Source organism: Micromonospora aridisoli (assembly GCF_056150025.1).
This window is the reverse complement of record NZ_JAXCFK010000009.1, coordinates 286,651-332,733: the sequence shown is the minus strand read 5'-3', so window position 1 is coordinate 332,733 and position 46,083 is coordinate 286,651. Positions and strand designations below refer to the sequence as shown.

Annotated in this window: 19 protein-coding genes, 3 pseudogenes and 1 riboswitch (1 of these 23 only partly in view); of the genes and pseudogenes, 11 read left to right on the top strand and 11 right to left on the bottom strand. The window is 71.7% G+C overall.

What is annotated here, in order from left to right; genetic code table 11:
- Positions 1–122 precede the first annotated feature (122 nt).
- The 4 genes from SM447_RS20705 to SM447_RS20690 are packed head-to-tail and all read left to right on the top strand — an operon-like array spanning position 123 to position 25,447.
- Positions 123–20,126 (top strand): amino acid adenylation domain-containing protein, encoded by a 20,004-nt coding sequence (locus tag SM447_RS20705; RefSeq protein WP_474574484.1) that lies wholly within the window; start codon positions 123–125, stop codon positions 20,124–20,126.
- Positions 20,123–23,350 carry an ACP S-malonyltransferase gene (fabD, locus tag SM447_RS20700; protein ID WP_474574483.1) on the top strand — a complete coding sequence of 1,076 codons (3,228 nt, stop codon included), beginning with the start codon at positions 20,123–20,125 and terminating at the stop codon, positions 23,348–23,350. Before SM447_RS20705 ends, fabD begins: the two co-directional genes overlap by 4 nt.
- 26 nt (positions 23,351–23,376) lie before the next feature.
- Positions 23,377–24,600 (top strand): cytochrome P450, encoded by a 1,224-nt coding sequence (locus SM447_RS20695; protein WP_474574482.1) that lies wholly within the window; start codon positions 23,377–23,379, stop codon positions 24,598–24,600.
- Between the two features lie 4 nt (positions 24,601–24,604).
- Entirely contained in the window at positions 24,605–25,447 is an 843-nt protein-coding gene (locus SM447_RS20690) for a thioesterase II family protein (RefSeq protein ID WP_474574481.1), read from the top strand.
- Positions 25,448–25,606: 159 nt separating this feature from the next.
- On the opposite strand, the pseudogene SM447_RS20685 reads toward SM447_RS20690, so the two are convergent.
- Together SM447_RS20685 and SM447_RS20680 are read right to left on the bottom strand one after the other, a co-directional pair.
- Positions 25,607–25,809, bottom strand: a pseudogene (locus SM447_RS20685) (IS3 family transposase); the annotation flags it as partial.
- A gap of 204 nt (positions 25,810–26,013) precedes the next feature.
- Entirely contained in the window at positions 26,014–26,439 is a 426-nt protein-coding gene (locus SM447_RS20680) for a cold-shock protein (protein ID WP_474574480.1), read from the bottom strand.
- Positions 26,440–26,915: 476 nt separating this feature from the next.
- On the opposite strand from SM447_RS20680, the pseudogene SM447_RS20675 reads away from it, so the two are divergent.
- Positions 26,916–27,530 (top strand): annotated as a pseudogene (locus tag SM447_RS20675) (transposase family protein); the annotation flags it as partial.
- Here SM447_RS20675 and SM447_RS20670 read toward each other — a convergent pair.
- A complete protein-coding gene (locus tag SM447_RS20670) occupies positions 27,441–27,644 on the bottom strand; it encodes a hypothetical protein (RefSeq protein ID WP_474574495.1) in 204 nt (67 codons plus the stop codon). The pseudogene SM447_RS20675 and the gene SM447_RS20670 sit on opposite strands and share 90 nt — an antisense overlap.
- 1,119 nt (positions 27,645–28,763) lie before the next feature.
- Here SM447_RS20670 and SM447_RS20665 point away from each other — a divergent pair.
- Both SM447_RS20665 and SM447_RS20660 read left to right on the top strand, forming a co-directional pair.
- A complete protein-coding gene (locus SM447_RS20665) occupies positions 28,764–29,198 on the top strand; it encodes a hypothetical protein (protein WP_474574479.1) in 435 nt (144 codons plus the stop codon).
- A 370-nt stretch (positions 29,199–29,568) separates the two neighbouring features.
- Positions 29,569–31,401, top strand: a complete 1,833-nt coding sequence (locus SM447_RS20660) for a hypothetical protein (RefSeq protein ID WP_474574478.1) — start codon at positions 29,569–29,571, stop codon at positions 31,399–31,401.
- Between the two features lie 341 nt (positions 31,402–31,742).
- Here SM447_RS20660 and SM447_RS20655 read toward each other — a convergent pair whose 3' ends face one another.
- Positions 31,743–32,876, bottom strand: a complete 1,134-nt coding sequence (locus SM447_RS20655) for a hypothetical protein (RefSeq protein ID WP_474574477.1) — start codon at positions 32,874–32,876, stop codon at positions 31,743–31,745.
- Positions 32,877–33,171: 295 nt separating this feature from the next.
- Here SM447_RS20655 and SM447_RS20650 point away from each other — a divergent pair, with 295 nt between their 5' ends.
- Positions 33,172–36,072 (top strand): AfsR/SARP family transcriptional regulator, encoded by a 2,901-nt coding sequence (locus SM447_RS20650; protein ID WP_474574476.1) that lies wholly within the window; start codon positions 33,172–33,174, stop codon positions 36,070–36,072.
- Between the two features lie 199 nt (positions 36,073–36,271).
- Positions 36,272–37,012, top strand: coding sequence for a cobalt-precorrin-6A reductase (locus SM447_RS20645; RefSeq protein WP_474574475.1), 741 nt, complete (start codon positions 36,272–36,274; stop codon positions 37,010–37,012).
- Positions 37,013–37,080: 68 nt separating this feature from the next.
- Here the strand turns inward: SM447_RS20645 and SM447_RS20640 are convergent, their stop codons facing one another.
- From SM447_RS20640 to SM447_RS20610, 7 genes and pseudogenes are all read right to left on the bottom strand, one after another.
- Complete coding sequence (locus tag SM447_RS20640) at positions 37,081–37,863, bottom strand: CbtA family protein (protein WP_474574474.1); 783 nt, start codon at positions 37,861–37,863, stop codon at positions 37,081–37,083.
- A 118-nt stretch (positions 37,864–37,981) separates the two neighbouring features.
- The gene (locus SM447_RS20635; protein ID WP_474574473.1) at positions 37,982–38,188 is read right to left on the bottom strand and encodes a CbtB domain-containing protein; all 207 of its coding nucleotides are present in this window, start codon (positions 38,186–38,188) and stop codon (positions 37,982–37,984) included.
- Between the two features lie 196 nt (positions 38,189–38,384).
- Entirely contained in the window at positions 38,385–39,362 is a 978-nt protein-coding gene (gene cobA, locus SM447_RS20630) for a uroporphyrinogen-III C-methyltransferase (protein ID WP_474574472.1), read from the bottom strand.
- Entirely contained in the window at positions 39,353–40,366 is a 1,014-nt protein-coding gene (gene cobC / locus SM447_RS20625) for an Rv2231c family pyridoxal phosphate-dependent protein CobC (RefSeq protein WP_474574494.1), read from the bottom strand. The genes cobA and cobC overlap by 10 nt, the downstream gene beginning before the upstream one ends.
- A 60-nt stretch (positions 40,367–40,426) precedes the next feature.
- Positions 40,427–41,755, bottom strand: a pseudogene (locus SM447_RS20620) (cobyrinate a,c-diamide synthase); the annotation flags it as partial.
- Complete coding sequence (gene cobO, locus SM447_RS20615; RefSeq protein WP_474574471.1) at positions 41,749–42,363, bottom strand: cob(I)yrinic acid a,c-diamide adenosyltransferase; 615 nt, start codon at positions 42,361–42,363, stop codon at positions 41,749–41,751. The gene cobO and the pseudogene SM447_RS20620, both read right to left, overlap by 7 nt.
- Complete coding sequence (locus SM447_RS20610; protein ID WP_474574470.1) at positions 42,363–44,369, bottom strand: VWA domain-containing protein; 2,007 nt, start codon at positions 44,367–44,369, stop codon at positions 42,363–42,365. The genes cobO and SM447_RS20610 overlap by 1 nt, the downstream gene beginning before the upstream one ends.
- Positions 44,370–44,415: 46 nt before the next feature.
- Positions 44,416–44,560: riboswitch (cobalamin riboswitch) on the bottom strand.
- A 70-nt stretch (positions 44,561–44,630) separates the two neighbouring features.
- Here SM447_RS20610 and cbiE point away from each other — a divergent pair.
- Together cbiE and cobM are read left to right on the top strand one after the other, a co-directional pair.
- Positions 44,631–45,839 carry a precorrin-6y C5,15-methyltransferase (decarboxylating) subunit CbiE gene (cbiE, locus tag SM447_RS20605; RefSeq protein WP_474574469.1) on the top strand — a complete coding sequence of 403 codons (1,209 nt, stop codon included), beginning with the start codon at positions 44,631–44,633 and terminating at the stop codon, positions 45,837–45,839.
- Positions 45,836–46,083 carry the beginning of a precorrin-4 C(11)-methyltransferase gene (gene cobM / locus SM447_RS20600; protein ID WP_474574468.1) on the top strand. 508 nt of this gene lie beyond the right edge of the window, so the window shows 248 of its 756 coding nt (coding positions 1–248); it begins with the start codon at positions 45,836–45,838; the stop codon falls past the right edge of the window. Before cbiE ends, cobM begins: the two co-directional genes overlap by 4 nt.

Genomic DNA, 46,083 nt, shown 5'->3' with positions numbered 1-46,083 from the left:
CCTGGCCGGTGGTGGGTCGGGTACGGCGGGCGGGGGTGTCGGCGTTCGGGATCAGTGGGACGAACGCGCATGTGATTGTGGAGCAGGCACCGGAGCCGGGCGGCGTGTCCGAGGTGGGCGGCGTGTCCGAGGTGGGCGGCGTGTCCGAGGTGGGCGGCGTGTCCGAGGTGGGCGGCGTGTCCGATGGGGAGTCCGGGCCGGTGGCGGTGGTGGTGTCGGGGGCGTCTGAGGGGGCGTTGCGGGCGCAGGCGGGTCGGTTGCGGGAGTGGGTGGTGGCGGGTTCGGGTTTGCGGGTGGTGGATGTGGGTTGGTCGTCGGTGGTGTCGCGGTCGGTGTTGGGGCATCGGGGTGTGGTGGTGGCGGCTGGTCGGGATGAGTTGTTGGCGGGGTTGGGGGAGTTGTCGGTTGGGGTGGGGTCGGGGGGTGTGGTGGTGGGTGCGGATCGTGGTGTGGATGGTCGGGTGGTGTTTGTGTTCCCGGGTCAGGGTTCGCAGTGGGCGGGGATGGCGGTGGGCCTGCTGGACACCTCACCCGCCTTCGCCGCCCGGATGAACGAGTGTCAGCGCCTGCTGGACGGCCTGGTCGACTGGTCGCTGCCCGACGTGCTGACCGACGAGGCCGCGCTGGCTCAGGTGGACGTGGTGCAGCCCGCCCTCTGGGCGGTGATGGTCTCGCTGGCCGAGGCCTGGCGCGCCGCCGGTGTCGTGCCGTCCGCAGTCGTCGGGCACTCGCAGGGCGAGATCGCCGCCGCCTGCGTGGCCGGCGCGCTGTCCCTCGCCGACGGCGCGCTGATCTCGGTGCTGCGTAGCCGCTCGTTGACGGCGTTGGCCGGGCGCGGCGGGATGGTCTCGGTCGCGGCACCTGAGGACCGGGTGCGCGAGCGGATCGCGCCGTACGGCGACCGGATCTCGGTGGCGGCGGTCAGCGGACCGTCCTCGGTGGTCGTTTCCGGCGAATCGGATGCCCTCGACGACCTGATCGCCAGGTGCGCGGCCGACGAGGTGCGGGCACGTCGGGTCCCGGTCGACTACGCCTCCCACTCCGTCCAGGTCGAAGGTCTGCGCGAGGAGCTGCTGGAGTCGCTGGCCGGGGTACGGCCGCAGCCCTCCGAGGTCGCGTTCTACTCGACGGTGACCGCAGGCCGGCTCGACGGCGCGGAACTTGACGGCGCGTACTGGTACCACAACCTGCGCCGGCAGGTGCGGTTCGAGGAGACCGTCCGAGCCCTGTCCGCCGACGGCTACGGGGTGTTCGTGGAGGTCAGCCCGCATCCGCTGCTGACCATGGCGATTCAGGACACGGTGGACGACGCGGTGGTGGCCGAGACGCTGCGCCGCGACGAGGACGCCGCCCGGCGGTTCCTGCTGTCCATGGCGACACTGCACACCCAGGGCGTCGCGGTGGACTGGGCCCGGACGTACGAGGGCACCGGCGCGCGTACGGTCGAGTTGCCGACGTACGCGTTCCAGACGGCGCCGTACTGGCTGCGTACGCCGAAGCCGCTGCTGGACGCCCCGGTGGAGCTGGTCGAGGGCGGCCAGGCGGTGTTCCCGGGCCGGCTGTCGTTGCGTACGCATCCGTGGCTTGCCGACCACCGGGTGCGCGGCCAGGTGGTGGTGCCCGGAACGGCGCTGCTGGCGATGGCGCTGCGGGCCGGGCACGTCGTCGAGGAGCTGACGCTGCAAGCACCCATGGTGCTCCCGGAGCAGGGCGACCTCGAAATCCAGCTGCTGGTGGGCCCGGCCGTCGACGGATACCGGCCGCTGCGGCTGCACTCCCGCGGCCCGGACGCCGACTGGCGGCTGCACGCGACCGGGGCCATTGCCGCCGACCAGGCCCAGTCCGACGGGGACCTGGATCTCGCAGCCTGGCCGCCAGCGGGTGCCACCCGTGTCGACCTCTCCTCCTGGTACGACGACCTGGCCACCCAGGGCCTGGAGTACGGGCCCCGGTTCCGGGGCCTGCGGGCGCTATGGCGGCGCGATGACGAGCTGTTCGCCGAGGTCTCGCTGCGCGAGCCGGAGCTCAGCGCGCTGCTGGACGCCACCCTGCACGCCTTGGATCTGAAGACCGAGCCCGCTCTGCCGTTCAGCTGGAGCGGGGTGCGGTGGACGCCGCCCGATCCGGACCTGGCGAGCGTACGCGCGACGATCACGCCGCGCGGCGACGGCGCGGTCGGCCTGCGCATCACCAACGGCACCGGTCACGCCCTGCTCACGGTGGACTCGCTGACCCTGCGCCCGCTCGACGCCCTGCTGAGCGGCTCGGGCCAGGGCGCGCTGTATGAGCTGGACTGGGTGCCCGTGCAGACCGACGCCCCTCCTGCCGACATCACGGCCGTGACCGTGCTGCACTGCCCGCTCGCCGACGGCGAGCAGCCCGTCCGGATCCAGGCGGTGACCGCCGCCGTCCTCACCGACCTACAGACCTGGCTCGCCGGCGCGGACGACGGCGACGCCCGCCTGGTGGTGGTGACGCGCGGCGCGGTGCCCGACGGCGGCGACGCCGATCCCGCCGCGGCTGCGGTCTGGGGACTTGTGCGCTCGGCCCAGGCCGAGCATCCCGACCGGATCGTGCTCATCGACACCGATGCCCCCGACGCTGTGGCACAACTGCTCGCGACCGCGCTGGCCGCCGACGAACCGCAGCTGCTGGTGCGCGCCGGCCGAATCCGCGCGCCACGGCTGGTGCGAGCGCACACCTCGGGCTCGGCCCCGTTTCCGGCCGATGGCACCGTCCTGATCACGGGGGCCTCGGGGACGCTCGGCGCGCTCGTAGCCCGGCACCTGGTGGCCACGCACGGCGTACGCGACCTCCTGCTGTTGAGCCGCCGGGGCGCGTCGGAACTGGCCGAGGAGCTGACCGAGGCGGGCGCGCGTGCGGTGTCGGTGGCCTGCGACGTCGGCGACCGCGCCGCCCTGGCCGCGTTGCTGGCGGCGATCCCGGCGGACCGCCCGCTGCGCGCGGTCGTGCATGCGGCCGGCGTCCTCGATGACGGCGTGATCGGCGAGCTGACTCCACAGCGCCTGCGTACGGTGCTGGCGGCCAAGGCCGACGCGGCCTGGCACCTGCATGAGCTGACCCGTGACCGGGATCTCGCCGCGTTCGTGCTGTTCTCCTCGGTCGCCGCCACGCTTGGCACGGCGGGGCAGGGCAACTACGCAGCCGCAAACGCCGTCCTCGACGCGCTGGCTCACCACCGGTGTGGCCTGGGCCTGCCCGCCCTGTCATTGGGGTGGGGACTGTGGGCCGAGCCAAGTGCCCTCACCGGACGGCTCGACGAGACCGACCTGGCCCGGTTGGCCGAGGCCGGCGTGCTGCCGCTGGCCACCGGGGACGCGCTGGCGCTGCTGGACGCCGCGCTCGGTGCGGACCGGGCACACCTGCTGCCGCTGCGCCGGGACCGGGCGTCGGCCACGGCGTCACCGCTGCTGCGTGAGCCGGCCCTGGACCGGCCCCACCGCCGGAGCGGGCCCGATCCGCGTCCGGCGCCCGGAGGCGACGGCGGCGGGCTGCGGGACCTGCCTGCGGACGAGCGCGACCAGGTCGTCGGCGAGCTGGTGCTGCGGGAGACCGCGGCGGCGCTGGGGCGTTCCTCGACCGAGGACATCGATCCCGACCTCGGGTTCCTGCGCCTGGGCTTCACCTCGCTGGCCGCGCTCGAATTGCGCAACCGGCTCGCGGCACGCAGCCGGCTGCGGCTGCCCGCGACGATGGTGTTCGAGCACCGCACGCCGCGGGCGCTGGCCGCGTACCTGTCCGGCCGGCTCGCCGCCGAGGCGCCGTCGGTGGTGTCCGAGGTCGGCACGCCGGTCGAGGAGCCGGATGCCACCGACGACCGCATCGCGGTCATCGGAGTCGCCGGACGGTACCCGCTCGCCGGGACGGTCGGCGAGTTGTGGGACAACCTGGCCGCAGGGCGGCACTGCGTCCGCGAGGTGCCCGCCGACCGCTGGGACGCCGACGCGCACTACGACCCGGCCGGGACGCGCGCCCCGTACAGCAAGTGGGCGGGCTTCCTCGACGACGTCGACACGTTCGACTCGCTCTACTTCCGGGTCTCGCCGGCCGAGGCCGAGGCGATGGATCCGCAGGAGCGGCTGTTCCTGGAAACCGCGGCGGCGACGCTTGAGGACGCCGGCTACCGGGCTGCGGACCTGGCCGGGCCGGGGCCGGTCGGGGTGTTCGTCGGTGTGATGAACAGCGACTACGAGTGGATGAGCGGCGAGGCCGCCGCACGCGGCGTGGTGACGAACGCCCACTCGCGGCACTGGTCGATCGCAAACCGGGTGTCGTACTTCTTCGATTTCACGGGGCCCAGCCTGGCCGTCGACACCGCCTGTTCGGCCTCGCTTACCGCAATCCACCTGGCCTGCCAGAGCATCCGCAGCGGCGAATGCGTGAGCGCCATCGCCGGTGGCGTCAACCTGATCCTGCACCCGAAACACCTGCGCGCGCTGACCGAGGCCGGCATGCTCTCCCGCGGCGACCGGATCAAGGCGTTCGGCGCGGACGCCGACGGCTTCGTTGACGGCGAGGGCGTGGGCGCAGTCCTGCTCAAGCCGCTGGCACGGGCCCTGGCCGACGGCGACCGGGTCCTCGGCGTCATTCGCGGCACGGCGGTCAACTCCGGCGGCAACAGCGGCGGCTACACCGTGCCCAGCTCGGCGGCGCAGAGCGACGTGATCCGCGCCGCGCTCGACCGGGGCGGGATCGCCGCGGACACGGTCGGCTACGTCGAGGCCCACGGCACGGGCACCCTGCTCGGGGACCCCATCGAGATCGCGGGGCTGGTCGCGGCGTTCGGTGGGCGGATCGATCCGGCGCGGCGCGCCCAACTGCCGGCGGTGGCGATCGGCTCGGTGAAGACAAACATCGGCCACCTGGAGTCGGCGGCGGGCATCGCCGGGCTCACCAAGGTGCTGTTGCAGATGCGGCACCGCACGCTCGCGCCCTCGCTGCACGCGGCGCGGACCAACCCGGAGATCGACCTCAGCACCACCCGGTTCGCGGTGCAGCAGACGCGGGAACCCTGGCCGCGGCTGCGCGACGACGCGGGCGGTGAGCTGCCGTTGCGTGCCGTGGTCAGTTCGTTCGGGGCCGGCGGCGCCAACGCGTGCGTGGTGGTGGAGGAGCATGCCTCGGAAGACGCGCCGGTCGCGGTCGAGGATGGGACCGAGCACCTGGTGGTGCTCTCCGCGCAGAGTGAGCAGCGGCTGCGGGAGTACGCCGCGGATCTGGCCGCCTACCTGCGCCGGGGTGCCCCCACGGCGGCGGGCGCGGGTGACGACGTACGCACCCGCTGCCTACGGCTGGCCGCCGAGCTGGCCGGCGTCGCGCCGGAAACTCTCGACCTCACCGTCGACCTGGTGGACTGCGGATTCGGTGTGGCCGAACGCGCGCACTACTTTGCCCTGCTCGCCGAGGAGCTGGGCAGCAAACTGCCGGTGGCGGTCACCACCGCGGAAACCCTCGACGGGGTGGTGCGTGCCCTCGCCAACATCGAGCCACCGGCGGCGCCGGCCACCGTGCGCGCCGACCTACGGCTCGCCGACATCGCGCATACGCTTCAGGTGGGCCGGGCCGTCCACGAGTTCCGCCTCGCCGTGCCCGCCCGATCCGTCGCCGACGCGGCGCGGCTGCTGGCGGCGTACGCCGCCGGGGCGGCCGACGCGCGGGTCCGCACCGGCCGCGCCACCCACACCGTGGTCACGCTGCCGGCCGAGCAGGCCGACGCACTGGGCCGGGCGCTGTCGGATCGCGATCTCGCCGCGGTCGCCGGGCACTGGGTTACCGGGGCGCACATCGACTGGGCGCGGGTCACCGTCGCCACCGCCCGCCGGATCGAGCTGCCCACGTACCCGTTCGGGCGCAAGCGCCACTGGATTCCCGACGCGCCGTCACCGGTCGTGCCGGCCACGGTCGCTGCCCCCGTGGTACCGGCTGCGGTCGCTGCCCGCGTGGTGCCGACCAGGGTCACTGTTCCCGTCGTGCCGGCCACGGTTGCCACGCCGGACGTGCCGGCTGGTCTCGATCCCGCCGTGGCCCGGGTGCTGGCCGGGTTCGCAGAACTGGACGTCGTGTCGGTGTCCGGGGTGCTGCACGCCTACCGGCGGATGGGCGCGTTCCACCGCTACGGCGAGCGGCACGACAGCGACGAGCTGCGCCGCGAGCTGGGTATCCGGGACAAGTTCCAACGGCTGCACGAGGCGCTGCTGGGCCTGCTGGCCGGGGCCGGGTACCTCACCCGCGAGGGCGGTGAGGTCGTCACCACCTCGGCCATGGACCTGGTGGACGCGGCAGACGACTGGGTGGAGGCGTTCGACCGGGTCGCGCAGGCGTACCCGGACGTCGCGCCGACGGCCGTGCTCAACCGCGAGTTCCTGCGGGCGTACCCGCAGCTGCTGCGCGGCGAACTGGTCGGCACCGAGGTGATGTTCCCGGGCACGTCGATGCGGCTGGTGGAGAAGCTCTACCGGGGCAACCCGCTCACCGACTTCTTCAACGACCAGGTGGCCGACGTGGTGTGCCGGTTCCTGGACAGCCGGCTGCCGCAGCTGCCGGCCGGCGCGCGGCTCGAGGTAGTGGAGCTGGGCGCGGGCACCGGCGCGACCACTGAGCCGGTGCTCGCCATGCTCGCCGCGTATCCGGGCCGCGTCGGCTACACGTTCACCGACATCTCGCCGCGCTTCCTCGAACACGGCCGGGAACGGTTCGCCAAGCGGTACCCGTACGTCCGGTTCGCCCTGCTCAATCTGGAGCGCAACCTGACCGAGCAGGGCTTCGCCGACGGCACGGCCGACGTCGTGGTGGCCACAAACGTGGTGCACGCGACCCGTAACCTGCGCGCCACCCTGGGCAAGGCCCGGGCGCTGCTGCGGCCCGGCGGCCGGCTGGTACTCAACGAGCTCACCGCGATCCGGCCCTACCTGACCGTCGGCGGCGGGGTGATGGAGGGCTGGTGGGCGTTCCAGGACACCGAGCTGCGCATCCCGGCCTCGCCGCTGGTCGCCCCGGCGACCTGGCGCACGCTGCTGCGCGAGGCGGGCTTCACGGAGGTTGGCCTGCTCGGCGACGAGGCCGGCGACCTGGGCCAGCACGTCCTGGTAGCGCAGCGCGACGGCGTGCCGGGCGAGGGCGAGGCCCGGCCGAGCGTCGCGCCCCGCGCGGCGGCGGGCACCACGGCGGTGGTGCCCGCCCGCACCGCCGACGCCGCCGGGGAACGCCTGCGGGAGCTGCTGGAGCGGGTCCTGAAACTGGACGTGCGGATCGATCCGGAGCGTCCGCTGGCCGACTACGGCTTCGACTCGCTGAGCGGCATGAAGATCGTGGCCGCGGTCGAGGAGGCGTTCGGAGCCACCGTGCCGCTCGAGGAGTTCTTCGAACGTCCGACGTTGCGCGAGCTGACCACCCACCTGACGGCGCGCTGGCTGCCCGACGCCGCCCCGGCACCGGACCTGACCCCAAGGCCGGACGCGCGGGTAGCGGCCCGGGTGCTGCGTCCCCGCACCGACGCGACGCACTCCACCCACCCGCTCTCGCCCGGGCAGCACGCACTGTGGGTGTTCGAGCAGATCGCGCCCGGAAACTATGCCTACAACCTGCCGGTGACGTTCTGGCTCGCGCCGGACGTCGACGTGCTCGCCCTGCGCGTCGTGTTGCAGGACCTGTTGGACCGGCACGAGGAACTGCGGGCGACGGTGCACAGCGGCGACGACGGCCCGTACGCGCGGATCGCGGTCGAGCCCGAGCTGCCGTTCCAGCAGGTGTGCCTGACCTCAGCCTCCGACGACGACCTGCGCGATCGGGTTCGGGCCGACGCGCGGCGGCCGTTTGACCTGGCCCGGGGTCCGCTGCTGCGGGCCACCCTCTACACCCTCGGCGACGGCCGTCAGGCGCTGCTGCTGGCCGTGCACCACCTGGTGCTCGACGGCGTGTCCATCCCGCTGCTGGTGCAGCAGGTCGAGCGCGGCTACCGTGCTGTCCGCGCCGGGGCCGAGCTGCCCGCGGACCGGCCGGCCCGGACGTTCGCCGATTTCACGGCGTGGCAGCGTGAGCGGCTCGCCGGGCCGGAGGGGCAGCGGCTGCGCGCGTACTGGTTGGAGCGGCTGCACGGCCGGCAGACGACGGTGGCGCTGCCGCTGGACCGCCCGCGCCCGGCCGGGCCGCGGTTCGCGGGCGCGAGCCTGGAGGGCCGCCTCCCGGCGGCGGTGTCGGCACAGGCCCGGGCGCTGGCCCAGGCCGAACGGACGTCGCTGTCCAGTGTGCTGCTGGCCGGGTTCCTTGCGTTGCTGCACCGCTACAGCGACCAGGCGGACGTCGCCGTGGGCATGCCGACCGCGGGTCGTCCGTCCGGCTACGACGACGTGCTCGGCTACTTCATGAACATGGTCGTGCTGGCCGAGCGGGTCGACGGCCGGGAGGCGTACGCCGACCTGCTGCGCCGCGTCCATCGGACCGTGCTTGACGCGTTGGACCACAGCGCGTACCCGCTGCTCAGTCTCGCCGAGGAGCTGCGGCGGGCGGACCCGGCGGCCCCGGCGATGCCGTTCAACGTGGCCTTCTACTTCCACAACTGGGCCCGCGACGTCAGCGCCGACGGCGTGCTGCGCGGCGCGCTCGACGGCGTGCACCAGGAGGGCGAGTTCGAGCTGACCCTTGACCTGGTCGACGAGCCTGAGGGCTGCCGGTACACGCTCAAGTACGACCCGGGCCTGTTCGACGCGGCCACGGTGCGTCGGCTCGGCGAGCACTACGGCACGCTGCTGGCCGCCGCCGTCGCCGCGCCCGGGACCGCCGTCGGTGACCTGGCGCTGCTGACCACGGCGGAGCGGGCACTGCTCGCCCCGCCCCCCGTGGTCGACTACCCGGCCGGGACGCTGGTCTGGGAGCTGGTGCGGGCACAGACCGAAGCCCATCCGGACGCGGTGGCGGTCAGCTGCGGCAGCACCGAGCTGACCTACGGCGAGCTGTGGGCACGGGTCGAGGTGCTGGCCGGGCGGCTGACCGCCGCGGGCGTCGGGCGCGGCCGCACCGTGGGCGTGCTGCTGCCGCGCACCGTGGACCTGCCGGTGGCGCTGCTGGCGGTGCAGGCGGCGGGTGGCGCGTACGTGCCGCTGGACCCCTCGTACCCGGCGCAGCGGCTGGCGTACATGGCGCAGGACGCCGGGCTGCACCTCATCCTGACCCACTCCACGCTGCCCGGCGGGGACACCGCGACGCCGCGGCTGCTCGTCGACCGAGCGGACGCGCTGCCCACCAGGCCGTCGCCCGGTCCTGCCGGACCCGCAGACACCGCCTACGTCATCTACACCTCCGGCTCGACCGGCCAGCCCAAGGGCGTCGCCGTCCCGCACCGCGCGCTGACGAACTTCCTGTGCTCCATGGCGCGCGAACCCGGGTGCGGTCCGGCGGACACGCTGCTGGCCGTCACCACCGCCTGTTTTGACATCTCCGCGCTGGAGCTGTACCTGCCGCTGATCACCGGCGGTCGGGTGGAGATCGTGCCGACCGAGGTGGCTCGGGACGGGCTGCGGCTGCGCGACACCGTCGAGCGGCTGCGCCCGACGCTGATGCAGGCCACGCCCGCGACCTGGAGCATGCTGCTGGCCGGCGGTTGGTCGGGCGATCCCGCGCTGACGGTGTTGTGCGGCGGCGAGGCGCTGTCGGCGGAAACCGCGGCAGCGCTGCTGGCCGGCAACCGCGCGGTCTGGAACCTGTACGGCCCGACGGAGACCACGGTCTGGTCGGCGGCGAGCCGGCTCGTGCCCGGCGAGCGGATCACCATCGGCGGTCCGATCGCGAACACCACGCTCTACCTGCTGGACAGTGCGCGCCGGCCGGTGCCGACCATGGTCGCCGGAGAGCTGTACATCGGCGGGCACGGCGTGGCCGACGGCTACCTCAACCGCCCGGAGCTGACCGCCGAACGTTTCCTGCCCGACCCGTTCGTCGGCGGTGACGCCCGCATGTACCGCACCGGCGACCTGGCCCGCCGCCTGCCCGACGGCCGGATCGAGTACCTGGGGCGGATCGACTCGCAGGTGAAGGTACGCGGCTTCCGGGTGGAACTGGAGGAGATCGAGGCGACGCTGCGGCGGATCGCCGGGGTGCGCCAGGCGGTGGTGGTGGCGCGCGGTCGGGACGGTGGCGACCGGACCCTGCTCGCCTGCTACGTGCTCGCCGACGGTGCCGCCGAACCGACCCGGGAGCAGCTCGCCGCCTGGCTACCCGACCACATGGTCCCGGACACCCTGCTGCGGGTGACCGCCCTGCCGCAGACTCTCAACGACAAGGTCGACCGCAGCGCGCTGGCCACCCTGCCGTTGGCCGACCTGCGCGCGCGCTTCGGCGCGACGGCGGCGGCCCGGCCGCTCGTCCCGGCCCGACCCGCGAGCCGGGTCGAGGCGCTGGTCGCCGACCTGGCCGGGATCGTCGGCCGGCTCGCGGGCGTACGCCCGGAGGACATTGGGGCGCACGCCCCGCTCGGCGACGCCGGCATGAACTCGGTGACCTTCACCGCGCTGAGCGTCGAGCTGCGCAAGGCGTACGGCATCGAGGTCTACCCGACGCTGTTCTACCGTCGCGGCACCCTGACCGCACTCGCCGAGCACCTGTGGGAGGAGTACCCGGCGGCGCTGTCGGCCCGGTTCGCAACGGTCGCGCCGCCGCCGGACGCCGAGCCTGTCGCGCCGCAGCCCTCCGGCGGGCGGCCGGGCGGTGGGGACGTCGCCGTCATCGGCATGGCCGGGCGGCTGCCCGGCTCGGCCGACCTGGCGGAGTTCTGGGCGCACCTGCTTGCCGGCGACGACCTGGTCACGGAGGTGCCCGCGGACCGCTGGGACTGGCGGGAGCGGCCCGGCTCCCGCTCGCGCTGGGGCGGCTTCCTGTCCGGCGTCGACCGGTTCGACGCCGCGTTCTTCGGCATCTCCCCCCGGGAGGCCGAGCTGATGGACCCGCAGCAGCGACTGCTGCTGGAAGTGGTCTGGTCGGCGGTGGAGGACGCCGGCTACCGCCCGTCAGAGCTGTCCGGCCGACGCGTCGGGGTGTTCATCGGCGTCGCCAATGCCGACTACCTGGAGGCGCAGCGAGCGGCCGGACATCCCCCGCAGGGCCACACGGCCACCGGCGCGGCGCTGTCGATCATTCCGAACCGGGTGTCGTACCTGCTGGACCTGCGCGGTCCGAGTGTCGCGGTGGACACTGCCTGCTCGGGCTCGCTGATCGCGGTGCACCAGGCGCTCGCCGCGTTGCGTGACGGCAGCTGTGACCTGGCCATCGCGGGCGGCGTCAACCTGATCCTCTCGCCGACCGTGAACGACGTGCTCAGCCAGGGCGAGATGCTCAGCCCGCAGGGACGCTGCCGGGCCTTCGACAGCCGGGCCGACGGCTACGTCCGTGGCGAGGGCGTCGGCGTGGTGCTGCTGAAGCCCGGCGAGCAGGCGGCCCGCGACGGCGACGCCGTGCACGCGCTGATCAAGGGCGCCGCCGCAGGGCACGGCGGCCGGACCACCTCGCTTACCGCCCCGAATCCCGACGCCCAGGCCGATCTGCTTGTCGAGGCGTACCGCACGGCCGGCGTGCCGCCGGAGACGGTCGGCTACATCGAGGCGCACGGTACCGGCACGGCTCTCGGCGACCCGATCGAAACGACCGGGCTGAGCATCGCCTTCCGACGGCTCTACGCCGAGCAGGGAACCGGGCCGGGGCCGGGCTGCGTACTCGGCTCGGTGAAGAGCAACATCGGTCACCTGGAGGCCGCGGCGGGCATCGCCGGGCTGTTCAAGGCGGTGCTGGCCGTGCGGCACGGCACCATCCCCGCCAGCCTGCACGTACGCGAGCTGAACCCGTACCTGCAACTGGACGGCGGCCCGTTCGAGGTGGCCCGCCAGACGCGCGCCTGGCCCCGGCCACGGGACGCCGCCGGGGCGGAACTGCCGCGCCGCGCCGGGGTCAGCTCGTTCGGTTTCGGCGGGGCCAACGCGCACGTGGTGCTGGAGGAGGCGCGCATGACCGAGACCCATGGCGAGGACGACAGCGAGCAGCTGTTCGTGCTGTCCGCCCGCACCCCGCAGGCACTGCGCGACAGCGCCCGCCGGCTCGCCGACCACCTGGGCGCGCACGAGGTCGCGGCCGGCGACCTGGCGTACACCCTTCAGGTGGGCCGCGAGCCGATGGCGTACCGGCTCGCCGTGGCGGCGCGCGGCGTCGCCGGGCTACGCGCAGAGCTGGCCGCGCACCTCGACGGTCGCCCATCCCAGGTACGCACCGGGCAGGCGGGTCAGGACGCGCCGGCCAGCGCGCCGTCGCCCGACCTGGGCGCGCTGGGCCAACACTGGTTGGCCGGCGGCGAGGTCGACTGGGCGCACCTGCACCGGGGCGTGGCGCGGCGCAGGGTGCACCTGCCGACCTACCCGTTCGCCGGTGGCCGGCACTGGTTCGCCGCCGACCCGGCGGCGGCTCGGCTGCATCCGACCCTGCTGGACGCGGACGTGTCCACCCCCGACCGGCGTGCCTACGCCAAGACGCTCACCGGCCGCGAGTTCTTCCTGCGCGACCATGTCGTCGGCGGCACGATGGTGCTGCCCGGGATGGCGTACCTGGAGATGGGCCGACTGGCCGGGGAACTGGCCGGCGGCCGTCGGGTGCACGGCGTCGACGGCCTGGTCTGGGCGGCCCCGGTCCGGATGCCGGCCACGGGCGCGTACCGGCTGCGGGTGGAGGTCACCGAGCACACCTTCGAGGTGCGCACCGACGGCGACGACCGGATAACGCACGCCCGCGGCACGCTCGTCCGGGGCGAGCCGCCGGTCCGTCCCGAACGGGTCGACCTGCTCGCGGTACGCGCCCGCTGCACCACCGTGCATCCCGGCGCGAGCTGCTACCAGACCTTCTCTGCGCTGGGCTTCGACTACGGCCCGGCCTTCCAGGTGCTGGAGGAGATCGCCGTGGGGGAGGGCGAGGCGCTGGCGACGCTGCGGCTGCCTGCCTCGCAAGCCGCCGATCGGGCCGGGTACGTGTTCCACCCGTCGCTGATGGACGCGGCCCTGCAGACGGCCGGCCGGCTCGCCGCCGGTGGGCAGGATCCGGCGGACCAGCCGGCGTACCTGCCGTACGCGCTGGGTGCCGTGCGGATCTTCGGCGAGCTGCCGCAACGCCTGCACGCCCACGCCCGCCCCGCCGCCCGCCCCGCCGCCGCCGGGACGCTGTGCTTCGACGTGGCGCTGCTGGACCCGTCCGGCGAGGTGCTGGTGACGATCGACGCGTTCACGCTGCGGGTCGCCGCCACGGCGGAGACTGCGGGGGACACGGTCGCCGCGTACGAGCCGTACTGGCAGCCCGTCCCAGCGGCTCCGCGCCCGCTGACCGGCACGGCCATCGTCCTCGGCGCGGCTGACGAGGGCCGGGCCGTGACCGCTGCGCTGACCGCGGCGGGCATGCCGGCGCGGCTTGTCGAACTCGACGACCGGTGCGACGTCGAGGCCGCGGTCCGCGACGCGGGCATCGGACCGGTGCAGGTGGTGCATCTGGCCCACCCGGACGCTTCACCCGCCGCCGCGCTGGAGCACGGCTTCCACACCGCAGTGACATTCCTGCAAACCTGGCAGCGCGGGCCGGGCGGCGCGCTGCGCTACCTGTACGTGCACCGCGACCCGCCGGCCTCGCCCGCCCACCCGGCGATGGCGGCGTTCGCCCGCTCCGTGCGCCGGGAGTACCCCGCGCTCGACATCGGCACGCTCGCGGTGGCCGACGGCCCGCTGGCCGAGGCGGTCACCGCCGCGCTCGCCGACGAGGGGGCAGCCGAGAGTCGGGTCGGCGCGTCGGGCCGCGCCCGTCGGGCCTGGCGGCAGCTGACCCTGCCCGACGCCCGCGCGGGCGTGTTCCTGGGCGCGGGCGCGCATGTGATCACCGGTGGTGCCGGCGCGCTCGGCCTGTTGCTGGCCGAGCACATCACCGCAGTCCGGCGCGCCGCAGGCGTGACCGAGGGCGGGGTGGTGCTCGCCGCCCGCACCGCACCCGACCCGGCGACGCAGGCGCGCATCGACGCCGCCGGGGCACAGTTGATCCTCGCCGACGTCACCGACCCCGCTGCGGTGCGGGCGCTGCTGACGCAGGCCCGCCACCGGCACGGCGCAATCCGCGGCGTGTTGCACGCGGCCGGCGTGCTGCGCGACGGCCTGCTGCACCGCAAGCAGCGGGCGGACGCGGAGGCCGTGCTGTCCGCCAAGGTGTTCGGCACGCTGCTGCTGGACGAGGCGACGGCGGACGACCCGCTCGACTACTTCGTGGCGTTCTCGTCGGCCGCCGCGGCGCTGGGCAACGCCGGGCAGACCGACTACGCATTCGCCAACGCCTTCCTCGACCATTTCGCCGAGCAGCGCCATCAGCGCTGCCGGGAGGGCGTCCGGAGTGGGCGAACCCTCGCTGCTGCCTGGCCGGTCTGGGCCGAGGGCGGTATGTCCGTCGATGCCGCAGGCCACGAGTACGCGGCCCGGGTGGCGGGCCTGCGTCCGCTGTGTACCCGGCCGGCGCTCGACGCCCTGGAACGTGCGCTGGCCACCGCCGCGCCGCGGCTGCTGCTCGCCGCAGGTGACCCCGCGCGGCTGCTGGCCGCGCTCGACGGTGACGCGGTGCCGTCGCGGCCCGCGTCCGGCGTCACGGTACCGGCCCCCGACGTGGCCCGTGCCCAGGCCGAGGAACTGGTCCTCGGGATCATGGCGGAGGAGCTCAAACTGCCCGCCGCCGAGATCGCCGTCACCGAACCGTTCGACCACTACGGCGTCGACTCGCTGATCACGTTGAACGTCACTCGCCGCCTGGAGGAGAGCGTCGGCCCGCTGTCGAAGACGCTGCTGTTCGAGTACGTCACCGTCGGCGAGCTGGCCGACCACCTGGCGGCGGCGCACCCGGCCGCGTTCGCCACCGCCGCGCCGCCGGCCGTCACGGCGGTCCCGGCTGCGGTCACCGCCGCCGTCACGCCGCTGGCCGTCGGGTCGGTCCCGGCTGCCACGGCCACGACGAGCACGGCCGGCGACATCGCGATCATCGGCGTCGCGGGCCGCTATCCGCAGGCCGACGACGTCGACGAGTTCTGGCGCAACCTGCGCGCCGGCCGGGACAGCATCGAGGAGGTGCCGGCCGACAGGTGGCGACACGAGCGGTTCTACGACGCGGACAAGTCCGCGTTCGGGCGCACCTACGGGCGGTGGGGCGGCTTCGTCCGCGACGTCGGACGCTTCGACCCGCTGTTCTTCCGGATGTCGCAGATCGAGGCCGAGCACACCGATCCGCAGGAGCGGGTGTTCCTGGAGACGGTCTGGCACCTGCTGGAGGACGCGGGAGTCGCCCCGGAGCGGATGCGCGGCTCCCGCACCGGTGTGTTCGTCGGCATGATGTACGGGCAGTACCAGCTCTACGGCGTCGGGGCGGCGCTGCGCGGCGAGGGTCTGCCGCCGCACTCCTCCTTCGCCTCGGTGGCCAACCGGGTCTCGCACTTCTTCGACTTCACCGGCCCCAGCGTGGCCGTGGACACCATGTGTTCCTCCGCGCTTGTCACCATCCACCAGGCGTGCCTGGCCATCCGGAACGGCGACTGCGACACGGCGGTGGCCGGCGGCGTCAACATCACCAGCCATCCGGCGAAGTACCTACAACTGGCCTGGCGTGGCTTCCTCTCCGAGGACGGCCGGTGCCGCAGTTTCGGCGCGGGCGGCACCGGCTATGTCCCGGCCGACGGCTCCGGCGCGGTCCTGCTCAAACGCCTTGACGCCGCATTGGCCGACGGCGACCGCATCCTCGCGGTGGTCAAGGCCTCCACCGTCAACCACGGCGGTGCGGGCCGCGGGTTCACCGTGCCCAACCCCAAGGCGCAGGGCGACCTGGTACGCGACGCGCTCGACCGCGCGGGGCTGCGCCCCGCCGACCTGGACTACATCGAGGCGCACGGCACCGGCACCGCGTTGGGCGATCCGGTCGAGGTCACCGGGCTGCTGCGGGCCTTCCAGCACGACCCGTACGACCTGCCGGAACCGCTGCCGATCGGTTCGGTGAAGTCGAACATAGGGCATGCGGAGTCGGCGGCCGGCATCGCGGCCGTCACGAAGGTGTTGCTCCAACTGCGGCACAACGAGCTGGCTCCGTCGCTGCACGCCGATGAGCTCAACCCACACATCGACTTCGCGATGACGCCGCTGCGGGTGCAGCGCGAGGCCGCGCCCTGGCCGCGCCGACTCGGCCCCGACGGCGTGGCGCGCCCGCGCACCGCCGCGGTCAGCTCGTTCGGGGCGGGTGGCACCAACGCGCACCTCATCCTTCAGGAACATCTCGGCACGCCGACGTCCGCCAGCCCGGTCGGTCCGCAGCTGGCCGTGCTGTCCGCCCGCGACGGCGAGCGGCTGGCCAGGTACGCCCGCCGCGTCGCCGCGTACCTACGCGCCGAGGGCGCGGACCTGGCGCCGCACGAGGTGGCCTGGACGCTACAGACCGGACGCGAGGGCATGGCGCATCGGCTGGCGATCCGCTTCACCGACCTCGCGCAGTTGGCCGCCCGCCTGGACGAGCACGCTGCCGGGGGCACACCCGACGAAAGCTGGACCGGAATCGTCGACCCGCGCCGACCGTACCCGGCAGATGTGGCGGGGACCGAGCTCGCGGCCTACGCCGAGGCCTGGACCCGCGGCGGGATCGTCGACTGGTCCCGCCTGCACGCCGCGCGTCCGGGCCGGGTGCCGCTGCCCGGCTACCCCTTCGGCGGCGATCGGGTCTGGCTGGCCGCCGCCGACGCGGAGCTCGCCGCCCTGGACGCCGCCCCCGCCACCCCCGAAGCATCTGCGCCGCCCGTCGCACCGATGGCACCCCCGTCGCCCGCCGCACCAGTGGCATCTGCGGCACCCTCGGCGCCCGCCGCACCGGGCGTGACCGGCAGGGAGCTGCTGCTGGAGCGGCACTGGGTCCCCGCCGCGCCCGCCGACCGTCTCGCCCTGCCGGGCCGCGTCGCGGTGCTGGCCGCGCCCGGGACCGAGGACCTGGCGGAACGGCTCGCGGCGGCGCTACCCGACGCCGAGGTGCTCGACCGTGCGGCGCTCGACGCGGACCTCACGGCCACGGACGTCCGCTGGGACCGGTTCGACGCCGTGGTCGACCTGGCCGGCTGCGCCGGTACGCCAGTCGAGCGCCCCGCGCTGTTCACCTGGCTGCGCTGGGTGCAGCGGGTGGTCGACCACAGCCCCGACCTGCGGCTGCTGCTGATCTCCCGCGACACGCCGGCCGGCCTGGGCGGCGCGGCCCGGGTGGGCCTCTACCGGATGCTGCAGAGCGAGTACCGTCACGTCGCATCGCGGCACGTGCACACCGGCTCCGGATCGGACGAGCAGCTGTGCCGGTGGGCGGTCGACGAACTCGCCACCGGGGCAGCGGCGGCCGAGGTCGCCTACCGCGACGGCGTACGCCATCTGGCGGGGCTGCGTGAGCTGGCCGCCGCCGGCTCGGGTCCGGCCCCGTTCCCGGACGGGCACGTGCTATGGGTGACCGGCGGTACGCGCGGCCTCGGCCTGCTTACCGCGCGCCACTTCGTCGCCCGGCACGGGGTGCGCAAACTCGTCCTCACCGGACGCGAGCCGCTGCCGCCACGTACCGCGTGGGACGGACACATCGCCGCCGACACGCCGCTGGGCCGCCGGCTGCGTCCGCTGGCCGACCTGGCCGCCCAGGGCGTGGAGCTGCTGGTGCTGGCGCCGCCGCTGGACGACTCGGTGGCCCTGGCCGAGGCGCTGGCCGAGGTCCGGCGGACCCTCGGCCCGGTGGGTGGGGTGATCCACAGTGCCGGCGCGGTCGACGCCGACAATCCCGCCTTCGTCCGCAAGACGCCCGACGGCATGGCACGGGTGATCGACCCGAAGGTATTCGGACTCGATGCCCTTGTCGCGTGCCTGCGGGACGAGCCGCTCGGGTTCTTCGTGCTGTACTCCTCCGTCGCGGCCGCCGTACCCGCGCTCGCGGTCGGGCAGAGCGACTACGCCCTGGCCAACGCCTACCTGGACGCGGTCGCCGAGGCGCGCCCGCACGGCCTGCCGCTGATCAGCGTGCAGTGGCCGAGTTGGCGGGACACAGGTATGGGTGCGGTGCGCAGCGCCGCCTACCGGGCGTCCGGGCTGGATCTGCTGTCGGACGAGCAGGGGCTCGCCCTGCTCGATCGTGCCCTGGCCACGGACGCGCGGGTGGTGCTGCCCGTCGTGGTCGCGCCCGGTGTGCACTGGCGACCCGAACGGCTTACCGCCCGCCGCCTGGACGCCGACGGCGCACCGGCGGCTGCCCCGGCCGTGCCCGCGCCACCGGTCGGTCCGCAGCCGAGCAGGAACCAGGTCGTGCCCGCCGAGCTGGCGCGGGCCCGGGCTGCGGCGACCTCCTGGCTGCTTGATCGGCTCGCGGCCGAGCTGCGCTTCGACCGGGCCCGGCTGACCGGTGACGTACCGGTCCAGGATTTCGGCACCGACTCGATCCTGCTCACGCAGCTGGTGCAGGCCCTGGCCCGGCGGCTCGGCATACAGCTCGACCCGTCGGCCCTGCTGGAGCATCCGACCGCGGACGAGTTCGCGGCGTACCTCGCTGCCGAGCATCCCGGCCCGCTCGTCACCTCCTTCGGCGGGCCCACCCCCGACGCCAACGCCGACACCGACGCCCACTCCCACGCCGACGCTGCGTTGGTGCGGCAGGCGACGCGGCCGGACCTGGATGCCGCACCGCTGCCCCGGCCGGCGACGCGCGCCGGTGCGGACCGTGCGGCGCGGACCGGTGACGAACTCGCGGTGGTCGGCCTGTCCTGCCGGTTTCCCGACGCCGGGTCGGCCGGCGAGTACTGGGAGTTGCTGCGGCAGGGCCGCAGCGCGCTGCGGCCGGTTGTCGGGCGGCACGGGCTGGCCGGCTACCACGCCGGGCTGCTGGAGCCGGAGCTCCGCTTCGACCCCGAGGCGTTCCTGCTGTCGGAGGCGGACGTCGCCGCCATGGACCCGCAGGCGCTGCTGTTGCTGGAGGAGGTCGACCGGGCCGTACGCGACGCCGGCTACCGGCCGGCCGAACTCAAGGGCCGGCGGATCGGGGTGTACGTCGGCGGTCGCACCACAAGCACACCCGAGGACACGCTGCTGGGGCAGGCGCGCAACCCGGTGATGGTCACCGGCCAGAACTACCTGGCCGCCAACCTCTCCCACTTCTTCGACTTCCGTGGCCCCAGCATCGTGGTCGACACGGCCTGCTCCTCGGCGCTGGTGGCGATGGACACCGCCGCACAGGCCCTGCGTGCCGGCAGCGTCGAAGCGGCGGTGGTCGCGGGGGTGAGCCTGCTCGTCGACGACCGGGCGCACCAGATCTTCGCCCAGCGCGGCCTGCTCAACCCCGGCCCGGAGTTCCACCTGTTCGACCGCCGGGCCGCCGGCCTGGTGCTGGGCGAGGGCGTCGGCGTCGTCGTGCTCAAGACCCTGGCCAGGGCCCAGGCCGACGGGGACCGGGTCCTCGCGGTGGTGAAGAGTCTCGCGATCAACAACGACGGGCGGACCGCGGGCCCGGCCGCGCCGAACCCGGCCGCGCAGCGGGAGGTGATGACCGAGGCGCTGGCACGCAGCGGCCACCTCCCGCAGGACGTCGGCTGGGTGGAGGCCAACGGCTCCGGCAGCGTCGTCACCGACCTGCTCGAACTCAAGGCCGTGCAGGCGGTGTACGGCACCGATCCGGCGCGGCCGGTGGCGCTCGGCTCGGTGAAGCCGAACATCGGGCACCCGCTGGCCGCGGAGGGTATCGCCGCGTTCATCAAGGTGGTGTTGATGCTGCATCACCGGGAGCAGGTGCCGTTCCGGTCCGGGCAGCAGCCGCCGGCGCACTTCGACCTGGCCGCCTCGCCGCTGTACTTCCCCCGCGAGGCCGGGCCCTGGCCGGACCACGCGGGTCTGGCCGCGCTCAACTGTTTCGCCGACGGCGGCACGAACGCTCATGTGCTGCTCGCCATGGCGCCGCAGACCCCGCACCGCACGCGGCAGCCGCTGCCGGAGGCCGCGCGCAACCGTCGGATGGTGATCCGGCGGACCGCCGAGCCCGTAGCCGTGGCCGGGGGCCTGTTCTGGGACGACTACCGATGACCGGGACGCGGCCCGTGGTGTTCCTGTTCTCCGGGCAGGGCTCGCAGTACCACGGCATGGGCCGGGAGCTGTACGAGACCAACGAGGTGTTCCGCACGGCGCTGCGCGGTTACGACGACGCGGTCGCCGAGGTGCTCGGTGAGTCTGTGCTGGCCCGGATCCTCGACCCGGCGCGGCTGCGTCATCACCCGCTGCTGGACACCCGGATCACCCACCCGGGCATCGTCATGATCGAGCTGGCCCTGGCGGAGCTGCTGGCAGCGGAGGGCATCGTGCCCGACCACCTGCTCGGGTGCAGCCTGGGCGAGTACGCCGCAGCCGTCGTCGCGGGCAGTCTCGCCCCGCTGGACTGCCTGCGCCTGCTGGCCCGCCAGGCCGAGGCGCTGCGCGCGGGCCCGCCCGGCGGCATGCTGGCCGTGCTGACCGGGATCGACGTGCTGGACCGCATACCGGCGCTGCGCGCCTGCGAAGTCGCCGCACGCAACTACCCGGCCAGCTTCGTGCTGGCCGGCCGCGCGGCGGACCTGGACCGCGCCGAGGCCGCGCTGCGGGCAGCCGACGTGCTGCACCTGCGGCTGCCGGTCGAGTACGCGTTCCACTCGCACCTGATGGATCCGCTCCTCGACCCGATGCGGGCGTCCTTCGCCGGGGTGACGCTGGTACCGCCGCGCCTGCCCTGGGTCTCCTGTGTGGATGGACACCTGGTGCGTGATCCGGATGCGGAGCACTTCACCCGCGTGGCCCGCCAGCCGATCGACTTCGAGCGGGCCATGACCGGGCTGCTCGACCGCGGCGACCTGCTCTGTCTCGACCTCGGCCCGTCCGGCAACCTGCACAACTTCGTCGGCCGGCTGCTGCCGCCGGGCACCGGCACCCGGTCGCTGCCGCTGCTGAGCCAGTTCGAGCGGGACACCACCCTGCTCGACCGGGTCCGCGCGCAGGCGCCACGGACCACACAACGGAAGGGACACGCCGTGGGCGGCATCCGCGCAACGAAGGTGTACGGCTTCCCCGGGCAAGGCTCGCAGCGGCGCGGCATGGGTCGAGAGCTTTTCGCCAGGTACCCCGCCGAGACCGCCATCGCCGACGAGGTGCTCGGCTACTCCATCGCGGAGCTGTGCGTGGAGGACCCGCAGCGTCGGCTCAGCCGTACCGAGTTCACCCAACCTGCCCTGTACGTGGTGGGCGCACTGTCCTACCTGGACCGGATCGCGACCGACCCGTTGCCGCCGGACTACCTGGTCGGCCACAGCCTCGGCGAGTACGTGGCGTTGTTCGCCGCTGGCGTCTTCGACTTCGCGTCCGGGCTGCGTCTGGTGCGGCGGCGCGGCGAGCTGATGTCCGCCGCCGGGGGCGGGGGCATGGCCGCGGTCGTCGGCGTGGCCGAGGCGACCGTGGCGCGTACGCTCGCCGACCCGGCGCATCAGGCCCTGGACCTGGCCAACTACAACGCGCCCGACCAGTTTGTGATCTCCGGCCCGGATGCGGCGATCGACGCGGCGTGCGCGGCCTTCGAGGCGGCCGGCGCCCGCACCGTGCGGCTCGCCGTCAGCGCACCGCTGCATTCCCGCTACCTACGCGATGTCGCCGAGCAGTTCCGGCACTTCCTGGACGGCTTCACTGCGCGTCCACCGTCGGTGCCCGTGCTGGCCAACATCGACGCCCAGCCTTACACCGCAGACACTGTGCGGGATCGCTTGATCGCGCAGATCGCGGGTCCGGTCCGGTGGACCGAGACCGTCCGCGCCCTGCTGCGTCACGGCGACATCGAGTTCGTCGAACTGGGTCCCGGCCAGGTGCTCACCAAACTGGTCAACCGCATCCGGGCAGCCGCGGATCCGCTGCCGGCGGCCGAGCCGTCCGCGGCCCCGCCGGTGGTCAGCGCGCCCGTGGCCGCCGAGGTCCGGACGGTCCCGGTGGTGACCACTCCCGTTGCGGCGGCCCCGGCCATGCCGGAACTCACCGCCGCCGACCTCGGCGCCCGCAGCTTCCGGGAGCGGTACGGCCTGCGGCTGGCCTACGTCGTCGGCTCCATGTACGGCGGCGTCTCCGGCCCTCGGCTGCTGCGTGCCTCGGCCAAGACCGGTCTGCTCAGCTTCCTGGGTGCAGCCGGGCTGGCGCTGGCGGAAGTCGAGCGGCAGCTGCGCGAGCTGGAACTCGGCGCCGCGTACGGCGTGAACCTGCACCACCGGCCGGACGCGCCCCAGGAGGAAGCCGCCCTGGTCGACCTGCTGCTGCGGCACGGGTGCAAACTGGTGGAGGCGTCCGGTTTCCCGCTGGTCACCGAGGACCTGGTGCGATTCCGGCTGCGGGGCGGCCGGATCCTGGCGAAGGTGTCGCGCACCGATGCTGCGGCTGCCTTCCTGGCTCCGCCCCCGCCGCGGCTGGTCGCGCGGCTGGTCGCGGCGGGGGCGGTGACCCCGATGGAGGCCGCCGCGGCGGCGTCGCGTCCGATGGCCGACGACCTGTGTGTCACGGCCGACGGCGGCTGGGTGTGCGACGACACGGACGTGCTGACGCTGCTGCCGGCGGTGATCCGGCTGCGGGACGCGGCAGCCCTGCCCGGTGCGCCGGTGCACGTCGGCTGCGCCGGCGGCATCGGCACCCCCGCCGCAGCTGCTGCGGCGTTCCTGTTCGGTGCGGACTTCGTGCTCACCGGCTCGGTGAACCAGTGCACGGTCGAGGCGGACACCAGCGACCGGGTGAAGAACCTGCTGGCCCGGGCCCGCGAGCACGACGTGGTCGCCGCACCCTGGCTGGACCTGATCGAACACGGGGTGCGGGCCCGCTACCTCAAGCGTGGCCTGCTCTTCCCGGCCCGGGCGGGCCAGCTGTACGACCTGTTGCGCGGGCAGGCCAGAGGCGTCGCGCTGGACGCGGCGGCCCGCCTCCAGCTCCTTGACCGCTACCTGGGCGGCGAGCACGTACCGCCCGGCACCGCGGGCCCCGACGGCCAGGCCGAACTTGTGGCGCTGGCCCGGGCGTACGCCGCGCGCGGGCTGCGTCTCGCGGTGACCGGCGACGAGGCGGCCAGGGTCGACTATCTGGTCCACTGCGGACCGGCAATGGGTGCCTTCAACCAAGCTGTGGCCGGCACCGACCTGCAGCCGTGGCGGGCTCGTACTGTCGAGGCAGTCGCCGACACGCTGATGGACGGCGCGGCGGTGCACCTCACGGCCCGGCTGCGGGCCCTGGCCGAGCTCCAGTACAGCGACACCCAGTGACCCATCCCGAAGGAGGCCGGCAGACGGTGACCACCTTGCCGCAGGACCCCCCGCTGTTCTTCTACCCGTTCACGCCGGAGTTCATGGAGGACCCGTTCGCGCACTACGCGCAGTTGCGCCGGCATGTGCCGGTGCACGAGCACCCGGGCGGTTTCTGGATGCTCTCCCGCTACGACGACGTGTCGGCGCTGCTGCGGTCGGGGCTCTCGGTCGAGCAGCGCAAGGTCGGCCCTGGGCGCTTCCGCGACGCGTACGCCCACGCGGGTGTCACCGACGCTCCGCGGCTGAAGGGTCTGGCCCTGCTCGACCGCGACCCGCCGGACCACACCCGCCTGCGCAAGCTGGTCACCCAGGCATTCACCGCGCGGGCGATCAACGCCCTCGAACCGATGATCCGCGGCCTGGTCGACGACGCCCTCGACGGCGTCGCCGTGGCCGGCGGCGGCGACCTGGTCGAGGCGCTGGCGTTCCCGCTGCCGTTCACGGTGATCTCGCGGATGCTGGGAATGCCGCCGATCGACACCGCGCACATGCGCATGCTCACCACCCTGCTCATGCGCTCGGTTGAACTGACCACCGACCCCGAGGTGATGCGGGTCGTCGAGGCCGCCGACGCGGAAATCTTCACGCTGGTCAGCGAGGCTGTTGCCCGCAAGCGGCAGGAGCCCGGCGACGACCTGCTCACCGCGCTCATCGCGGCCGAGGAGAACGGCGACAAGCTCACCCACGACGAGCTGGTCGCGCAAGTCACCATGCTCTACGTCGCCGGGTACGAGACGAGCGTGAACATGATCTCCGGGGGCGCGCTGGCGCTGCTGCGCAACCCGGAGCAGCTGGCACTGCTGCGGGCCAGGCCCGACCTGGGCGCCAACGCGGTGGAGGAGACGCTGCGGTACGACCCGCCGGTGCACACCAGCCGTCGCGTGACGCTGGAGCCGTACCACGTCGGCGGCTACGAGATCCCCGCTGGCTCGTTCATTTTGGCCAACCTGGCTGGGGCCAATCGTGACGAGGAGTTCTGGGGGTCCGATGCTGACGAGCTGCGGCTGGAGCGGGAGAACGCGCGTAAGCACCTCTCCTTCGGCGGCGGCATTCACCACTGCCTCGGCGCGGCACTGGCCCGCCTGGAGGGTCGCGTGGCGCTCGTCGAGCTGGTCCGCCGCTTCCCCCGACTGGAACTGTCCGGCAAAGTCGAATGGAACGGCCTTCTCAGCCTGCGTGGAGCGGCCCGACTCCCGGTGAGGGTGTGAGCGCATGACCACGACTACGGTGCAGACCGACCGGTGGTTGCGTACCTTCGGCGCGCCGGTCGCTGGCGAGTCGCCCGTCCGGCTGTTGTGTCTGCCGCACGCGGGCGGCAGCGCGAGCTTCTACGCGCCGCTGGCCGAGGCGCTGCGGGGACGGGTGTCCGTCGCGGCGCTGCAGTATCCGGGGCGGCAGGACCGGTTCCGTGAACCGTTCCCGGACTCGATCCAGGAGTTGGCCGACGCGGCCGTCGCGGCGCTCGGCGAGGCGGCGCGGCGGCCGTTCGCGCTGTTCGGCCACAGCATGGGCGGGGTGGTCGCGTACGAGATGGCCGCGCGGCTGCAGGCCGCGGGGCAGTCGCCGGCGGCGTTGTTCGTCTCCGGCACGGCCGGCCCGCTGGCCTCGCGTGACATGGGCACGCACTTGCTGGCCGACGAGCCGTTTATCGACGAGCTGGTTCGCGTCGGTGCCACCGATCGCGAGCTGCTGACGGGGGGGATGCGTGACGTCGTGCTGCCGATGATCCGGGCGGACTACCGAGCCATCGAAACCTACCGGTGCATCCGGCCGCACACGCTGGCCTGTCCAGTGACGGCGCTGTTGGGCAGGGACGACCCGTACGTCACCCGACAGGAAGCCGCCCGCTGGCGGGTGCACACCACCGGCGTGTTCACGCTGCGGGTCTTCCCCGGTGGGCACTTTTACCTCCAAGAGCAGGTCGCCTCGGTCGCCGCGGCCATCGGCGCGGAGGCCAGGACCGGACGTGCCCCGGTCGAAAGGCCCACAGCGACTTCTTCGATCGCGCTCGGCAGCATCGACCTCGATAGAACGGCAGCTTCGCCACCAGCCTGATCATTGAGCCGTTCGTGCGTCCAGCGAGTGGAGGTTGATCGTGCAGGTACTTGATCTTCGTTCGTAGGCTCGTCGTCGCTTGCCGCTGGAAGTCCGGTCCGGATAGATGCCAGAAGGCCTGCGGCGTGGGTCTGCTGCATGGGCAGGTGACAGGTGTAGTCACGCGGCCGTACTGGCCGGTGGGTGCATGATGGTTTCGAATTCGACGGGGGCAACCGGGACAGCGAACGCTGGCGTCTGCGGCGGTGGTAGTTCCGTTCGATCCAGGTCACGATCGCGATCCGTAGTTGCTCGCGGGTGGTCCTCAATCGCCGGTCGAGGGCGTTGTTCCGCAGGAGGCCGAAGAAGGACTCCACCGTCGACCATGCGCAAACAGACGCTCGGCTGGACCAGCCCGAAACCACGCGACCCGCACGCCGCCGACCGCTGGACCTCGCTCGCGCTGGCCGCCTACACCCAACTCCGCCTCGCCCGAGGCGCCGCCGCCGACCTACGCCGGCCCTGGGAACGCCCCACACCACCCGAACGGCTCTCACCCGCCCGCGTCCGCCACGCGCCCACTCGCGTCACTCCACCCAGCCGTGCCGGGTGGCCATGCGGCACAACGCGACGCGCAGATCGACGATCTGGGCGCCGGTTACGGCGGGCGCGGCAGCGATGATCAGCTCGGTGATCTCCGCCATGAACGTCGCGGTGGACAGCACGTCACACGTGTCGTCGCCCGAGTCGTCATCGGACCGCACCGTCGGCACGACGGCCTGCACGGCCGGTGCGGCGGCCGGTGGTTCGTCCAGGATCCGCACGTCATACGCCTTGAGCCCGCGCTCCCCGTCGATGATTTTGAATTCCACGGTGGTGCCACACGACACCGGTGCGCCGTTTCCCGACTTCAGGTCGTTGGCGTGGACGAACACATCCTCGCCGCCGTCGTCCGGCGCGATGAAGCCATAGCCGCGGGACGCCTCGAACCGAACAACCCTGCCCTTGACCAACCTGTCAACCGTCATCAGCCCAACCGCTTCCGCCTCGATTTACTGCCGCGCCACTCGGTCCGATGCCACCCAGGCCGCGGGCCGGCGCGCGGCTCTTTCCGGAACAGACTCGCAGCATCGGCGATGCCGAGAAACCCGAAAAACCACCCCTAATTCGGGGCCGGCGTCCCTTAGTATTCTAGCCGCACCGTCGGAGTGCACCGGCGGTGCAGCTGCGGATGTCGATGCTGTCGCGTCGATGGGTGCGATCGCACTGTCTGCTGTGGTGGGCTGCAAGGCAGGCAGGCCGCCGTGCTTGTGTTGAGCCATCTCCATCGTGACGGTGCAGGCCACGGGCGATGCGTGAGGCAGTCGTCCATGTAGGACGGGACTCCCGGTAAGACAGCAATCTGTGAGTGGTGCTTGTCAAGTGGTCGCGGGTGCGGTGGTCTGCATGAGCCGGAGGAGTTGGCGTGCGGTGTAGCGCTTGAGGCGGCCTGGCCGCCGGATTCGAGATCGGCGTCACGACGGCCTGGCGCTGGTTCCGCGAAGCCATCGACCCGCTCGCCGCGCGCGCCGATGACCTGGCCACGGCCATGACCAGGATCCGGCTGCTCGCCTACGCAATCCTCGACGGCACTCTGACCCCGATCGACCGGTTGTCAACCAGAAGCCGCACTACTCCGGAAAGCACAAGCGGCACGGAGTGAACGTGCAGGTCATCGCCGACGCGGCCGGGCGTCTCGTCTGGGCCTCGGCCGCGCTGCCCGGCTCGACGCACGACGTGACCGCCGCCCGCGCCCACGGCATCAGCGACGCCCTGACCAGCGCCCGACCTGATGACCTTCGCGGACAAGGGCTATCAAGGCACCCCCAGCTGCGTGCGCACCCCGTTCAAGCGGCGCCCGATTCCGGCCGAAGCTGTCACGCAGGCAGCAGGCCGTCAACCGGGCCCACGCGAAGATCCGCGCCCGCGGCGAACGCGCGATCGCCACCCTCAAACCTGGAGAACCCTGGTCAAGCTACGCTGCTGCCCACGCCGAGCGACCGCGATCACGCAGGCCATCCGCGTCCTGCACCACGTCGAAGCCGACCGCTACGCAGGAGTCTGAATCCTCCCGCGCCGGCGAATCGGCCGCTGGGATGTGCCGCTCCCGCTCCTCGGCCGTGGCGGACAGCAGCCCGATGACCTCGCCCGGACGGCACTCGGCCGACGCGATGACCACGGTGTGGTCGGGGCGGGCCTGCAGCCGATAGCCGGAGCACGGTTGGATGACGGCACAGACGATCTCATGTGGATCGGCGTCGCGGCGTGGTGATGCAGGGCTGACGGTTCCGCATACCTCTTCCTGCTTTCGACGGGAGCGACGACTGACCGACGATGGCCATGGTCCTTCGCCTGGCGCTTGGCGTGGTGGCCTGGCCATGCTCGATATGGGGGAGGGCCTCGGCTGGTTCGGCGAGTCGGCGCTCCGCACGGGGTTGCACCCGTTTGACCCTCTGGTGCCGTTACCGCCCGCCCTCCCGGCCGGGGATGATCGGCACGTAGGTCAGCGCGATCCCCACCACCTTCGCGGCATGGCGCGCCTATCGCCGCAAGGCCGCTGGCCTCGGGGACGACGCGCTCCTGATCATTGCTATCGCCGCTACCGCCACGTCCGTGGCTCTGGTAGTGCTGTCGACCGGCATGCTCAGCAGCGTCAACATAGGCTGGCTGGGCGCCCTGTGCCTCCTGATCGCGGTGTCCGCCCCCGCCAGATCCTGTCCGTCCAGCGGTGGGTGGGCTTCTCCCACCGAGGCGATCCGGGTCCTTTAGCAACTGGCCCGCCATCGTGACATGTACGCGGGTCACGATGGCGGGCCGCTGTCGTAGGTGGATTCATGCCCACCGCCGCCGTCTGTTCGGTGGGCAGAGCGGCGATGGCAGGGCTTCAACGTCAGTACGGCTTATCGGGTCGATACGACGCCATCAGCCCAGACAATTCTTAAAGTGATGCCAAGATCGCCGTGTGTAGCCAGGAGACCCATTTAATCCACGTTTGCGTGACGGGGTCATCAAGTGCAGCCGCCTGCGCGGCGGGGGACAGGAGGCTCGCGCCGACATCGACGACGGCGCCGAGCGCCAATGCAATGATCGAAAACACGGACGGCACACTACCGCCGCTGCTGTAGCGAAACGTGTCGGGTGCCCCCATTCCAGGATATGAGATGGCATCGGCAGGCTCGTCATGCCAAAAACCTTAAGGAATAAATAAGTAGACAAGGCGGGCGATGGATGTATATAAGCCATCGGTGAAAGCCGTGTCGCTTGCTGGGTGGGCGGGGGCTGGCCTGCGCACGGTACTGTGACCGTCACAGCACCGAAGCTTGTCAATATCCGGCTCGGCTGGGGGTCGCCGATGGAAGATCAATTAGTCGTGGCGGTCGTCGGCGCGCTGGCGGCAAAGGGGGCCGAGGCTCTCGCCTCGGGAGCTCGTACCGCGACGGCTGCCCTGGCCCGCTTGATTCGCTCCCGCTTCCGCGCCGGAACACCGGAGGGCGACGCCCTCACCGAGGCTATGGCGCACCCCTCCAAGCGAGCCCACCAGGTGGCCGTAGCCTCATTCCTGGCAGAAGAAATGTCACGGGACCCGGCATTCGACGCCGCAGTTAAAGCTGCCTGGCTTCGCCTATCAGATCCCGGATCTGACGGCATCAGAGACAGCGTGGTGAACAACTTCAGCGGCACCGCAGAGCGAGTAGTTCAAGCGCGCGACGTCCGAGGCGACATTACCTTTTAAACCTCGACAACGAACTTCGCGACCGGTTGCGGGCGAAAGGCATTGGCGATTGGATCCCCAAAATCCAGAACTTGAGCACGAAGTGCTCCACGCGACGGTCAACGAGCTTTCCGGAACAGTGGTCGGGCCCAACGTGCAGGCCAGAATCATTCATGGTGGCGTACATTTCACCAGCCCGGTAGCAGCCCGAAGCACGGTACCCCGACAACTTCCCGCACCCTCGGCGCATTTCACCGGCAGGGCGGCAGAAACAGCCGAGCTGGACCAGCTGCTCAGCCAGGGCGCAAACATCGTCGTACTCTGCGGACCTAGCGGCGTAGGAAAGTCGGCACTGGCCAGGCAGTGGGCACACGCCCGACGAAACAGGTTCGTGGACGGGCAGATCCACGCCGACCTCCGGGGTTTCAGCGGCGACACGCCATTGGACCCCGGCGAAGCGCTGACGGTATTCCTACGCGCGCTGGACGTGCCATCCCAGCGGATACCCGTGGAACTGGCCGAGCAAGTCGCCCTCTACCGGACGGTCACCGCGAACCGGTCGCTGCTGGTACTACTCGACGACGCCTTCTCTGGCGCTCAAGTCAGACCCTTGGTGCCCGCGTCGGCATCTGCCATGGTCGTCGTGACCAGCCGCCGACGATTGACCGGACTGATACCCGACGGCGCCCACCTGTTCGACGTCGGCCCACTTCCCGTGACAGCAGCGGTGACTCTGTTAGAGCGCACAGTCGGTCGCGAGCGGATCGCCCAGGAGTCTGGGCCAACCGAGGAACTGGTTCGCATTTGCGGCGGTATACCGCTCGCGCTGATGGTCGCTGGCGGACGCCTCGCTACTCGACCACGGTTGACCATCCGCCGGGTGGTGTCCGAACTCGCTGACGAGACGCAACGGTTGGCACGCCTATCGGCCGTGGAAGGGCTATCAATCAGAGCGATGATCGAGGTCTCCTATCAGGCGCTGACGCCGCAGGCCGGCGGGCTGTTCCGGCGCCTGGCACTCCACCCCGGGCCCGAGTTCAGCGCCGAGTTGATCGCCATGACAGCCCCACCAGCCGACCAGCACCGAGTGCCACAACTGGTCGACGAACTGCTGGAAGCCAGCCTCTGGGAAGAGGTCGCCGAGGAACGGTTCCGCTACCACGACCTGCTGCGCCTCTACGCCCGCGAATTGTCGCAGCACCATGACTCGGACGCAGAACGGCACGCAGTGCAACTGGCGATGAGCGAGTTCTACTTCGCCGCCGCACACCGCGCGGACCTCGTGGTGACCCCCTACCGTCGCCGCCTGCCGTATGCCTTCCCACAGCCACCGGCAGGCCTGCCCACGTTCACTGACCGCGCCGCCGCTCTCGCCTGGTTCCAGCGGGAACGGAGCAACCTTCTGGATGCCGGACGAGTCGCCTTTGAGCTTGGCCACCACGAGCTGGCCTGGCATCTCAGCGACGTGATGTGGCCGTTGTTCCTGTATTTCAAGGACTATAAAGATCGCTTGACGGTGGACGAGCGAGGCCTGCATGCGGCCCGGGCGTGGGGGAACCTCCGGGCCGAAGCGAACATGCTCAAGCGCTTGAGTAGGGCCTACAGCAAGGTGGGCAACCAGGAGGCTGCGGAGTACCACGGCCTGGCGGCGATCGACCGATACCGGGAGGCCGGCGACGTGCAGGGCACCGTTGATGCCGAGGAGGGACTGGCCACCCTGTACGCCGACACCGGCCGTGACAACCAGGCAGCCCAAATGTTCGGGCGGATCCTCCCGCTGAGAAGAACCCTTTCCGACCCACGGAGCACCGGCCTGACCTGCCTCAACGCGGCCATGCTACTGACCCGGATGGGCCGACCGGCCCAAGCAATGCCACTGCTGACTGAGGCGGAGGAGATCTTCCTCGGGCTGACCGACATCGACCCCTACAACGGCGCACGGGTGCTGCTCGGTGTCGCCGGTGCCGAACTCGGTCTCGGTAACCACGATGCGGCCGAACAGGCGGCGACTGAGGCAGCTCACCGGATGGCGCAGCTCGGGTCGGCCACCGAGTGGGCAGAGGCGCTGGACCTGCTCGGCCAAGTTGCCGAACGGCGCGGTGACCACGAGGACGCACGACGGCACTATCACGAGGCGGCCGCGGTCTTCGACGCCATCGGCTCGTCCCGGCTCGCCACAGTGCGCGGTCGACTCGACAAGCTCGGCGGCACCGTCACCGAATAGCAGCTCCAGCGGCGCCACCCGCTGACGACGCAGATCGCCGAGGACCCACCGGTCATAGATCTGTCCGGCGACGGCCGCCAGACGCGGGATGCGCATTCCTACCAGCAGGCTCGCGGGGCCGCAGCGATAGCGCAGGCCGTCGCGGGTCTGCACGGCGACCTCGCCCGCCGATCCGTGCACCACGGCCAGGGACGCACCCGGGTACGCCACGAGCAGCCGGTCACAGACCCCAGCGACGTCGTCATGCCCAGCGGTCGTGAGCACCACATCGGCCAGCCTGGTGAACAGTGACGACGGCCGGAACGGCAGAAGTGCCACGATGACAGGCTCCGGCCAACACGTCACGGCCTGACCTCCTCACGCTGCAGGTGCGGCACGGATACGGGGGTGACACCGCGGTGCCGGCCGGGTTCGGTGAGGCCGAGAAGTCGATAGATCGCACGGCGCAGCAGCCTGCCGGCCTGCCCCGGGTGCCCGGTCAGCGCCGACATCACTGCTTGCCGGTCCAGTTCGCGGGCCGCCGCGAGTTGAGGCAGCAACGCCTGGCAAGGATCGAGATAGGTGGCCTCGGCGGTGACCAGGTGTTGTGGTGTGCCGGCGGCGGGTATCGCGGGCAGGGCGGGCAGCAACAGGATCGGGCGCCCGACGGCTGCGGCGTAAGCGGCGACCGAGCCATGGTCGCCGACAACGCGATCGGCGGCGACGACCAGGGCGCGCCAGTCCTGGGTAGGGTCGGGTAGGAGGAGTCCTGCCTCACGGCAGTGCCGCAGCCATGCCCTCACCTGACGGTGCCCGTGAGCGTCCCAGACCGCCGGATGCAGGAGCGCAGCAACCCGGTAGCGGTCGGGCGGCAGTTGGGCCATCAGCAGGGGCAGAAGGTCAGGCACGTGCCCGAACAAGCCGTTCGGGCCCCAGGTGGAGGAAACCACCACAAGGTCCTGATGGTCCTCGACACCCAGGTCGCGTCGGTAGTCCTGCCGGTGCGGGAGGCTGGCTACGAGACGGTCGAAACAGGGATCGCCGACGACCGTCGCGACCTCCAGTGCTTCCGGGCACTGAAGGCGCAGCACCTCCAGTTCGTGTTCGTGGGACAGGGCGAGGGCGGTCGGCAGCACCCGCCCGCCGTGAATCAGCCGTTGCGCGTCGAGACCATAGACCGCAGGGGACGCGAGAGGTGGACCGCCGTACGGTCCCGGCCGGACCCACTTGCTGCGGCCGGCACCGTGCGCCATCACCAGCAAGGGCGTGTGCAACTGATGCAGCCCTCCCCAGGAGGCGGCGATGCCGAGGTCGAACCGTTCCCGAACAGCCTGCTGCCAAGGCAGGACCAGCGCCCCGAGTCGCTCCAGGTGCCCGGCAACCTGCTGGTTGAACACATCCGGCGCCACGGTGAACACCACCTGCACCCGAGAGTCCTCCTCGATGTAATCGATCACGTCGAGCAATCGGTGGCAGCTGGCGATCGTGTGTGCCACAGCAAGTACGGTGCGGCACCCCATCCGGGTGACCCACCGACCGGCGTCGATTCCGACGGGTGCGGCTAACCATTCCCGCGACGTCATTGCTTCCTCCCCATCTCGTGAAGCCCGAGGAGGCCAGCGTCGAAGAGCACCGTGCGGATCAGGTTGCGCGTCACCTTGCAACCGGCTTGCATCGAACTGGCAGTGGAATGTCCGATTTCGGACTCTGAGCGGTGGGGTTGGCGCCCCTTGCTGCATGGAACAGAATAAAATAGCCGGTGATCGATAAATCCTGTCGGGGGTGGAGTCGATGGAGTTCACGATTCTCGGACCAACGGAACTCCGGATCGACGGACGATCAATCCCACTCGGCAGCGCGAAACAACGCGGCCTGCTCGCCACCCTTCTCTACCACGCCGGCGACCCCGTGCAAGTAACAACAATCGTGGAACTTCTGTGGCCAGGCCGCGACCCCGACACCTGCCGCACCCTGCTGTACACCCTCGCCAGCCGCCTTCGCACCGCCCTGCGGACTGCCGGCATACCCGAGACCCTGACACGAGTACCAGGCAGCAGCGCCTATCGCCTCGGCGTCGCACCAACACAGGTCGACTACCACCGGTTCCGTCGACTCATAGCCGAAGCGCGACGCGCAGCCGACCTCGACCAACACGACCGCTGCACCGCCCTACTCACCACCGCGCTGCAGCTGTGGCGCAACAACCCGCTCGCCGAACTCCGCGGAGCCCGCAGCGAACATCTCCGGCGCGACATGCGGGAGCAATTGCTCACCGCAGAAAAACTACTTGCGGGAAGCGAATTGGCCACCGGCCACCACGACCGAGCGTTGACCCGGCTCGAGCCCCTCATCGCAGACAACCAGTTCGACGAGACACTCGCCCGCCTCCAGGCAACCGCCCTGCACAGGGTCGGCCGCACCCATGACGCCCGCGAATTCATCGTGGCCTTCCGACGCCGCTACCGACGCAAGATGCGCATCGAACCGCACCTGGATTTCGTGGAGATCCCATCCAACTCCGACAGCAATAACCACACCAACCGAAGCGCCGCGGACGAGACATCACCGGTACCACGACAGCTGCCGTACGACGTACCGGACTTCACCGGGCACGCCGAACTCCTGTCTGAACTGGACGCACTCGCCACTGACAGCGGCACCCCGAACGTGATCGCCCTAACCGGAATGCCCGGAGTAGGAAAAACCGCCTTCGCCACCCGCTGGGGCCACCACCGCCACGACTGGTTCCCCGACGGTCAGCTCTACCTCAACGCCGAAGCGCACAGCCAAGTCTCACCAGTCCACCCGGACGACGCCATGCGACGCTTCCTCACCGGCCTCGGTGTACCCGCAGATCGCATCCCCACCGACGCCATACATCGCAGCACGCTGTACCACCGACTACTGAGCGACCGACGCATACTCATCGTCCTCGACAATGTCCTCGACTCCGACCAGGCACAACACCTCATACCCCGGTCCCCGACCAGCCTCATGATCGTGATCAGCCGCAACCGACTCAGCGGCCTCAGCGTCCGACACGGCGTCCGCAGCCTGACCATCGCGCCGCTGCCGCACGCCGACCGGCACAGCCTTCTCACCCGGATCATCGGACCCCACCGCGCCGATGCCGAACCCGCCGCCGTGCACAGGCTGGCACAACTCTCCGGCGGACTACCGATCGCCCTACGGATCATCGGCGAACACATCGCCTCCCAACCCAGCACCCCCCTCGGAGATCTCGCCGACGAACTGGGGGACCGACTACTCGATATCGACGGCGACGACAGCAAAGAGCTCACTTTAGGCACCGTCTTCGCCTGGTCGGTCAACGCGCTTGCTCCACTACCCGCCCGACTCTTCCGCAGCCTAGGCCTATTCCCCGGCACGACCGTCGCAGTCGAGGCAGCATCCACATTGCTGGCAGCAGACCTGATCAACACCGAACGAGCGCTCGAACGGCTCGCCCGTGCGCACCTGATCCACCATGACGCCGTGGGTCGATACCGGATGCACGACCTCCTGCACCGATACGCCATCAATCGCGACCGACTCGAAGGGCTGCTTGAGGAGCGACACGCCGCCCTCCACCGGCTCCTCGACTGGTACCTGCTCACCGCCGTCAACGCCATCCGATGGCTGGAGCCACAACGCCCCGTGGTACCCGACCTACCCGAACCCACGAGGGTCCGACCACTCGAGCTCCAGTCAGAGGCTGACGCCATGCGATGGTGCGAAGCGGAGCGCACGAACCTGCCCAGCGTGATCCGTGCGGCCAACCGAGAAGGCTTCCCACGCCACGCATGGCAGATCGTCGACACCCTGCACGAGGTCTACGACCGCTCCGGCCCGCAGGACGACCTGCGAGACATGCTGAACCTGGCCCTCGACGCCGCCATCGCCGACGGCCACCTGCCCGGTCGCGCAGGCACCCTCGCCAACCTTGGAGCCGTCTACTTCGCCAGCCACGACTACCAGCACGCAGCCGAGCTCTTTACCCGAGCCCTGAACCTGGCCGTCGAGAACGGCTTCGCCGAGATCGAGCTGGCCTGCCTACACAACCTCGCCTCGGTCCACCTCCGCACGGGCCGCGTCATGACCGCCATCGACGTCTTTAACCAGGTGCTGGCCGCATGCCGGGTAGCCGACAACGCCGCCGGCGAGGCATCGACCCTCTACCACCTAGCTGACGCTTATCGACAACTCAACGAGCCTGACCAGGCCCGCCGCTACTATCACGAAGCACTCACCATCTGCGAGCAGGTCGGATCATTGCGCGGACAAAGTCTCAACTACGTAGGACTGGCCGAACTGAACGCCGAAACCGGACAGCCCGAAGCCTCTCTCTCGCACGCCCAAGCCGCACTGGAGCTACACCACCGCGTCAACGACGATGTCATCCGTTGCGACGCGCTCGTTGCCGCCGCAGAAGCCCGACTTCACCTGGGACAACACCGCTACTGTCTGTCCGAGGCCGCCCTTGCCCGGGCAGTCAGCGAAGGACTGGCTGACCCCCTACGTGAGGCGCGGGCACTCGTCGTCCTTGCAGAGGCCCTCCTCGCCACGGGAGAACACCGCACCGCCCACGCCCATTGTCGCGAAGCCCTCAACCTCCTCAATAACGCCGGTGAGCATGTGGATGTCGCCGTACAGGACCGCCTGCTGGCGATCGTCGCTGCTTCCGCGAGCTGAGATCCGGCGATGCTCTCCTGCCGCGCCCGTGCCGCTACAGCGCGGCAGATGCTGGCCCATCCGGGTGTCACCCTCGCCGATCTTGAGGCCGAGCCTGGTCCGGGTCGGTGATTTGGTCGGCAATCAGCTGGACGTCGAGGCGCCGTCTGCTCCCGTCGAGAGATGATGCGCGGGCGGTGTCGACGATCGGAGCAGACGGGTGAGGGTGCTGGTGCTGGGCGGGACGCGGGAGGCGCGCTCGCTGGCCGACAGATTGGTGTTCGACGGCGACGAGGTGGTGACGTCGCTCGCCGGGCGGGTGGCTCGTCCGCGGCTTCCCGTCGGTGAGGTGCGGGTAGGCGGGTTCGGCGGGGTGGACGGGCTCGTCGGCCATCTCGACGCCGAGGAGGTGGACGTGGTGGTCGATGCCACCCACCCGTTCGCCGAGCGGATCAGCGCAAACGCCGTGGTGGCGTGCCGCCGCGCGGGGGTGCCGCTGCTGCGTCTGGAGCGCCCGGGGTGGTCGACGCGACCCGACGCCGGGACGTGGCACTGGGTCGACGACCACGATGAGGCCGCACGGGTCGCCGCACAACTGGGCGAGCGACCGTTCCTGACCATTGGCCGCCAGTCGCTGCACCGCTTCGCCGACCCGCTGCGTGAACACCGGTGCCTGGTGCGCGTGGTCGACCCACCCGAGATCATGCTGCCTGTCCGTTGGACGGTCCTGCAGAGCCGCGGGCCGTACCCGCTCGAGCATGAGCGTGGTGTGATGGCCGACGTGGATGTCCTGGTGACGAAGGACTCAGGCGGGGATCACACGGTGGCCAAACTGGACGTCGCAGCCGAGCGCGGGCTTCCTGTCGTTGTCGTACGGCGGGCCGGCGCGCCGACGGGCGTCAGTGTCGTCGCCGAGGTGGAAACGGCCCACGCCTGGGTTCGAGCGCAGCCGACACGCTGAGCGGGCCGCCGCGGCGATGGCACAGCGGTACCACCGCCGCGGCCCCTGCGATCCGGCCGGTCGACGTCCTACAGGGAGGCGGCGAGTTCGCGGCGGCGCTGAGCCTCGGCGGCCCGGTCCGCGTCGCGACCGATCAGGCCGGTCAGGACCACGCCGAGCACCGCCCACAGGGTGGCGATGGTGAGAATCGACTCGCGGCGGTAATACCAGAGCGTGTCGGCGGGGAAGTTGCCGACCTCGTTGACCGTCGGCAGGATCAGGCCGGCGGTGACCACGACGACGAGGTACCCGGCGCAACCGATCACGACGCTGGCGAACGCCCCGAGCCGGGCCAGCAGATGGCGCGTCAACATGACCGCCGCGATCGCGGCGACGAGGCTGATCGTCCAGAACCCGAAGTACAGGGCGGTGCGCTGGCCGATGGTGTCGCCGCTACCGACAGCCGGTGGGGTGGACGGGTATTTGAGGAAGGGCACGAGGGCCGTCGCGACGAACCCGGTGGCCGCGACCAGGGCAGTCGAGGAGCGTGGTGACAGGGAGCCCAGCCGGCCGAGCGCGAATGCTGCGGCTAGCGCACTGGCGCCACCCAGAACCGTGCCGAGCAGGATGGTGCCGGTGGCCAGGCCCCACGTCGACTGAGTGGCGCGGGATACGTCGGCGGCCTCGCCGTGACTGTGGTCGCCCGCAGCCGTGTCGTCGTGGCTGTGCTCGGTTGCGGCTGAGCCGGCCTCCTCAATAGCGATGGCGGTGTTGATCTGGGGTTCGGCGATGGCGTAGGCGATGAGGAAGGCCGCGAAGCCGGCGAGGGCACCGGCGACCAAACCTCGGAGCAGAAAGGTGCGGGGAGTCATCTGGGGTCCCGATCGTGAAGGCAGCACCGCGGGCAGCACGATCTGTCAGCGATGTCGATGAAGAGAGGAGCAGTCGGCGCCGCCCGGACAGGAATCCGGGCGGGATGACGCGCGGAAGTCAGTGGCAGGGATAGCCCATGACGTGGCGGGCGTCGTGGACGAACTCGTGAACCATCGTGCCCTCGATGACCGAGAAAGCACCCTGCTCGGCACCGACGAAGAACAGCACCACGAGGGCGAGCAGGGTGAAGAAGCCCGCCCACGGAGCGAGGGCGGAGACCGGGATGCGGGGAAGGGCCGGCACGGCCGTGGTGGCCTGAGACATGTGACACTCCTTGGGGATTCAGCGTCCCATCGACGGATGTTCGCCTTGGCTGGAGGGTCTGGCTTCGCCGCGAGCGGCGTCACAGTAGCGCGACTGCGCCGGATTCACACCGGCTTCCGCCAGCAAGGTGACACGAGGCTAACAGAGCGGCGAGCCCACCTGAAGGCGTAGCGCCGGTGCCTGAGTAGTCAGGTGGTCACGGTACGAGGGCGGCCACCGCACCGATGACCGCGACGGCCGGGGCACCGACGCCGGTCGCTGCGGCGTCGGTGGCGACGCGCGCCAGCGTGCTACGGACAAGCCGTTGGCTGGTCAGGCTGGCGTCGGCCACGACGGCGCACGGGGTGTCGGGCCCCAGCCCGCCGTCCAGCAGGGCCTCAGCGATGGCTGGCAGGGTCCGCACACCCATCAGCACGACCAGGGTGGTACCGGATCGTGCCAGTGCGGCGTAGTCCAGCGTGGAACTCGAATGGCCGGGCGGAACGTGACCGGATATCACGGTGAACCCCTGGGCGAGGCCGCGGTGGGTGACCGGGATACCGGCCAACTCGGGTGCCGCGACGCTGGAGGTGACTCCGGGCAGCACGGTGACCGGGACGCCAGCGGCGCTACAGGCCTGGACCTCCTCGAAACCGCGGCCGAACACGTACGAGTCACCGCCCTTGAGCCGCACGACGTGCTTGCCGGACTTCGCGTGCTCGACGAGGAGCCGGTTGATCTCCTCCTGACTGGTCGAGCGCCCGAACGGGATCTTCGCCACGTCGATGACCTGCACGCCCGGAGGCGCCCAGGCCAGCGACTCCCAGGGTGCGAGCCGGTCGGCGACGACGACGTCGGCGGTTTCGATCGCTGCTCGTCCGGCGACCGTTACCAGGCCGGCGTCGCCTGGCCCGGCGCCGACAAGCGTCACGCGGCCGGTGTCCGTGGCTGAGACGGCAGCCGGACTTTGCGGTCGCGTAACGGAGCGGATGACCAGGTCGAAGGTTGTCTCGTCGACTGGCTCGGCGGTCAACCTGAGTCGGCCGCGCTGGGCGAGGTCCTCCAAGGCGGCGCAGACGGTGGCGGCATGGACGGTCACGTCGGCGCCGTCGCGCAGCAGTCCCGCGACGATCGGGACGGCATGGGCGGCGCCGTCCAGGACGAGGACGCAGCGTCCGGTGACGTTCATCTCCATGCGGTGTGGACTCCCAGTGCGGTGATCAGGTGGCGGGTGGCCGCAGGCTCGGGCACTGTGATGCGTAGCCAGGTCTCGTCCAGACCGGGAACCGTGTCGACGCGACGCGCGGCGATACCTGCGCCGCGCAGCCGGATACGGGCGGCCGACCTCAGCCGCGCGAGCACGAACGGGGCACTGGAAGCGGCGACCTCGACACCGAGTGCACTGAGCCCATCGACGAGGACCCGCCGGTGCTGCTCGACTCGATGCGCTTGCCGTCCAACCTCGCGTGATGCCTCGGGACCTGCGGTCGCCGCGATGGCGTACAGGGCAGGGGTGCTGACCGACCACGGCGGCTGCTGCACGCGCAGGTCGGCCAGTACGGCGGGGTCACCGATGACGTAACCGGCGCGGATGCCGGGCATGGACCACAGCTTGGTGAGAGTACGGATGACCAGCAGACCCGTGACCCGGTGCCCGGCCAGACTTTCCGGCTGCCCCGGCACGAAATCCATCAAGGATTCGTCGACCACCGCCACCCGTCCCGGCCGGCACAGCGCACGGATCGTCGCAGCCGGGTGCAACCGACCCGTCGGGTCGGTGGGGTTGCCGATGACCACGAGGTCCGCGTCCGCGGGGACGGAATCCGGTTCCAGGGCGAAGCCGTTCCCGGACCGGCAGAGGACGTGGACCGCGGTGCGGCCGGCGGTGCGCAAGGCAACGTCCGGCGGGGTGAGCTGCGGATGCACGACGACCGGGTGCTGCCACGGCCGGGCTCGGGCGACCAGGAAGAACGCCTCGGTGGCCCCGGCGGTGACGAGGACGTCATCGGGGCAGCGGTGGTGACGCCGTGCCACTGCCCGCTGCGCCACCGTGGTGTCGGGGTAGCTGGTGCAGGCGGCGATACCGTCACGCAGTGACTGGTCAAGCCAATCCGGCCTAGGCAGCCGGCTCCTGTCGTCCGCGAGGTCGAGCAGGTCGTTGCCGGTCTCGGCCTCCGTGTCGGCTGGCGGCGGGCACACCACTGACGCCGGCTCGGGCGGCACCGGGGCGCGCAGGGCGGGGCGGGATTGCGACGCGACGGCGTCGGCGAAGGATTGGGCGAGGTGAGGGTGACCGGCCCAGTGCACGTGCAGGTAGGAGGCGCTCAGGGTGGGGCCGGCGTAACCGACGGGCTTGGCGTCGACCGTCCAGGCCGGGCGGTCGCCGTGCACCGGGGCGACGGCCGTGCGGTGGAACTCGTGCGCGGTCGCGACGGTCCCGGCCGGCCCGAGGAGCTGGTCGTCGGCCAGGGCGGGCCGCCGGTAGGCCAGGGTGAGGCGCGGCGTCATCGCGGCGTCCGCGTCGAGGGCCCCCACCATGGGGTGGCCGTCGACGGTGTGGCACAGGTACAGCAGGCCGGCGCATTCGGCGACGGTCGGGACGCCGTCCAGCACGGCTTGGCGCAGCTCGGCGCGCAGGCTCGTGTTCGCGCTCAGCGCTGCGGCGTGTACCTCCGGGAAGCCACCGCCCAGGTACAGCCCTCGAGTGCCGCTGGGTAGGTGGGGGTCAGTCGCGGGATCGAAGGGGACGATGGCGCATCCCGCCGCTTCGAGCAGTTCGGTGGTCTCGGTGTAGCGGAAGGTGAACGCGCGGCCGGCCGCGACCGCCACCACGGGAGCCGTGCAGGACGAGCGGCGGACCTGCCGGCTGGGTTCCCAGGGTGCCGCCTCGATGCCCGGTGCGGTGCGCGAGATCTCCAGGACGGCGTTCAGGTCCACGTGCGCCGCGACCTGCTCAGCGAGCCGGCCGAGCGAATCGGCCGCCGTGTCGCGTTCGGCGGCCGGAACGAGCCCGAGGTGCCGTGAGGGGGCGCTGACTCCCTGGTCACGCCGGAGGATGCCCAGGACGGGGATGCCAATGGAATCCACGGCCCGGGCGACCTCGGCGGCATGGCGGGGGGAGCCGGCCTTGTTGAGTACGACGCCGGCGATCGTGACGCCGGGCTCGAAGGTCGCCATGCCGTGCACGACCGCGCCGACGCTGCGTGCGGCGTGCGAGACGTCCACGACGAGGACGACCGGCGTTTGGGTCAGCGTCGCGACGTGCGCGGTCGAGGCGAACCCGTCGCCGCCGATCTGGCCGTCGAACAAACCCATCACGCCTTCGATGACCGCGATGCCGGCATCCCGAGCACCGTGCAGCAGCAGGGGCACGATGAGCGAAGGGCCGACCAGATGGGGGTCGAGATTGCGGCCGGGGCGGCCGGTGGCGAGGCTGTGGTAACCGGGGTCGATGTAGTCCGGCCCCACCTTGTGGCCGGAGACGACGTGCCCGCGGGCGGCGAGCGCGGCCATCAGCCCGGTCGCGACCGTCGTCTTGCCGTGCCCGGAGGCCGGTGCCGCCACGAGGACCCGTGGCAGGGTCACCATTCGATGCCCCGCTGGCCCTTCTGGCCCACGTCCATCGGGTGCTTCACATGCTGCATCTCGGTGACCAGATCGGCGACCTCCAGCAGGCGTGGATCCGCGTGGCGGCCTGTGACGACCACGTGCTGGGTTCCCGGGCGGTTCGCCAGGGTCTCGACGACATCGTCGACGTCCACCCAGCCCCACTGCATCGGGTAGGTGAACTCGTCGAGCACGTACAGGCGGTGCCGCTCGGCCTGGATGCGTCGCTTGACTTCGGCCCACCCCTCCGCTGCCGCGGCGGCGTGGTCTTCGTCGGTGCCGCTCTTGCGGCTCCATGACCAGCCCGAGCCCATCTTGTGCCACTCGACCGGGCCGCCTTCGCCGGTCTCCTCGTGCAGCCGGGCGAGGCGTTCGAGCACGGTCTGCTCGCCGATGCGCCACTTGGCGGACTTGACGAACTGGAAGACGCCGATATCCCAGCCCTGGTTCCATGCCCGCATCGCCAGGCCGAAGGCGGCGGTCGACTTTCCCTTGCCGTTTCCGGTGTGGACCATGAGCAGCGGCCGGTTGCGACGCTGCCGCGTGCTGAGCCCGTCTTCGGGCACGACGAGCGGCTTTCCCTGCGGCATCAGGCCACCGCCTCGCGCTGGGCGGTCGCGGCGTGCACCACACCGGTGAGACCGTCGGCCGTCACCTCGCCGAGTGGCACGTACTCGGCCCGTAGGTGGGCGGCGAGCTGAGCCGCCAACCCGAGCCGGAAGCGGCCTGTCTCGCAGTCGACGACAACGCTCTGCACGCCGGACGCGGCGAGGCGCCGGGCGTTGCGATGGGCACGCCCGAGCGCATCGGGCCCGGCCGTGGCCCGCCCGTCGGTGACCACCACGAGCAAGGCACGGCGCACCGGGTCGCGCAGCGTCTCCCGGCGCAGCACCCCCGCCGACTGCTCGAGGCCTTCGGCGAGTGGGGTTCGTCCGCCGGCGGGCAGCTGGGCCAGACGGCGTGCGGCGACGTCGACCGAGCCGGTCGGCGGCAACGTGACGTCCGCGGTCTGCTGGCGGAACGTCACCAGGGCCACCTTGTCACGACGACGGTAGGCGTCCAGCAGCAGCGCGAGGACCGCTGCTTTGACCTGCTCCATCCGGCGCCGTGCCGCCATCGAGCCGGACGCGTCGACACAGAGCAGGACGAGGTTGGATTCCCGACCGACGGTCTCGGCTCGACGCAGGTCGGCAGTGGACAGCACGAGGCCACGTCCGGCGGTGCGGCCACCACGGGAAACCTGGTGCGGTGCGGCGGCGGCGATGGTGGCGGGCAGGTGAAGCCGACCGGTGGTGGACCGGTCGCGTTTTACCCCGGCGACGCGGCCCTGCGGGGTACGCGCTTGCGAGCGGCGTCCGGACTGGCCTTTCCCGGTGCCGTGCACGACGAGCAGCCGGGCGCGTACCGGCTGGCCAGCCGGGGCGACCGTCTCGCTCGCCGGATCCGCCGGTGGCGCCTGCCGGCCGGGCTCGGCAGCGGAGCGCGAAAGGGACTCTGACGTGCCGTCCGCGGGTGCCTGTTCGGCCCGATCGTCGTGCCGCGTCCCGCCGGGGCCGTCACCCGGGCCGTCATCCTCGGGGCCGGGATCGTCGCGGCCGAGTAGCTGGTCGAGGCGTTCCTCGTCCAGGCCCGGCTCGTCGAACGGGTTGCGTCGACGCCGGTGCGGCAGGGCAAGCCGGGCCGCCACCCGGATATCCGCGCGGGTCACCTGGTCACGTCCCTGCCAGGCGGCGTGTGCGGCGGCCGTCCGGGCGGTCACCAGGTCGGCGCGGAGCCCGTCGACGTCGAACGCGGCACAGATCTCACCGATCGCCGTCAGCGTTTCCGTGTCGAGCGTCACCGCAGCCACCGAGCGTTGCGCTTCGGCCAGACGGGCGCGCAGCTGTGCCTGCGCGGGCGCCCAGGCAGCGGTGAACGTGTCGGGGTCGGCGTCGAAGGCCAGCCGGCGGCGAACGGCCTCCGCGCGCAGCGCCGGATCGCGCGGAGCGGCCACCTCGACGGTCAGGCCGAAGCGGTCCAGCAGTTGCGGGCGTAGCTCACCCTCCTCGGGGTTCATCGTGCCGATCAGCACGAACCGGGAGGCGTGTTCGACGGAGATGCCGTCGCGTTCGACACTTACCCGCCCGGTGGCGGCGGCGTCCAGCAACAGGTCGACCAGGTGGTCGTGCAGCAGGTTCACCTCGTCGACGTAGAGCAGGCCGCGGTGGGCACGAGCCAGCAGACCCGGCTCGAAGGCGACGACACCGTCGCGCAGCGCGGCGTCGAGTTGAAGGGAGCCGGTCACCCGGTCGTCGCTGGCACCGATCGGAAGCTCCACGAGCCGAACCGGGCGCTCGACGACTCGTGCGCTCGGCTTGAACGGTCCGTCGGGAGACAGCTCTGCGGAATTGTCCGGGTCGACGGAGAAACGGTCGCCCTCGAAGACCCGGACGGCTGGCAGCACGTGGGCCAGTGCCCGGACGGTGGTGGTCTTGGCGGTGCCCTTCTCCCCACGGACCAGGACACCGCCGATGAGCGGGTCAATGGCGACCAGGGTGAGGGCGAGGGTCATGTCGTCAGAGCCGACGACGGCACAGAAAGGGTACTGCGCTGGCATGTAGGGCTCCCGCTCGATCTGCCATGGCGGTCCACGTCGCGGTCGCGTCGCGGTTCGGATCGAGGCCGGTCTTCGGACTTCCCCGGTCTGTGCCGGGGTCACCGCAGCGGGCCCTGTGCCGGACTTTCACCGGCTTCCCAGATTCTCCCCGTAGCCGTCGGCCGTGGGGCACCTCGAACCTTCGCCAGCCACCCTAGACGCTGTCCTGTCGGTCTAGGCAAGGGTCCAGGTCCGGAACACGCGGGGTTAAGGTTCACCCCCATGAGCGCGCACGTCACCGTCGTCGGGCTCGGAGCCGACGGTTGGGTGGGTCTGGCCGAACCGGCCCGAGCACTGGTACGCGGCGCGGCGACCCTGCTGGGCGGCCGCCGGCACCTCGAGTCGATGCCTGCGGTCAATGGGCAGGACCGGGTCGTCTGGCCCACCCCGCTCCGCGAGAGCCTCGCCGGCATGTTGGCGGCCCGCCGCGCGCCGATCGTCGCCCTGGCCTCGGGGGACCCGCTTCTGTCCGGCATCGGCACGACGTTGCTGGATGTCCTCGGTGCCGAACGGGTGACGGTCGTGCCGGCGGTGTCATCGGTCGCTCTCGCACGGGCGAGGCTGGGCTGGCCGGCCGAGACCACGACGGTGATCAGCCTGGTGGGCCGGGACACCCGGCTGCTCGTGCCGGCCCTCGCCGCAGGCCGCCGGCTGCTGGTGCTGTCCAGTGACGAGTCGACGCCCGCGGCCGTCGCGGGGTTGCTCGCGGAACACCGCTGGGGTGACTCGCGGCTGGTCGTGCTCGGGGACCTGGGGTCGCCGACGGAGTCGCGGGTGGAGGCGGTGGCGCGCAGCTGGAATGTCGCCGGTGTGCCGAGGCTGAACATCGTGGCCGTGCAGGTCCGGGGGACCGGGCCGGGGTGGGCGACCGGAGGAGTGCTGCCGGACGAGGCGTTCGAGCACACCGGGCAGATCACCAAGCGCGACCTGCGTGCCAGCGCGCTGGCGCGGCTGTCGTCCGCACCCGGGCAACTGCTGTGGGATGTCGGTGCCGGCAGCGGGTCGATCGGGGTGGAGTGGATGCGCGCGTGGCCGACAGCCCATGCGGTCGCGATCGAGCCACGTGCCGATCGGGCCGCCCTGGTTCGTGCCAACGCGCAGCGCCACGGGGTGCCCTCGCTCGAAGTGGTCCAGGCAAGGGCGCCCGACGCACTGCGGCACCTGCGACGTCCCGACGCGGTGTTCGTGGGTGGGGGCGCGACGACGCCGGGGGTGCTGGACGGCTGCTGGGCGGCGTTGCGTCCCGGCGGGCGGCTCGTCGTGCACGGCGTCACGGCCGAGACCGAGGCCGTCCTGCTGGAGCGTTACCGCCGCCACGGCGGCGAGCTGGTACGGCTGCACGTCGAGCGAGCCGAACCGCTCGGCCGTTTCACCGGCTGGTCGCCGGGGCGGGCGGTCAGCCAATGGTCCATCACCAAGGGAGCGTCATGACCGTCCACTTCGTCGGGGCCGGACCCGGCGCCGCCGACCTGCTCACGCTACGGGCCGTGCGGCTACTGAACGCTGCCGACGTCTGCCTGTACGCGGGCACCTATCTGGACGCGGAAGTGCTCGGACACTGCCGCCCGGACGCCCGCCTGGTGGACACCCAGCACCTCGACCTGGACGAGATCACCGCCCAGCTGATCCGGGCGCACGCCGGAGGCCTCGAGGTGGTCCGACTGTGTTCCGGGGA

Coding starts and splice junctions, on each gene's coding strand:
- cbiE (WP_474574469.1), top strand. CDS start 44,631: ATGAGCGCGCACGTCACCGTCGTCGGGCTCGGAGCCGACGGTTGGGTG.
- SM447_RS20690 (WP_474574481.1), top strand. CDS start 24,605: ATGACCACGACTACGGTGCAGACCGACCGGTGGTTGCGTACCTTCGGC.
- fabD (WP_474574483.1), top strand. CDS start 20,123: ATGACCGGGACGCGGCCCGTGGTGTTCCTGTTCTCCGGGCAGGGCTCG.
- SM447_RS20635 (WP_474574473.1), bottom strand. CDS start 38,188: ATGTCTCAGGCCACCACGGCCGTGCCGGCCCTTCCCCGCATCCCGGTC.
- SM447_RS20610 (WP_474574470.1), bottom strand. CDS start 44,369: ATGCCAGCGCAGTACCCTTTCTGTGCCGTCGTCGGCTCTGACGACATG.
- cobA (WP_474574472.1), bottom strand. CDS start 39,362: ATGGAGATGAACGTCACCGGACGCTGCGTCCTCGTCCTGGACGGCGCC.
- SM447_RS20640 (WP_474574474.1), bottom strand. CDS start 37,863: ATGACTCCCCGCACCTTTCTGCTCCGAGGTTTGGTCGCCGGTGCCCTC.
- cobO (WP_474574471.1), bottom strand. CDS start 42,363: ATGCCGCAGGGAAAGCCGCTCGTCGTGCCCGAAGACGGGCTCAGCACG.
- SM447_RS20650 (WP_474574476.1), top strand. CDS start 33,172: ATGGAGTTCACGATTCTCGGACCAACGGAACTCCGGATCGACGGACGA.